Raw genomic sequence first — 48436 nt, forward strand, 5'->3', positions numbered from 1 at the left:
ACTCCTTTTCCGGGCCGTGTGGGTTGTTTTCGGTGTGGTGGCGAAAACAACAACCCACACCCTCCCAAAAAAAAAAAAAAAAAAACACCCCCCCCCCCCCCCCCCCCCCCCCCCCCCCCCGCTGCCCCGCCTACGGCAGCTTCCGCACCTGCGCCCCCACCGCCGTCGACCACTCGTTCCCGTACGCCGCGTCCCAGTTCGTCGACCAGGCCATCGCGCCGCGCAGCCCCGGGTACTTCTTCTTGGGCTTGAACTCGCCGCACTCGGTGCCCCGGGTCAGGCAGTTGAGGGCCTTGCCGATCACGGCCGGGTCGACGTAACCGGCGTCCTTGCTGTCCTTGTTGGTGGGGAGGCCGAGGCCCACCTGCGACGGGTCGAGGCCCCCCTCCAGCTGGATGCAGGCGAGCGCGGTGAGGAAGTCGACCGTGCCCTGCTTGTACGACTCGCCGTCGCAGCCCAGCATCGAACCGCTGTTGTAGAACTGGGTGTTGACGACGGTCAGGATGTCCTTCACGCCGAGCGCCACCTTGAAGTACTCGTCCGTCGGCTTCTGCATGTCGACGGTCTGCGGCGCCATCGTCAGGACGAGCCGCGGGCCCGCCTTCCGGTGCAGCGACTTGAGTGCCTGGATCATGAACTCGGAGCTGAATCCGTTGTTCTCCGTGTCGATGTCGACACCGTCGAAGCCGTAGACCGTCATCAGCCGGTGCACGGACGCGGCGAACCGCTCGGCCGCCGCGGCGTCCTTGACCTCCACCTTGCCGTGCTCCCCGCCGACCGAGACGATCACCATCTTCCCGGCGTCGTGCTTGGCCTTGATGTCCGCCTTGAACTGGTCGACGGTGTAGCCGCCGAGCGCCCCCGAGTTCAGCTTGAAGTCGACCTCACCGGGTTTGCCGGCCACCGCGTCCGCGAAGGAGACGGCGACGATGTCGTACGCGTCCGGCACCTCGCCCAGCTTCTGGACCTTTGCCTCGTTCTTGAAGTTCTGCCAGTAACCGGTGAGGGCGTGCGCGGGCACCTGGGGCGCTCCGGCGGGCTTGGGTCCGGTGGGCTCGGGCCCGCCGGACTTGCGTGCGTCGGGCTTGCTCGCGGCGGGACTGCTCGCGGTGGGGGTCCCGCCGCCCTCCGGCCCCGTACCGCCGCCGCCGTCCGAACACGCCCCCAGCGCACCGACCAGCAGCCCCACCGCCACCACACCGGCCGCGAACCGGGACCGGGGACGGGACCCGGACCGGGCGGGTGAGTGGGTGCGCTGCCGGAAGGTGACCACGTGCTGTCTCCAAGGAGTGATGAGCGGGTGCGGATACGGGGCTATGGATACGGGGCTACGGATATGTGGGTACGGAAATGGGGTGGTGCGGGACGGACCCCCCAAATTGGTTCGGCGCCCTCATGATGTCAAGCGGATCACTGGCGCGTTCGGGCGGAACTATGGCGTGAAACCCCCTCCCGTGAGACTCAAGCGGAACCCATGATCACAAGCGGTAGTGCCGTCGCGACATGGCGTCATCATGATCGTCGGTGTCGAAGCGGAGTGAAACCTCCTTGGTGTGGAGATCAATTCCGTTGCGAAACCTGTGAGTTGGTGTGGCGTACGGGATCCCTGGATCCTGTTCTCTACCACGTATGACGTGGTTAAAGTGCTGGTGCACCACGTGCGAGCGGACAACGGGCGGGCGACAGGCAAGAGTGGGCGTGCGACGGGGAGCGGGGACATCGACGTGCCGACAGCGATAGCCGTGACCAGCGCCGATCTGGTGCTGCGCCCGAGCGACCGGCAGACCCCCACCGCGGCCGTCCTGCAACCGCCGGACGCGCAGTCGCTGGACGCCGCGATCGCCGACATGAACGTACTCCTGGAACGGCACGGCTACGTCGTCGCCCTCTATCCGGCCTCGATCCCGGCCGCCCACGAACGCCGGATGCATGCCGTCCGCTCGGTCCTGGAGACCGACCGCATCGCGCTGCTCAAGGTGGACCTGCCGCCGCTCGGCATCGCCGTCCTGGCCCGCCAGCTCCGCCAGCTGTCCATCTGCGACTTCAGCGCGGGCGTCGTCGCCTCGGCGGCCCGGCTGCTCTCGCATTACGTGTACGCGGGTGCGCTCCTCAACACCGTCACCAAACTGGACCGCATCCCGGTCAGCCTCAAGTCGCACGCCAAGTCGTGGATGCCGGGCACCCAGTTCGCCGTACTGGCCAACCCGGAACCGCAGTTGATCAAGGTGGGCGGCGAAGAGACTCTCGGGGGACCGGAGTTCGCGACGCACCTGACCTTCGCCCGGGGGCAGCTGGCGTCCAGCTGGGTCGCCGAGACCCTCGCCCCCGGCTGGCAGGTCCAGGCAGCCGACGAGGTGGAACTCCCGGCGGGTTCGCCCGGCTGGTGGGGAACGCCGAAGATGATCGAATTCGCGGCCTTCCTGCCGGACATTTCCGTGCTTTACCAGCTGGTTTCCTCGGTACGTCGCGAACAGTGCCACTGGTGCGGAATCCAGCTGATAGGAGATCGCTGCGGATTCTGTTCCGCACCGGTGGCCCCGGCCGAGAACCAATTGCACGTGGCCGGTGTCCTGAACCGTGGGTCCACGTAACGCTCCCGCATTTCCCCGGCACCACCTGTATGGCCTGTGCGACCTGAACGACCTGTACGACCTGTACGCGCACCACCACGCTCAAAGTCCGTTGATCTGTTCCGGTTCCGACGTTCCTGATCGAGGTAGCACGCACAATGAACTCACGCCAACGCCGAGGCATCATCCTGCTGCTGCTGTCGGTCCTGTGCGCCATCGGCGCGTTCGTCGGTGTGCTCTCGGTGATCCGGGACGTGAATTCGAAGGTCGGCCCCGAGGTGACGGCATATCGCCTCAAGGGTGATGTGGCTCCCTACAAGACGCTCAGCGAAGCCCAGTTCGAGAAGATCGAAATGCCGAAGCGCTGGCTCTCGGACAATGCGATCACCGATATCTCGGAGATCCGGGGCAAGATCGCGGTCACTCAGCTGAAGGGCGGGTCGCTGCTCCAGACGGACATGCTGGTGAAGAAGCCGGAACTGGCCGCCGGTGAGCAGGAGATCGCCATCATGATCGACGCGGCGACCGGCGTCGCGGGCAAGATCACACCGGGTTCGCGGGTCAACATCTACGCGACCTTCGAGGGCAAGGAGCAGAAGGACGAGGCCCAGTCCCGCGTCATCGTCGCGGGTGCCAGGGTCCTGGACGTCGGCAAGATCACCGCTCTGGAGCCCAAGCAGGACGACCGCACCCGCAGTGTGAAGGACGCGGTCCCGATCACCTTCGCCCTGACCACCCTGGACGCCCAGCGAGTCGCCTACGCCGAATCGTTCGCCGAGCACGTGCGCCTGGCCAGGGTCGCCGACGGCAGCGACCCCAACATCACTCCCCGAGACCGCACCTACACCCTTCCCGGGGACAAGTAGTGCGCCCCGCCCAGTCGAGGACGGCCGTATGACGACTCGTATCCTCCCCGCCGTCGGCGACCCGGACGCCGCCCGCGCGATCATCACTCTCCTCAGTCAGCTCCCCGACGCCGAGCCGGCCAACCCGGCGACCGACTCGACGGCCCTCCTGGACACCCTCGCGCGCCTCGCCCAGGAATCCCTGGACGAACTGCCAGAGGTGGTACTGGTCCACGAACGCATCGGCCCGGTACCGGCGTTGGAGCTGATCCGCGAGGTGGCCCTGCGCTTCCCGGCGGTCGGCGTGGTCCTCATCTCCGCCGACGCCAGCCCCAGCCTCTTCACGGCCGCCATGGACTCGGGCGCCCGGGGGCTGGTCGGACTGCCGCTCTCCTACGAGGAGTTGGCAGTCCGCGTGCAGAACGCGGCCTCCTGGTCCACCGGTGTACGCCGACACCTGGGCGCGGGCCCGGACGTCTTCAGCGGACCCGGCGGCACGGTCGTCACCGTGACGGGCGCCAAGGGCGGCATGGGCGCCACCCTGGTCTCCGTACAACTCGCCCTGGCGGCAAAGGCGTCCGGCCGAACCGTCGCGCTCGTCGACCTCGACCTCCAGTCCGGCGACGTGGCGTCGTACCTGGACGTCCAGTTCCGCCGCTCGATCGTCGACCTGGCCGGGATCTCCGACATCTCGCCACGGGTCCTCCAGGACGCCCTCTACACCCACGCCACCGGCCTCGGCCTGCTCCTCGCCCCGGCGGAGGGCGAGCGCGGCGAGGAGGTCACCGACCGGGTGGCCCGCCAGGTCGTCAGCGCCCTGCGCAACCGCTACGAAGTGGTGATCGTCGACTGCGGCACCCAGATGAACAGCGCGAACGCCGCCGCGATCGAGATGGCCGACCAGGCGTTGCTGGTCGTCACCCCGGACGTGGTGGCGGTACGGGCGGCCAAGCGCATGGTCCGCCTCTGGGACCGGCTCCAGATCCGCAAGGCGGAAGAGACGACCACGGTGGTCAACCGCCACACCCGTAACACCGAGATCCAGCCACCCCTGGTGGAGAAGATCACCGGCACGAGGGTCGCCCGCAGCGCGGTCCCGTCCCACTACAAGGAACTCCAGTCGGCAGCCGACGCGGGCCGACTCCAGGACCTCGACAGCAGAAGCACCGTCAAGCAAGCACTCTGGGCACTCGCAGGGGAGCTGGGACTGGTGAAAACGGCGGAACCATCGGCAACGGGCGGCAGAGCGGGCCGACTGCGCGGCAACGACCGGGGATCGATCGGGCTGCGTGGCCGCAAGGAGCGGAGCAAGGGCGCGCACGGGGACCGGGGGGCGGTGACCGCCGAGTTCGCGGGGATGTTCCCGTTGATCCTCGTCGTCATGGTGATCATGTGGCAGGCCGCGGTGTGGGGCTACACCTTCTCCCTGGCGGGGAACGCGGCCGACGAGGGCGCCCGGATGGGTACGGCGGCGTACGGGGCGGGGGGCAGTGGCGTCCCCGAGTGCCAGGCGGCGGTACGCAAGCGGCTTCCGGGCAGCTGGGAGGTCAAGGAGGTCGCCTGCAACCCCGAGGGCAACCTCTTCAAGGCGAAGGTCACCCTCAAGACCCCCCTCCTCTTCCCGGGCGGACCCAACTTCGACGGCTGGGTCTCCAAGGGCGAGGCGGGCGCAGCACTGGAAGGTGGCAACTGATGTGCAACCCAGTCCGGTTACGCCTCGAATCCCTTCGTGGCCGGGACCGCGACAAGGGCGTAGCAGCCCTGGAGTTCGCGGGCTTCCTCCCGGTCCTCCTCCTCGTGGCCATGGCCGCAATCCAACTGGGAATCGTCGGCTACGCCGCCAGCCAGGCGGGCTCGGCGGCACGCGCGGCGGCGAGGGTCGAATCGCAGGAGGACACCCGGGGCCAGTGCCAGGGCGCGGGCAAGGCGGCCATGAGCGGCTGGATGGCGGGCCGCACGACCGTCGGCTGCACGGGCGGCGACATGGTCACCGCCACGGCAGTGGTCACGATCCCGGCCCTGATCCCGGTATTCGACGTAGGCACCATCACCCGCAAAGTAACCATGCCCTCCGACGACACCCCCTAGCCGCGTTACCCCGTCCCCTTGGGCGGCGGCCCCCGCCCCACCCGATACCCCGCCTCCTAGGGCGGCGGGGCCGCCCCCCCGGGGGCGGAACGGGCGGGCAAGGGGGCGGCCCCCGGCCCCGCTCGGCCCCTCGCTCCCGCCCCACCTCCGCCCCCGCCAAGAGCCACCGCCCCACCCGCAAGCCCCCGTACAACCGCCCCACCCCAAGGAGCCCTCCCCATGAGCCTGCGGCAACGAATCGCCGCCCCCGAAGAGACCTCCGGGGGCCGAGAGGACGGCCACCTCGTAGCCACCTACCGGGCCAAGCTCCTGGAAGAGATCGACCTCGCCGAGATGTCGTCCCTCGCCGCCGCCGAACGCCGGGCCCGCCTCGAACGCGTCCTCGGCCACATCATCAGCCGCGAAGGCCCGGTCCTCTCCACCTCCGAGCGCTCCCAGCTCATCCGCCGGGTAGTCGACGAAGCCCTCGGCCTGGGCGTCCTGGAACCGCTCCTGGAAGACGCCTCCATCACCGAAATCATGGTCAACGGCCCGGACTCGATCTTCGTCGAACGAGCCGGCCGCGTAGAACAACTCCCCATGCGCTTCGCCTCGAACGAGCAACTGATGCAGACCATCGAGCGCATCGTCTCCACGGTGAACCGCCGAGTGGACGAGTCCAACCCCATGGTCGACGCCCGCCTCCCCTCCGGAGAGCGCGTCAACGTCATCATCCCGCCGCTCTCCCTCACCGGCGCGACTCTCACCATCCGCCGGTTCCCCAAGGCGTACCGCCTAGACGAGCTGATCGCGCTCGGCACCCTCGACCACCAAATGCTCATGCTCCTGAGCGCCTTCGTCCGGGCCCGCTTCAACCTCATCGTCTCCGGCGGAACAGGCTCCGGGAAGACCACCCTCCTCAACGCCCTCTCCGGCCTCATCCCCGACCACGAGCGCATCATCACCGTCGAGGACGCCGCCGAACTCCAGCTCCAGCAGGCCCACGTAGTCCGTCTGGAGACGAGGCCCCCCAACGTCGAGGGCAAGGGCCAGATCACCATCCGCGACCTGGTCCGCAACTCCCTCCGCATGCGCCCCGACCGCATCATCGTCGGTGAGGTCCGAGGCGGCGAGACCCTCGACATGCTCCAGGCCATGTCCACCGGCCACGACGGCTCCCTCGCCACCGTCCACTCCAACAGTGCCCAGGACGCGCTGATGCGCCTCCAGACGCTGGGCTCCATGTCCGAGGTGGAAATCCCCTTCGAGGCGCTCAAGGACCAGATCAACAGCGCCATCGACGTGATCGTCCAGCTCAGCCGCATGGCCGACGGATCCCGCAAGATCACCGAGATCGTCATCCTCGTCTCGCACGGCCGCGAGACCTTCCAGATCGCCACGGTCTCGCGGTTCAACGCCCAGCCGATGACCCCGGACCGCCTGGTGCACGGCCAGTTCGAGCACCTCCCGCTGCCCCGCCGCATCGCGGAACGCCTCTACCTCTCCAACGAGCCGATCCCGCCCGCCTTCGGCGTCACGAACGACCCCCTTCAAGACTCCCTCTACGTGCGAGAGGCCCAGTAGGTACCCGCCCATGGTCACCCACACCACAGCAGCACCCACAGAGCTGGCAGCCGGCTTCGCCGAGCTGAGCAACCCCGCCCTCCTCACGGTCGGCGCGACGCTGCTCGGTTGCGTACTCGCCGCCATCGGCGTCCACACCTACACCTCCGGCCGCGCCGAGCGCGCCGCCCTGGAGAACCGCCTCGCGCTCACGGCTGGCACGGAGACCGGCAGGCAACGCCACTTCCGCGGCATCGACCGCCGCCTGCGCAAGACGGCCCTGGGAAGGAAGCTCCAGCTCAAGCTCTCGGCAACCGGGCTGGACGTGACTCCCGGCGAGTTCTTCGTGTACGTGGTTCTGTCCGCCGCCGCGCTCTGGCTGATCGCCACTTCCGTCCTGGCCCCGTTCTTCGGCCCGATCGCCGCCCTGGTGGCCGTCTGGGCGGCCAGCACCTTCCTCAACTGGCAGCGCCAGAAGCGCATCGAAGCCTTCATCAACCAGCTCCCAGACCTCTCCCGCATCCTCGCCAACGCGACGGCCGCGGGTCTGGCCCTCCGTACCGCACTGGGCATGGCGGCCGAAGAGCTGGAAGCCCCCGCCGGTGAGGAACTCGGTGTAGTAGCAGCTCAGTTGGCTGTCGGCCGCTCCATCGACGACGCACTCGGCGAGCTCGCCGAACGGCTCCCCTCCCGTGAGCTGGTCGTCCTCGTCACGACACTCGTCCTGTCCAACAAGGCGGGCGGCACCGTCGTCGGCTCCCTCCGCAACCTCACCGAGACCCTCGAAGAGCGCAAGGAGACCCGGCGCGAGGTCCGCACGATGCTCTCCGAGGTCAACGCGACCGCGTACACGGTCCCGCTCCTCGGCCTCGGCGCCATGATCATGCTCAACTCGATGACCCCCGGCTCCATGGAGAAGATGACCGGGAATCCCATCGGCCAGATCGTCGTCGCCGTATCCGTCGGCCTGTACGCACTCGGCTTCGTCGCGATGCGCCGCCTCGGCAAGATCGACGTCTGAGGGGCGGGGGAGGACCACCATGCCAGCACTCAACAACGGCCTCATCGGTCTCCTGCTCGCCCTCGTCGTCGGCCTCGCAGTCGCCGGGATCGCGTACGGCATCAAGATGTACCGGGCCGAGGCCAAGGTTCCCGGCGACCTCGCGGTGGCGCTGGAGGTCGGCGCCTCCCGCGTGTCGAAGACGGACTCGGCGATCGACCGGCTCGGAATGCGGTTCGCACCCGCCGTCCTGTCCGCGATGGGTCCGGCCCGGATCGACAAGAAGCGCCGGAAGATCGACATGGCGGGCAACCCGGGGGGCCTCACCCTGGACCGCTATGCGGCCAGGCGCGCGGCGTACGGCATGTTCGGCGGACTCACCGCGCTGCTCTGCTTCGTCAACGACTTGACCATCTTCGCCGTGTTCTGCCTGGCGTACGGCTGGTTCGCCGCCGACGCACTGATCTGGCAGGCCATCCGCGCCCGCAAGGAAACCATCGAGCGCACCCTCCCCGACTTCCTCGACGTCCTCGCGGTCGTCGTCAGCGCCGGCCTCGGCTTCCGCCAGGCACTCGATCGCGTCGCGGAGAAGTACGAGGGTCCGTGGGCCGATGAACTCCGCATCACGCTACGCCAGATGGACATGGGCGTCAGCCGCCGTCTGGCCTTCGAGGAACTCCGCAAGCGCAATGACTCCGAGCAGGTCTCGCAGTTCGTCACCGCGCTCCAGCAAGGCGAGGAACTCGGCGCCCCCATCGCCGACACCCTCATACAGATAGCCAACGACATGCGCCGCACCGACGCCCAGAACTCCCGGCGCCGGGCGGCGAAAGCCATCCCCAAGACCACGGTGGTCACTCTCGCCTTCATGGTCCCGGCCACGCTGCTGCTGATCGTGGCGAACATGTTCCTCGGTTCCGGTGCCGACTTCGGTTCCCTCTTCGACGGCTGATGCTGATGCCCAAACTCCACTCTCGCCTCCACGGGCGGCAGGGCCGCGTGCCGAGCCCCCTTGGGCGGCGGGGCCGCCCCCCGGGGGCGGAACGGGCGGGCAAGGGGGCGGCCCCCGACGGAGTCGTACTCCTCACCCCGCCCCACCCCGACACCGCGACTTCCGCCCCCGCCTCCGCCTTCGCCGACGACGTCCCCGCCCCCAGCCTCCCGATCCAGATCAACGCCCTCCAAGCCCTCTGCCGCCAGGTCTTCGCGTTCCGCCTGGTGATGATCGCGATCGGAGCTCCTTTCGCCCTGAGCCGCGCACAGGGCGAGTTCGGCTCCTGGCTGGTGGGAGCGGCGGTGACCGTCACCTTCGTGGGCAGCTACGCCATGCTCCGCGACTGGGAGACCTTCGCCCCGCTGCTCATCAAGTACCGCTCGCTGATGGCCGCCGACTTCGTCTTCGGTTCCGTACTGCTGCTCACGGCGTCCCCGGATTCGGCGCTCGGATACGCGACGGTGTGCACACCACTGCTCGCGGGCCTGCTGTATGGATGGCGGGGCGCGGGCATCTTCGCGGCGGTGCAGATCCTCATCCTGGCGGCGGCTTACGGAGCCTGGGCGGAGCGCCTATCGGGCCCGGCGGGAACGATCCTGATCAGCGGCTTCTGCGTCGCGGCCGGAGCAGTCGGCGTCACCCTGCGCAACCTTATGTTCCGCTTCGGCGAGGCCACCCAGGCACTCTCGGAGGCCAAGGCCCGCCTCGCGGTGACCGGTGCGGTCGGCGAGGAGCGGGCCCGCCTGGCCCGCGAGATGCACGACTCGGTCGCCAAGACCCTGCACGGCGTGGCCCTCGCCGCCGACAGCCTCGCCCAGTCCGCCGACCGCATGGACCCGCTCACGGTCAAGCACCAGGCGGGCGTGGTCGCCCGCTCGGCCCGCAAGGCGGCGGCGGAGTCCCGCGAGATCCTCTCCGACCTGCGCCGCCAGGCGGACTACGAGGGCGGAGGAGTGGATGTGACAGACGAACTCACCGCACGAGTCAGCGATTTCGCCGCGCGGTCCGGTGTCCGCGCGATCCTCCTCCCGGTGGGTGACGCCCCGGCCCCGGCGGTTCCCCATGCCGTGGCTCGCCCCTTGATGACCATCGCCACCGAGGCCATGGAGAACAGCCACCGGCACGCCCACGCAAACCAAGTCACCGTGGAACTAGGCGTATCGGACGGGTTGTTGAGACTCAGCGTCCTGGATGATGGCGCGGGGCTCCCCGCAGCCCTCAGCCTCGACGACCTCCGCAAGGCCGGGCACTTCGGCCTGGTCGGAATGGTGGAACGGGCGGCGGGAATCGGCGCCCGTATCCGGATCGGCCGTGGCAGAAGCGAAGGCGGCACGGAAGTACGCCTGGAACTCCCGCTCGCGGCCCTGCCCCCCGCCCCTCACGCAACTTCACCCGCACCCTGGCCCATGCGCCCGCCCGTACCCCTGCCCCAACCCTGACCAGCGCGTCCCCACCCCACCCCCTCCCGAGAGGAGGCCGCACCATGCCGGAAGCAAGCCGCGAGAACAGCTACACCCCGAACCCGAGCTACCATTCGGGCCCCCAGACCGTGTCGTCGACCCACGTCTCCCAGCACACCTCGTCGCACACGGACGTTCCCCGCTCGGAACACACCCCCAACGGGGTACCCGTCCCCCCTCCGGCGGCGGCATTCCCGAGCTCTCCCGCCTATCCCGACCACCCGGAAGCGTCCCAGGACCCGTTCGGCCCGCCACCCGTCCTGCGCGTGGTGGTCGCCGACGACAATCCGGTCGTACGCGCCGGCCTGACCGCGCTCCTGGGCGCCCGCGAGGACATCGAAGTGGTCGCGGAGGCCACCGACGGCCGCGAGGCCCTGTCCGCCGCAGAGCGCTGCCGCCCGGACGTGGTCCTCCTGGACGTACGCATGCCGGGCGTGGACGGCATCTCGGCACTGCCGCACCTGGTGAAGGTGGCGCCGGTGATGATGCTGACGTACAGCAGCGAGAGCGAGATCGTGCAGGAGGCGCTGCGCCTGGGCGCGGGCGGCTACGTGGTCCACGGCGAGTTCACCGCCGAACAACTGATAGGCGCGGTAAGCGACTTGAAGGCGGGCCGGGCCTACTTCACCACCTCGGCGCAGACCGCCCTGCTGGCCCACGTAAGGGCGGGCGCACAGGAGGCCGAGGCGGTACGCCCGTTGCCGGAGGGCCTGGGATCGGCCTACGCGACGGGCGTCCCGTACGGCGGGCACCGCGCGACTGCACCGGACGGCAGGCCCCGGGATTCGGAGCCACCTGTCTCAAGTTCTGAGCGATACGGGCAAACTGCTTCGCAGTCGCAACCTGTTGTGGCACATTATCCGGCGAGGCAGCAGCAGCGTACGGTCAACAGGCAGGAATTCGGACTGAGTTCGAGGGAGGTGGAGGTCATGGACCTCATTGCGGCAGGAATGAGCAACCAGCAAATCGCCGCCACCTGCTTCATCAGCGAGAAAACGGTCAAGAACCACATCAACCGCATCTTCGCAAAGCTGCACAGTGCCAGCCGGAGCGAAGCCATCGCGATGTGGATCGGGACCAGGACAGCAGGGAGCGGCAGCGGAGAACACGGCGGGGGAGGGGTGATCGGTCGTGGCTGAGCGACTGATGAGCAGGAAGAGCGCGGTCGGCACACCGGGGAGATCGTTGGCCCATAGGGCCCAACTCCCCCTTTGGGCCCGAAGTTGGGCCCACGGACCCTCTGGGCAGACCCCCCTCCGGACGTACGTTTCAGGTGTCGCAAGCGGGACCGACCGGCAGACGGGCGGAGACGCGGGTGGCGTAACTGACCTGGAAGCGTTTGGACCCGGAGGAGCACCGCATGACGAAGGCGTATATCGCGATCAACACGTGGAGCAACACGGTCGTTCGCAAAATGCGGGAGCGCCACGACCAGGGCGCGAGTGTGGTGGAGTACGCGGGTCTGGTGGTGATCATCGCGCTGATCGTGGTCGCGGTGAAGGGACTGAACCTGGACACCACGATTTCGACGGCGATCGGCAACGCGGTCACCAAGATCACCGGCGGCGGTGGCTGACAGCTCCATGCTCAAGCAGTGATCGAGGGCAGGCGTTCCCCATCTACATCATGTTGGTGGGGCTCCTGCTCTTTGTCGCGTTCGCGCTCTTTGCCTTCGCCCAGGCCGCCGCTGCTCGCAGTGGCGGCCAGTCTGCTGCCGACGCGGCTGCGTTGGCAGCCGCACAGGAGTCCCGGGACGAGCTAACCGACAACTTCATTCGCGACATCGTCAATCCCGCGATGTGGGTGGTCTGGCTGACCGGGGAAGGCCCCGTGACCGACGGTGCGGCAGGCGCGACGGCGCTCGCCAACCAGAACGACTCGAACGTAATTGCCGGGCCCAAAAAGACCCTCTCGAAGGGTTTCGCCGCCCGCTGGGTGAAGGTCGAGACGCGGTATACCTCAGGAAAGTCGGTTGTTCCTGGGACGGATAAGAAGGCCAAAGCCGATGCCACCGCAGTGATTGAGCCGCGCTGTGTCATTGGCCCGGAAAGCGACCCGACCAAATTGGTGTTCGTCCACTGCAAGGACGGCATGATTTGGACGATCGATCCGAAGAAGATCGTGCCCGGGCTACTGCCCGAACCCAAGGATCTCTTCTCCGTCCACCTGGTCAAGTAGCGAGCGAACGACGAGCAAAGGATGAGCTGTTGATGAGCATGCGGCACACCATGAAGGCCCGAAGGGCACTGACCGCTGTGGCGATCACGACTGGTTTGGCGCTTTCGGTGGTCGGATGCGGTAGTGGCGAGGATGGCAAGCAGAACACAGGAAGCTCGTCAGCTCCGACGACTAAGAAGGAACCTGACTCGAAGGCCAGCGATTCCGCCACCAAGGCACCCCCCGCGGCGGACACAGTGTTGGCCGAGGTCAAGGGCGGAAAGGGAGTAACGCTCGCCATCAACTCGGCGAAGCGAGATGCCGGTGGCTTCGTGACAGTCACGGGCAAGGTGAAGAACGACACGAATGGCTTCTGGAACCCTGCAAACTGGCGAGGCAACGAGCAGGAACTCGACAAGAACGCGGCGTCTATGGCTGGTGCGTCTCTGGTTGATCGAGCGGGCAAGAAGAAGTACTTGATTCTGCGGGACACTGACGGCCGCTGCCTTTGCACGGTGTTCGGCGGGGGCTTCCAGCCGAACGAAGAAAAGATCTTCTTCGCCCAGTTCCCCGCGCCTCCTGCTTCCGCAACCAAGGTCGACTTCCAGATCGCTGAGATGCCGCCCGCTTCTATCGAAATCTCGGAGGGGTGAGGCTGAGATGCTCTTGACTCAATCCCGAAGTCGCCCCGCTGTCCTGGCAACTACAACCCTTGCTGTCACAGCTCTGTTCCTGGCCTGCAGTATCACTCAGGCACAAGCCGAGCCCACCCCACCCCCGGGTGGCGGTCCCAGTACGCCCCCGGGTAGCACTGCCACTCAAGAACCGCCCAAAATTGACCCCAATTCGCCTGGCCTCAAGATCAGCGAAGGTGGCACCCTGGCAGCCGCCCGAGTAATCGACATCAAGTCCGTAGTTGAAGACCTCGGCGGCGAAGAACGCCGCGAAGACACCAACTCCGACGTCAAGTTCGCCCTACAGGCCGAAGTCCTCTTCCCCAAGGACAGCGCCAAGCTCAACCCCGAGGCTTCCTCCCGCATCAAGGCCATCGCCCAGGAGGCCCTGACCAACAAGGCCACCCGGATCCGCGTCTTCGGCTTCACGGACAACCTCGGCTCCTACGAGCACGGCAAGACGCTCTCGAAGAAGCGCGCGGACATGGTCCAGGTGGAGCTGAACAAGACGCTTGGCGCCAACGTCACCTTCGAGGTCCGCGGCTACAGCGAGGACTACCCGATCGCCGACAACGCCACCGAGGAAGGCCGCAAGAAGAACCGTCGGGTCGAAGTCACCTTCCCGCGCGGCGAGGCCCCCAACGCGAACTCCTCTCCGAGTACCTAAGCCCGGGCGGAGGGGAGGGGAGGGGGAAGAGCCAGGGCCCACAACCCTGGCTCTTCCCCCTCCCGATCTCTATCCGCGGCCTACAGCCCCTCGTCCCCAGCCACCTGCTGCGGCTGACGCCCCGCGACCTTCTGCCCGGAGGATGTACCGGTGATCTCCACCCGGTCGTGCTCCAGCCTGACCCGTACGGATATCGCGGGCACTCCGGGAGCCTCCACGGAGACCAGCTCGAACACCGCCTCGTCGTGGGCGAGCGTGCCCTCGCCGACGAGATAGGGCTCGCCTTTCAACCGGCAGATCATCATCGCGACACTGCCGCTCGGCGTGGGATGCGTCAGCACCAGCATGGAGGCGTAGGACTCCTCCGTGGACTCCTTGCGAACCGTGATGACACCTGCCACCGCCGGGGTCTCGGCGAGCCGGCGGATGCCTTCCCGGGAGGCGATGCCCCGGGGTGCCAGTACGGTCAGCAACTGCCGTCCGCACTGGATCTCGTGGGCATCCTGGTCCTCGCTCAGCCAGGGCAACTCACGCCGTGCCGCCTCGAAGGACTCCTGCCTGCGGTACTGACCTGGCGCCGCGGACCGGAACACCCCGGCACCCGTGCTCTCGGGCCGCGCCTGGACCTGTACCGGGGGGAAGTCTGCCACCTGGCCGGACAGCCCGTGCCGGTGTGCCACCAGGTTGGCCGCGAACAGTGCGACCTCCCGGGCCCGTTCGTCACTCGCCGACTGCGCGAACGAGCGCAGCGCGTCGAGGTGTTCAGGGGTGCCCACCCGGCCGAGCGCCGCCGACGCGGTGATGGCGAGCGAGGGACTCTGCCTTGCGGCTCCCGCCATCAGATCGAGGAGGTCGGGCGCGGCGGCGGAGCCCATGAGCCTGGCCAGTGAATGGGCGACCAGGGCCTTTGTGTGGGGCTCGCTCGACGGGTTGCGGAGAATTCCCTCAAGGGCTTCCTTCCGCTCGTCCTGCGATATTTCGAGGTGGGCCAGCAGGTCGACTGCCAGAGAGGGCGGAATTCGCTCCACTCCGCCGATAGCAGCCTCCGCAAGCAGGCCTTTCTGCCTGTCACGCTCGGAAATCTCTACCCGGACCATTTCGGTCACCTTTCCGATCTCTGGAGGTTGGCTACTACTCGATGAAGCAGTGTCCCTTCATCGTGTTCCCCTGGCCGCCGTCCAGCAGTCCACCGTTCGGCACGCTGGGGAACATGAGGTTGGAGGCGTCATTGGTGCGGTGCGGCAGTCCGAGGTAGTGACCGATCTCGTGGGCCATGATGTGGCCGGTGATACCCGTATGCAGCTCGACGACGGCGCCGTCCATGCCCTTGGCGTCCTTGTTGCAGGGGCCCGAGACCGGGGAGAGCCCGGCGACGTCGCCCACATAGGTCTTGACGACGAAGACGTCGACGGCGTTGTTCTGTACCGTCCACTCGTCCGTTAGGGAGACGGCCTCACCGTCGTTGTCGATGATGTCGCGGCCCTTGGCCTCTGCCACCGAAATGACATAGTGCTGGACGCGATCGAGTGTCACACCGACTGACGCGTACGCGGAGCGCGTGAAATTAACGGCTTTCAAGATCTCGGTGAGGTCCGGAGAGCTGAAGAGTTCCGAACCGACACGGATCACATTGACGCTGATGCTCGGCATGACAGGCCTCGCATTCCGTGGGGTCACAGCCACTTGATGTCCCGGTGGACATCCTTTGCGCGGAAAGCTAGTCCTGGGACATTGCCCCGTCCAGGCCCTTCGCAGCCGTAGGAAATCTACTCGCGACAGCGGTTCCACAAGCCCCCGGCGGCACGGAGGGCGTCCCCTCCGCACAACCGTCTTCTGGCCTCAACGCGGCAGCGTCACCCAGGACTTGACTCCCCGGTGCGGCGGGAGCGCGTCCGCCACGCCCCACTCCCCACCCCAGTCCTCGACCACCTCATCGAGCAGCCACAGCGCCCGCCTTCGCCGTACGAAGCAGAGGGACGCGGCATCGGTCTCGGCGTGCGGCGGGTGCTGGTCCCAGACGATGAGACGCAGGGTGTCGGCCCGATGTCGCAGCGAGACGTACACATCCGCCTCGCAGGTCAACTTCGCCGCGACGGCAATGAGTTCGGTGGCGGCGAGCGTGGCCACTGGCCCGTAGCGGTCGAGATGATGGGCGTGCAGCGCGGCGCTGATGGCGGTCCGTACGATGCGCGCGCTGCGGGGTTCGCCGGGCACGGTGAGGCTGAGTGCGAGGTCGTCGCGCTCTTCGTAGGCGGTTCTGGCGGGGTCGGCGGTGGGGCAGAGGATCGCGGTCAACATGGCTGAACTCCCTTGTTCAGGTGGTCCGTTGGTCCGTCGAGGTACGCCGGTGAGCAGTGGCCTGTCTCCCTGGCGCGAGCCCGTCCCCTCCCAGGGAAAGGAGCCTGCGGGCAGGCTCACGCGATGCACTTCCAACTCACGTATGTAAGCGGCGCATTACTGAATGTAGAGCGTATGGTGGCGCATGTGCCACCTGGTCGCGAACTTTGCCCCCAAAGGGGGAAGCCTCGTACTGAGGGGGCAGACTGGCTCCATCGGACGGGAGAAGAGAGAGCGATGCCCCCCAGAGCGACACCTACCGAGCGGCAGAAGCGGCTGGGCGCCGAGCTCCGCAGAATGAGGTTGGCGGCAGGTGCGACAACGGAGTACGCCGCTGGACTGCTTGGCCTGGACAGGACCAAGGTCTCCAACATGGAGTACGGCACCCGCGCCACCAGTCCGGATCGGCTCCGCATTCTTGCCAGCAACTACCTGTGCTCGGACGAGAGTTATATCGAGGCCTTGGCCGCAATGGCGGACACCCGTCAGCGCTCCTGGTGGGACCACTACCGAGGGACCCTGCCTCAGGGAATGCTGGACGTGGCCGAGTTGGAGTGGCACGCAACCCGCCTGCTAACTATCCAGACCGCGCACCTGCCGGGTCTGCTCCACCTCAGCGGCTACGCCCGGGCCATCTTCGCGTCAGCCATCCCGGCGCTGCCGCAGTCCGAGATCGAACTGCGGGTCGCCCACCGCATACAGCGCCAACAGGTGCTCGAACGTACCGAGCCGGTCTCGTACGTCGGGTACATCCACGAACTGGCGCTACGCATGCAGTTCGGCGGGCGGCGCGCCACCCGTGAGCAACTGGACCACCTGTGCGAGTCCATGGACCGCGAGAACGTGGACCTTCGAGTGCTCCCCATCGAGGCAGGGGCCTTCCCCGGTGCGGGGCACGCCATTCTCTACGCGGAAGGAGTCGTCCCGCAGTTGGACACCGTCCAACTCGACTCTGCCCACGGGCCGGAGTTCACCTACGCTGACGCTCAACTCGCCAAATACCGGGCGCACTTGGACTGGATGAGTACCCACACGCTGGACCACGTACGGTCACGTGATTTCATCCACAGGATCGCCCGCGAACTGTGAGGAAGGCCAGCATGAGCGACGTGAACTGGGAAGAGCCCTTCTGCGCCGAGGGCAACAACTGCTTCCGCCTCGGCACCGACACCGCCGGCAACGGCTACATCGCCATCCTCGGCCAGGAGGACACCCCCTTGACCGACACCCGCGACGCCCTGCGCAACCTGATCCGCGACATCAAGGCGGGCAAGGCCGACCACCTCCTCTGAACCCGACCACCTTGTTCTCATCGCTCTCGCTGGGGTGAGTCGCTCGCAGTGAGGGTTGCTGGACCTGGTCCGGTCTCTCCGGTCCGGGCCCGGCAACCGCAGCCAGTTCCGCAGCCTGAGCCTCGGCACGACGCGAGCACGGATCCTGCTGCACCCACCCATCGGCGGACCGTGCCCCCGGTCAAGTGCAAAGTCCCCTATTCACTCTTGGTGTTGAGCCTTTTGTGAAAGGGCCCAGACGTAAAACCCGCTCGTGGCGCCTTAAAGGGCCGCCGGGACGGACGGCCCGTCGCCCACGACGCCGACCTCTACAAAGGCCGCAACGGTGTGGAGCGCCTGATCAACAGTTGCCGGACCTTGCGAGGTAGCTTCGGACGTTCCGCGAGCCGTTCGACCGGACGCAGGACTTACTGATCGTTTCAGGAGGCTGTCCTGCGGAGACGCTGGCGGCAGCAACGGGGCCACCCGCTCCCACACGGTGGCCCGGGACATCCCGGCGGCGGCTCGGTTCCGCCCATGCGGACAGCGGTCATTCCCGCTCGGCCGCATGCATACCATTGCATGAACGGCATCCAGGCCGGGCTCCCAGGTCGCTCACCAGCGGCGATGCCGCCAGTTCGTCTGGTTCCGCGAGGACGCGGAGCCGTGGGGTGCTGGGGAGGTACAGAGAGAACGGGGGGTGCGGCATGCATCGGCGGGTGCTACTGGGGCGCGATACGGAGCGTCGCACGCTGGCTGCCCTGGTCGAGCAGGGGGCCGCCGGTTCGGGCGGCGCTACGGTAATCACCGGGGCGCCGGGGATCGGCAAGTCGGCGCTGGTCGCGGAGGCCGCAGGTGCGGCGGCACGCGGCGGGACCCGTGTGATCACCGCTGTGGGGGTCCAGTCGGAGGAGGACCTGCCCTGTGCGGGCCTGCACCAGTTGGTTCACCAACTGAGGGACGGAATCGACGACTTGCCGGGGCGTCAGCGCACCGCGTTGCTCGCGGCCGTCGGGCTAATCGACGAGACCGTACCCGATCTGTACCTCGTCGGCCTGGCCGCGCTGACCCTGCTGACGGACGCGGCGGCGAAGGCGCCCCTGCTGGTGGTCGTCGAGGACGCCCACTGGATGGACCGTGCCAGCATCGATGTGCTCGGGTTCGTGGCGCGGCGGATCGAATCCGACCCCCTCGTTCTGGTCGCCGTCACCCGGCGCCTCGACGACGGCCTCAGCAGCGCCGGCCTGCCTGTGCTGCACCTGGGCCCGCTGACGGACGAGGTGTCGGGGGAGGTGCTGGACGCGGTGGCCCCCGGACTGGGGCAGCAGGTCAGGCGGCGGTTGTTGGAGGAGGCCGCCGGGAACCCGCTGGCGCTGACCGAGTTGCCGGTCGCGCTGCAGTCGGTCGGCGGGGCGTACGCCCTCAATCCGGGTCCGCTGCCGCTGACCGCGCGGCTGGAGCGGACCTTCACGGCACGGGTCTCCCGTCTGCCGGCCGACACCCGCGCGGTCCTGCTCCTCTCGGCCCTCAACGGTGACGGGACGATGGAGGAATGCCTCGACGCGGCGACCCGGATGCTCGGGACGGCGGTCGACGTCGGTGCTTTCGAGGCGGCGATCGACGCGGGCCTGGTGGAGCCCCAGGGGCTGGCCTTCAGACACCCCCTCGTCCGCTCGGCGATGCACCACGCCGCCACCGCCGTGGAGCGCCAGGCCGCGCACGCCGAGCTGGCCGCCGCGCTCCAGGGGCAGCCCGATCGGCAGGCATGGCACCGTGCCGCCGCCACCGCCGGTCTCGACGAGGGAGTGGCAGGGGATCTGGATTCCACTGCCGGCCGGGCCCTGCGGCGAGGCGGTGTCGCCGCAGCTCTCGCCGCGCTGAGGCGGGCGGCGGAGCTGACGAAGGACCTCTCCGCGCAGGCAGACCGGCTGCTCCGGGCGGCGGAGCTCGCACTGGAGTCGGGCCAAGGAGACGTCGCGACGCATCTGCTGACCCTGGCGCGCTCACTGGACCTTTCGGTCCGGGACCGAGGCCGCGCGGCCTGGGTCAGCATCGCTCTGGCCGAGGGGACGCGGGGCGAGGGCGCCGCGACCGCCGAGCTGGCCGAGCTGGCGGTCGAGATCGCCGCCGGCGGCGAGTCGACCCTGGGGCTGCGCATGCTGTGGAGCGCGGTCCTGCAGTGCTTCTGGGGAGAGCCGGGTCCGGCCGCCCGCGAGCGGGTCGCCGCCGCTGCCGACCGGATGCCCGTGCCTGCCGACAACGCCGACCTGGTCGCCCTGCGTGCTTACTCGGCGCCGGTCGAGCGTGGGGAAGGGGCCGTGGAGGGCCTGGCGAGTCAGTTGGAGCGCTCCTCGGAGAACGCGGAGGGGGACCAGCTCCTGGGCGGCGCCGCCGTGACGGTGGGCGCTCCCGCCCTGGCGAGCCGGTTGACGGCGAGGTCGCTGGACGTCCTGCGAGCGCAGGGCAGGCTGTCGATGCTGGCCCGCGCCCTCTGCGTCCAGGCGGGCAGCGCCGCACGGCTGGGTGACGTCCGCGCCGGGTCCCTCGCCGCGGAGGAGGCCGCGTCGCTCGCCCGCGAGACCGGTCAGCCTCTTGTGCACGCGATGGTGAACGCCATCCGCGCGCAGTTGGCCGCCGTCAGCGGCGACCCGGCGGCAGAGGAATGGGCGGCGGAAGCCGAACGCGAGGCCCTTCCCAGCGGAGGGCGCCCGGTGCTGGCCATCATGCAGACGGCCCGCGGGCAGGCGGCCCTCTGCCAGGGCCGCTACGGCGACGCGTTCGGGCACCTGCACCGCGTCTTCGACCCGGCCGATCCCGCCTTCCACCCCTGGCTGCGCTTCTACGCGGTCGCGGAGCTGGTCGAGGCGGCGGTGCGCAGCGAATCCGCGGAGGTGGCACGCGGCATCGTGCGGGAGCTGACCCCGCTCGGGGAATCGACGTCTTCGCCCGCCCTGCTCTGCGGGCTGCGACTGGGCCGGGCCCTGCTGAGCCCGCAGGACGCCGCCGAGCCGCTGTACAGGGCGGCCCTTGACGCCGTCCCCACGGACTGGCCGTTCGAGGGGGCGCGGGCACGCCTCGCCCTGGGCGAGTGGCTGCGGCGTCACCGGCGGCCCGCGGAGTCCCGCGTCGTCCTCCAGGCCGCACGCGAGATCTTCGACGCCCTCGGCGCGTCGGCATGGGCGGAGCGGGCACGGCAGGAGCTGCGCGCCGCGGGCGCGTCGTCCCCGCGCCAGGATCCGGCCGCGGTCGATCGGCTGACCTCGACCGAGCTGCATGTCGCGCAGCTCGCCGCGCAGGGTCTGACGAACCGGGAGATCGGCGAGCGGTTGTACGTCTCGCCCCGGACGGTGAGCACCCATCTCCAGCGGATGTTCCCCAAACTGGGGGTCACGTCCCGCGGTGAACTCGCCGCGGTGCTCGGCGGCATGACGACGTACCCCGAAAGGGCGGCGTCATGACGTACGCGGAAGACGCGGCACCATGACGTACGCCAAAGCCGTAGTCCGACGGACGCGGCCCGACCCGCTTGATTCCTAGGTTTGTGCCATGCCCGGTACGCACACGGCGGACGGGCGGGAAGGCACACCATGGGAACCATCACCGTCGGCACCGAGGGCTCGACCGGCATCGATCTCTACTACGAGGACCACGGGTCGGGGCAGCCGGTCGTCCTGATCCACGGTTACCCGCTGGACGGGCAGTCGTGGGAGAAGCAGACCGATGCGCTGGTCAAGGCCGGCTATCGCGTCATCACCTACGACCGCCGTGGCTTCGGCCGGTCGAGCAAGACCATGACGGGCTACGACTACGACACCTTCGCCGCCGACCTGGACACCGTACTGACGCGGCTGGACCTGCGTGACGTGGTTCTCGTCGGATTCTCGATGGGCTCGGGCGAGGTCGCCCGCTACCTCGGCGTCCACGGCTCGGAGCGGGTGGCGAAGGCGGCGTTCCTCGGTTCGCTCCAGCCGTTCCTGTTGCAGACGCCGGACAACCCCACCGGTGTGCCGCAGAGCGTCTTCGACGGCATCGCGGAGCAGGCGGAGGCCGACCGCTACGCCTGGTACGAGAGCTTCTTCGTCGACTTCTTCAACACCGACGAGACGCTCGGGTCGCGGCTCAGCGAGGCCGCGCTGCGGGCGAACTGGGCCACCGCCATCGATTCGGCGCCCATGGCGGCCTACGCCTGCGTCCCGGCGTGGCTGACGGACTTCCGGGCCGACGTGGAGCGCATCGACGTGCCGTCGCTGATCCTTCACGGGACCGCCGACCGCATCCTGCCGATCGACGCCACGGCCCGCGAGTTCCGCCGCCGCCTGCCCGACGCGCGGTACGTCGAGATCGACGGCGCTCCGCACGGGCTGCTGCTCACCCACGCGGCCGAGGTCAACGCCGCCCTGCTCGACTTCCTCGCCGCCTGAGAGCCGGCGCCCGTCACGAAAGGACCGCACTCCTGTGCCGGTTGTGAACTACCCCCTGCCGCAGCGCGACCGCGAGACCGCGGGAGCGGTGCTGCAGGCGACCCTGGCCGACCTGCTCGGCCTGTCCCTGGTGGCCAAGCAGGCCCACTGGAATGTGTACGGCCCGCGCTTCCGCTCGGTCCACCTCCAGCTCGACGAGGCCGCCAGCGTGGCCCGGAACCACGCCGACACGGTGGCCGAGCGCGCGGCCGCCCTGGGCGTCAGCCCGGACGGACGGGCCGGGACCATCGCGAACGCCAGTGGCGTGCCCGCCATTGCGCCGGGCTGGACCAAGGACAGCGACGCCGCCGATGCCTTGGTGCACGCGCTCTCCGCCGTGACCGAGAGGCTGCGTGAGCGCATCGTCGTGATGGGTCCGGTGGATGTCGTCACCGAGGACCTCCTCGTCGGACTCACGGCTGATCTCGAGAGGCAGAGCTGGATGTTCCAGGCGGAGAACCGGGTCTGATGGGGGAGAAGAGCATGGGTGTCGAGGGCACGAGCACCGACCGGTTCGAGCCGGTACGGGCGGCGCTGGTGAGACACCTCGAAGCCGGCGAGGAGTTGGGGGCGTCGATCGCCGTCGATGTGGACGGGGTCATGGAAGTCGATCTCTGGGGTGGCCACGCGGACGCGGCGCGGACCGTTCCGTGGCACCGGGACACGTTGGTGAGCATGTGGTCGACCACGAAGACCCTCACCAATCTCGCGGCTCTCATCCTCGTCGACCGGGGCGCGCTGGATCTGCACCGCCCGGTCGCACACTACTGGCCCGAGTTCGCCGCCCAGGGAAAGGAGCACATCGAGGTGCGGCACGTTCTGGCTCACACCTCGGGACTCTCCGGCTGGGAGCAGCCCTTCTCCATGGAGGATCTCTATGACCGGCCCACTGCGAGTGCCCGGCTGGCCGCGCAGGCACCCTGGTGGGAGCCGGGCTCCGCGTCCGGCTACCACGTCCAGACCCAGGGGCAGTTGGTGGGAGAGCTCGTCCGGCGGGTCAGCGGCCGCAGCCTGACAGAGTTCGTCGCCACCGAGATCGCCGAGCCGGCGCAGGCTGATGTCCAGATCGGCGCGCGACGGGCCGACTGGCCGCGTATCGCCGATCTGGTGGCCCCCTCGCAGCCAGGCGGTATACCCACGGGTCTTGATCCCGAGGGGGTCTTCACCAGGACGCTGCTCGGAAGCCCCGCGCGCGACGAGCACGTCGACACCCCGAAGTGGCGCTCCGCCGAACTCGGAGCCGTCAACGGACACGGCAACGCACGTGGCCTGGCCCGAGCTCTCTCCGTCATCTCGCGGCGCGGCCAGGTCAACGGCCGCCGTCTTCTCTCCGAGAAGACGGTGGACAAGGTGTTCGACGTCCAAGCCGACGGAGTCGACCTGTTCCTGGGCGTCCCCGTCCGCTGGGGCATCGGCTACGCGCTCGCCGATCCGAGGACGATGCCGCACATGCCCACCGGGAGAATCTGCTTCTGGGTCGGCAGGGGCGGGTCGATCGTCATGATGGACCTCGACCGGCGCGTCACGTTCTCGTACACGATGAACCGAGTGGGCGACGGGCTCCTCGGTTCGGAGCGCACGCACGACTACCTCAGGCACGTCTACGAAGTCCTGGAGGGTACCGGCTGAGGTGTGGCCGTAGGCTCCGCGCGGGGGACCCTACGGCCCCACCGCCGAACGTGCCGTCAACTCGTGATCTGACGCCGCACACCGACCACGGTCCGGGAAACATCGCGCAGGAAGGCGAGTGAGCGGCCGTCATCCGGCTGAAGGGGAGCTCGCTCCCGCATCCGGTCGAGGCTTCCGCGCCCTCCGATCCGCGCTGCTCACGCGGCGCGGACGGACGCCCGTGCATCACGTACCGGCCAAACGACCCGGGCCCCGTTCCTCGACTCACCCAGCTGCCTCGCCTTTCGGTCCGTCGAACACCATTCATCGAACAAGAGGGATTTCACCCATGCGCAAGACCCACCTCGTCCGTCCGGGCAGCAGATCCGTACTGCTCGGTGTCACCGCGGCCGTCGGACTGTCCGTCGCCGCCGTCACCCTGCCCGCCGCGGCAGGCGCCACGCCCCACCACCCCGTACGTCCGACGATCGTGCTGGAACACGGAGCGTTCGCCGACGCCGCGAGCTGGGACGGTGTCGTCACCCGGCTGCAGAGCGCGGGCTACCCGGTGGTGTCCGCCGCCAACCCGCTGCGTGGTCCGGCGAGCGATGCCGCTTACCTGCGCAGCGTCCTCGACCACATCGGCGGGCCCGTGGTCCTGGTCGGCCACTCCTACGGCGGCACCGTCATCAGCCAGGCCGCTGCGGGCCTCGAAGGCAAGGTGAAGGCACTGGTCTACATCGCGGCGTTCCTGCCGGACGAGGGCGAGAGCTCGATCGGGCTGACGGACAAGTTCCCCGGCAGCACCCTCGGCCAAGCCGTCGAGTCCGTCCACTACGTCCTGCCTGACGGTGGTCAGGGCGCGGACGTGTACATCAAGCCGGAGAAGTTCCGCGACCAGTTCGCCGCAGACGTGCCGAAGGACAAGGCCAGGCTCATGGCTGCGGGGCAGCGTCCGATCGCTGCCGCCGCTCTGGAGGAGAAGTCCACCCAGGCCGCCTGGAAGACGATTCCCTCCTGGTCACTGGTGACCACGGAGGACCGCAACATCCCAGTGGCTGCCCAGCGCTTCATGTCGGCCCGCGCCCATGCCCGCACGACGACCATCGACGCGTCACACGCGGTATCCGTATCTCGCCCCGAGGCCGTCACCCGCATCGTCGAGCAGGCGGCCCGCACGGTCCGATGACCGAGGGCCCCACCCTGACGCTCATCGTACGTCCCCGCACAGCGGGCCTGATACGGGTTCGGGTGACAGGCTGACCTGCCCCACCACCGCGGTTCCAGTTCTGGTGACTGGACCTCTTCCATCCTGTGCTGGGGGGGCGAAATGGGCTGGTCAACGGGCGCGGTGACGAGACAGAGACCCTGGTCGTTGGCGTGATGATTCCACTCACCAGGCCAACGAGTGCGACACCGTGAGCCTCCGGGTGCTCCCGTTCGCGGTGGGCGGCTTTCCGGGGGCGGGGCAGTCGGTCAGCTACGCGGAGGCCGAGGTGCGGCAGCTCGACGTCGTGGTGCTCGACAGCACCCATGGGCCGGAGTTCCTGGACTCGGAGGAGCAGCTCACGGAGTACCGGGCTCAGCTCGACCGGATGCGCGAGCTGGCGCTTGGCCCGGCCGAGTCGCGTGACTTCATCCGTACCGTGGCGGAGAGCCTCTGAGGGGCACCGGCATGCCCCGGTCCGTCAGGCGTCCGCGCCGCCTGCCGCCCCTGCCGCCCCCGCCTCACCGGCCGCCCGGATGATGATCTTGCCCTGGTTCTCGCCCCGCAGCATCCCCAGGAATCCGTCCACGATGCCGTCGAATCCTTCGACCACCGTCTCGTCGAGCGTGACGCGTCCGCTCTGCAGGTGCGGTACCACGAACTCGTACAACTCCTTCTGCACATCACGGTAGTTGCTGACCAGGAAGCCCTCCATGCGCAGGCTCTTCTCGACGATCTCGGGAAGGTTGCGCAGGGCGTAGGGCGGGGTGGTGCTGTTGTACTGGGACATCGTGCCGATCCGTACGATCCTTCCGTACTCGCGCAGGGAGGAGATCGCCGCTTCGAGGTGCTCGCCGCCGACGTTGTCCACGTAGAGGTCGATCCCGTCGGGTGCTGCCTTGGCGAGCAGTTCGGCCGTCGGGCCCGCGTGGTAGTCGAAGACCTCGTCGTAGCCGACGTGTTCGGTCAGATACGCGGCTTTCGTCGCGCGGCCCGCGCTGCCGACCAGGCGTCCCGCGCCCATCAGCCGGGCGAGCCGCCCGGTGGCCGTGCCCACGCCGCCGGCCGCCGCCGAGACGAACACGTCCTGCCCCTCGCGGAGTTCGGCGACGCGGGTGAGGCCGACGTAGGCGGTCAGGCCGGTGCCGCCGAGGATGCTCAGGTGCGCGGAGAGCGGTACGCCGTCGAAGCGGGGGATGGTGCGCGTCTCCTCGGGGGTGACGACGGAGTGGGTGCGCCAGCCCTGCCGGTGGAAGACGATGTCGCCCTCGTGGAGCGACGGATGGCGGGAGTCCACTACCCGGCCGAGGGCGCGGCCCTCCAGGGGCGCGTTCAGTGCGAAGGCCCCGTCCATCATTTCGCGGTGGTAGGGGTCCACCGACCAGTACAGGTTCTCCACCAGCGCCGTTCCCGTTCCGGGTACCGGCAGCGCGGACTCGACGAAGGCGAAGTGGCCGGGGGTGGGGAAGCCGTGGGGGCGGGCGGTCTGGTGCACGGTGAGCGCGGTCTCGGTCATGGCGGTGACCGTACGGAGGAATTACCGGGGCGGGGGAGAGGGTTGTGCTCATGGAACGGCCCGATCCATGAAGAGCCCTCATACAGGCAGGTGGGAACCCCTATGACAGCCACAGCCCCCAGGGCCTCCGCACCCACTGCGGCTGCCGCCACCGACCTCGCCCCGCACGAACTCCGCATCCTGGTGGCCGTCGACCGCGAACGCGGGTTCTCGGCCGCCGCCAAGGTACTGGGACTGACCCAGTCCGCCGTCTCGCACTCCGTACGCGGAACGGAGCGCAAGATCGGAGCGGTCCTCTTCGAGCGGGGCCGCAAGGGCGCGACACCCACCGCGGCCGGTGCCGCCGCTGCCGCCCACGCCCGCAGGGTCCTGCGGCTCCTGGACACCCTGGCCGCGGAGGCCCGCGGCGCAGAGCGGGGCACGGTCACTGGCCCGCTGCGCATCGCCGCCTTCCGCAGCGCCGCCCTCCATCTGCTGCCGCCCGTCCTGGAGCGCCTCACCGCCCGCCACCCCGGCATCGAACCGGAGGTGCGCGTCGTACGCGAGCTGGGCGCGGGCACCGCCGGTGAGGTCGCGGAGGGGCGCGCGGACGTGGGCATCGCGACGATCAGCTCCACCTCGCCCGTGCCCGCCGGGCTTATCGGGGACGTACTCCTCGAAGAGCCCTACTCGCTGGTGCACCCGGCCGGTCACCCCGCCCCGCGCTCCCTGCCGCTGGTGGACTGGCACGAGAACTGCGGCGCCTACACCCGCCAGTGGTGGGCCGTGCAGGACTGGATACCGAAGGCGACCGTACTGACCGAGGACGACGGAGCAGTGCTCTCCATGGTGAGCAGGGGTCTCGGTATGGCGATCATGCCCGCGCTCTCCCTGAACGACGCACCGGACGGCATCGAGATCACCGATCTCGGACCGGAGCGCCCGACCCGTTCCGTCGGCTACGTCACCACCGCCGAGCTGGCCTCCAGCGTCTCCGTCCGCGCCCTGATCCGCGAGCTCAGAGCGGCCCGCAAGTGATCTCCGCGCCCAGGCCCTGCCGCATCCACGCCACCACGTCCGCAGCGTCGTACTCCTCGCCGTCCGGGGCGAGTTCGGACAGGAAGCGGGTGTCCTGGCCCAGGGTGACCATGGGGAGCTCCGTGACGCCGCCCGGCCTGCGCTGACCGAGGCCGATGGTGGACAGGAGCCCGTTGCACAGGCACTGCCTGCCCTCGGTGGCTGCCGCGTCGCCGCCCTTGCGTACGTACGCGGCGACCGGTTCCGCGGCGCACCTGTACGTCAGCGCACCGCCCGGCGCGCGGCTCGGGGTCCGGAGGAAGCCCAGGTCACACACCCTGCGGCGGTCCTCGGCCAGGGATTTGTCACCGGCCGTGCCGGGGAGTTCGGCCAGCTTGAAGGGGAACGAGGTCGGCGAGGCGCGCGGGTCGTTGCGCACGCGCAGGGTGCCGCGGGCCGACCGCCGGGCCAGCTCGCGGCGCAGCGTGGCGTCGAGCCCCGATTCCGTACAGAGCGCGAAGACGCTGCCGAGCTGCACGCCCGTCGCCCCCAACGCCCTTGCCTGCGCGAGGAGTTCGGGGTGCGCGCGGCCGCCGGCCAGCCAGAACGGCATGCCCAGCGCCGTCATCGTGGCGAGTGCCGGAACGTCACGCTCGCCGTAGACCGGTTCGCCGTTCCCGTCGAGCGTGAGACGGCCGCGCGGCGGGGCGCTGTGCCCGCCCGCCACGGCCGTCTCCACGACGAATCCGTCCGGCCGGGTCGCCTCGTCTCGTGCCAGGTACGCGGCCAGCGCGGGCATGGACACGATGGCCAGCACGGCGGGCCTGAGCAGCCCTTCGGCCAGCCCCGCCGGGGGCGGGCCGCAGCGCTCGCGCGGATCGAAGCGGTGCTCCAGTGCGCGTTCGTCGCCGTCGACGTCGACCCTGACGGTGACGGGCTCGATCCGGGCGAGCCGGGTGGCCAGCTCCGGGACCTGGCCGGGGATGCCCGCGCCGACCAGTACGTAGTCGGCGCCCGCGAGCACCGCCCCGAACATGGCGGGGGCGGTGGCCAGTTGGATCTTCTCCAGGTAGTTGACCCCGACGCGCCCGTCGTGGCCCTCCTTGGCCAGCCACACCTCGGTGAAGTTGGCCAGTACGGTGAGCAGCTCGGCGGCCTCGCCCCGCTCCGCGCGCAGCCTCGGCACCGACCGGAACGGCCGGCCGTCCGCCAGCCCGCCCGGCACGAAGTACCGCTCCAGGGCCGCCTGCGCCATCGAGGGGTACGGGAAGGCCGCGAGCGCCCGGCGGACGTGCCCACCGGGGTCGCCCAGTTGCAGGGTCCGGGCGAGCACGACGTCCAGCGCCGTACCCGAGACCACCCCGAGCTGCCCGGTCCGCGACACCGCGCGGGCAAGCCGCCAGCCGGACACCCCGACGCCCATGCCGCCCTGGATGAGCCAGGGGTGGTCCGCCGTGCGGGGGAGTCGTGCGCTGTCCGTCATATCTCGTCCTCGTGACCGGCCCGCCGTCGCTGTGCGACCCGGCAGGCATGGAAGCCATGAAACCTACGGAACCGTAGGTTCGTGAAGGCCAGCATTGCGGTCCGATGCCGCCCCCCGACCCGCCAAAGGTCCCGACGGGCCCGCCGAACGGCCCGACCGCCCTGATCGGTATGTACCGCCGGGGAACCACGGGGCCGCGCGGAGGCGAAACGTACAACCTGGTCAATGGGAGCACCCGGCACCCCGGGAAGCCGGGATTTCCCCAGGTCAGGGCTGGGGCTAGCCACCGTGTGGACCGGCCGGTTGTCCGGATGGTCCGGTACGTGGTGAACAGCAAGGCTGAACGCACGAAGATCCGCCGAGTGAACGAGCAAGCAAGGATCCCCTGTGTTCAGCTTCAAGCCGTCCCGCCGCCGTACTGCCCGCACCGCCCGCGCCGCCGCCGTCGGCATCCTCGCCACCGCCGCCTGCGCCACCGTCCTGGCGGGCAGCGCGAGCGCCATCGTCAACGGGTCCGACGCCACCGAGAGCTACCCCTTCATGGCGACCATCCCGGAATCCGCCCCCAAGTACGGCCTGTACGACGGCAATTGCGGCGCCGCGCTGATCGACAAGCAGTGGGTACTGACGGCAGCCCACTGCCTCACCGGCGACGGCCTCAAGGTGGAAGGCACCGTCCGCGTCGGCAGCGACCACCGCAAGACCGGCGGCACCGTACGGAAGATCGACCGGTCCTTCATCCACCCCGCCTTCGTCAGCGGTGAGGGCAAGACCGCGAACAAGAACGACATCGCACTCGTACGCCTCGACCGCCCCGTCGCGCAGAAGCCCGTCAAGGTCGCGGACAAGGCGGGGCGGCCCGGCACGCCGACCCGCCTCCTCGGCTTCGGGTCCACCGCCGACGGGCAGTTCAAGTTCTCGGAACGGTTGCAGGAGCTGAGCACCCGCCGTGGCGCCGAGTCCGAGTGCGCGCCCGGGTTCGCGGACCGGACCCGGCTGTGCACCATCAGCACCGTGCCCAACGCCATGGCGTGCAACGGGGACTCCGGCGGACCGCAGGTCCAGAAGGGCCGCGACGGCAGCTGGCAACTGATCGGCGTCACCTCGGGCCCCGGCGCCCCGGACGTGCCCTGCTCCGGCGGCCCCGGCCTCTACAGCAGCGCGCCCGCCTACGCGGACTGGATCGACCGGACGATGAAGACCCACGCCGCTGCCAAGCAGGCCACACCCGCACCCGCTCCCGCCCCCGACGGCGGATCCGCCGACCTCGCCGAGACCGGTACGGACGACAACACCGTGCTCATCGCCGCTGCCGCCGCCGCGTTGATCGCCGCAGGCGGCGGCACGGCCTTCGCGGTACGAGGAAAGCGGAAGAGGGAGGGGGCCAACTCCCCCTCCTAGAGTGGGATTCGGGTCTTGCGCGTCGGCTCTGCATGCCACCCCGCCCCCGGAGTCGACTTGCCGAACCGGCAACAACACTCGCCACTCCCTCGCCGCCACTCCCATGATGGAGAGGCGGCTCCGGCGCACGGCGGGCCGCGACCCCTGGAGGATGATCCATGTCGCAGCAGGACCCAGCCACAGCCATAGCCACAGCCACAGCCACAGCCCCGGCCGTCACCCACCACCTCGTCCCCTCGCCCGCAGGGCGGATCCACGTGGTCGAGCAGGGCACCGGCCCGCTGGTGCTGCTCGTGCACGGGTTCCCCGAGTCCTGGTACTCCTGGCGCCACCAGCTGCCGGTGCTGGCCGCGGCCGGGTACCGCGCGGCGGCCATCGACGTACGGGGCTACGGCCGCTCCTCCCGGCCCGCCGCCATCGACGCGTACCGGATCGGCGAGCTGGTGGCGGACAACGTCGCCGTCGTGCACGCCCTGGGCGAGGAGTCCGCCGTGGTCGTCGGCCACGACTGGGGCTCGACCATCGCCGCCAACTCGGCCCTGGTCAGGCCCGACGTCTTCCGCGCGGTGGGGCTGCTCAGCGTCCCCTACGCCCCGCGCGGCGGCCCCCGGCCCAGCGAGGTCTTCGCGCGGATGGGCGGGCAGGACGAGTTCTACGTGTCGTACTTCCAGGAGCCCGGCCGGGCCGAGGCCGAGATCGAGCCCGACGTACGCGGCTGGCTCGCGGGCTTCTACGCCGCAGTGTCCGGCGACACCATGCCCGGCGCCCACGCCCCCGACCCGCACTTCCTCGCCCGTGGCGGCAGCCTGCGCGACCGCTTCCCCACCGGACGGCTTCCCGGCTGGCTGAGCGAGGCCGAACTCGACGTGTACGCAGGTGAGTTCGAGCGTACGGGCCTGACCGGCGCGCTCAACCGTTACCGCAACATGGACCGCGACTGGGAGGACCTGGCCGGCTTCGACGGTGCCCCGATCACCCAGCCGTCCCTGTTCGTCGGCGGCGGTCTGGACGCCTCCACCCTGTGGATGGCCGACGCGATCAAGGCGTACCCCACCACCCTGCCGGGCCTGATCTCCGCCACGATCCTCGACGGCTGCGGCCACTGGATCCAGCAGGAGCGGCCGGACGAGGTCAACCGGCTCCTGGTGGACTGGCTGGCCGCGCTGCCCGCCTGAGCCCGTACGCCGGGCGCACCGCTCACGGCCCGGCGCGGGTCAGCTCGCACCTTCCGTTCGTGCAGGACTTGCGCAGCCGGCCCGCCGAGACGGTCTCCGCCAGGCCGATCGCCCAGCACATCGGGCAGCCGCGCAGCGCGATCAGCCCGAGCGGGGCCAGCAGCAGACTCACCGGACCGGTGAGCGGCAGCAGGGCCAGCGCCCCCACCAGCGCACCGAAGCCGACCGCCCCCCGGGCCAGGTGCCGGGGGACTGTGGCGCTGGCGAAACTGCGCGGCGAGCGGCGGGAGGAAGTGGTCGCATCAGGTGGCATCTTCGGGTCCCCTCGTAGTGGGAAGTGCTGCGGGAAGCGGCTCGCGGAGTGACTCCCGTACCGTCGAACGAGCCCTGTGCAGACGGGACTTCATTGCAGCCGTACTCAGCCCCAGGCGTGCGGCGACCGTGCGGCCGGGCAATCCCTGGACGTCCCGCATGACGAGGACCTGGCGCTGGTCGTCGGGGAGCGCGGCCAGCGCCGCCGCGACCCGTTCGGCCTCCAGGCGCAGGAGTACGTCCTCCTCGGCGGAACGGGTGGGGCTGTCGGGGACGGGGGTGTCGGCCGGGCGGTGGGCGAGCAGGGCCCGGCTGCGGCGCAGGCATTCGTTGCGGACGATCCGGAACATCCACGACGCCAGAGCCCCGGACGCGCGCAGCATGCCGATCTTGCGGTAGAGGATGATCAGCGCCTCCTGGGCGGCGTCCTCCGCGTCCTGGGGCGTGGCGCACAGGGTGTGCGCGAAGCGGCGTACGTGCGGGTACGAGCCGTACACCAGGGCGGTGAGCGCCTCGGCGTCCCCGCGTTGCGCCGCGGCGACCAGGGTCGCGCCGGGCCAGCTGCGGTCAGCCACGCGAACGCCCCCGGCGGCGCAGCAGTGCGACGGTGCACATGCACAGCAGCAGCGCGGCGGCTGCGACGATCACGACGATGGTGGCGGTGTTCATAGGGTCCCTCCCGATGGACGGTGTACTGACTATGAGAGGCGCGGCGGGCGCGGAAGGATTCAGCCCGGTTCGATCTGCCGACCGTTCTGCGGGCCGTGCCACTTGTTGCGCGGCCGGGACGGCCGCGTGGTCACCGCGTGCGACCGCGTGCAAAGGGGGCTCGGACCCGCTGATCTGCGGCCCTGCGTGAAAGTGTGGTTGATCGCCAACTCCCGTACGCGACAGGGGACTTGATCCCCTACTCAATCTGCTTATATGACCTGCTTTCGCGCCGGATGGGCGGACATTCCGGTGGGGAGGTTGCGTGAGCTGTTGAGTCGACGAAGGGAGTGGGACATGAAAACTGGAAGGGTGCGGGGACGGTTGCGTACAGCCGTCCCGGCAGTCGCCACGGCATGTGTGCTGCTGGCGGCGCTGCCCGGAAGTGCTTGGGGGGCCTCCGGTACGTACACGTACGTGACGGCCGGTGGTCAGGGAATCCAGGTCGCGGAACCGCCGAGTGACATCTGCCTCCAACTGGTGGGCGGCGCCGTGCGGTTCTCCAACGACACGACCGACACCGCGTTCCTGTACGCGGATTCCTCGTGCGGTGGGGGATGGGCACTGGTGGGAGTAGGGGCCACCTGGGACGCGACGGGTGTGCAGGCACTCTCGGTGCGGCTCGGGTCGACGGCCAGGAGCGGGGCGGCGCGATGACGGCGACAGTCGTACGCGGACGCCTCCGCGGCCTGGTGACGGCGGTGGCCGTGATGGCGACCGCGCTCGTCTTCCACACCCCCGCGTCGGCGGCCGTGAAGGGTGACGCGGACCCGGTCACCTCGGGCGTCGTGGGCGGTCAGGGAGTCGCCCCCGGCGGTGCGTACAAGTGGTGGACCTGGGGGGACCTGTCGGTCGGCGACTGCCACCAGACCGGCGGACACCTCCGGCTCTACGAGGACGGGAACCTCACCTTCAGCGCCCGTACGTGGACGACCTTCACCATGAGCGGTGACGTGTGGCACGCGCGGTTCAAGCTGAAGGACTCGGGCGGGAACGTCATCTTCACGACGGCGACGTACGACAGCCCGACCATGTGGGCGAGCAAGAAGCACGACTGGGAGCGGGCGGGCACGTACGAGCCCAGTGTCTACAACGCGACGGTCAGGGTCACGCAGTGGGCTTCGTGCTGAGCCGATTGACCTGACTGGGCTGGGAGGGTCGTCTGGGCTGACTGGGCTGACTGGGCCGACCGAGCTGACGGCCGCTTGCCGTCGGCGTCCCCCGCCGCGCCGGCGTCCGGCGCGACGGGGGACGCCGTCATGCGGTGGGGTCCTCCGCCGGGAGTTCCGTGTGGGTGTCGAGGATCAGGTCGCTCGCGCGGGAGAGGACCGCCAGGGGGTTGCTGCCCGGGTGGTCGGTGGCCAGGAAGTGGTGGCCGATGGCGAGGCAGAAGGCGAGCACGCTGCGGGCCTCCACCTCCAGCGGGTCGTCGCAGAAGGTGCCGATCATCTCGCGGGCCAGCTTCATGCGTTCGTTGTCGACGCGGCGCAGGCGCTCCGTGACGTCGGGGTCGTGGCGGGCCCAGCTGCGGATGGCCAGTTCCACGAGCATCCGGTCACCGGAGAAGGTGAGTTGGCCGGCCAGCCGGATACGGGTCTTGGGGTCGCCGCCGGACTGCTCGACCTGTTGCAGCACCTCGTCGACGCTCTCGCGCTCCCAGGTGTCGAGCATCTCCTCCAACAGGGCGTCGCGGTCGGCGAAGTAGCCGTAGAAACCGCCCTTGGTGACGCCGAGCGCCTTGGCGAGCGTTTCGACCCGTACGGCGTCCACACCGCCTGCGGCCAGCGCCCGCAGCCCCTCCTCGATCCACTTCTCGCGTGGTGTGCGCAGTGCGCCCATGTGTGGTCCACCTCACTTCGATCCCTGGCTGTACGTTGCCGTACAACCGCCCTATGCTCGCCTTGTACGGCATCGTATAACTCGATCGCCCGTGGAACACCGTTGAGGGGACATCGTCATGTCATTCGGATTCTTCGCCTTCCACTACCCGGCCCCCGAGCACGTCGACGCCTTCGTCGCCCAATGCCACAAGGTCGCGGACGTGATGCGGAAGCAGCCGGGGTTCGTGGACGTCGGGGTCTGGATCAGTGCGGACGGCGAGGCGGTCGTGACCAACGGCGAGTTCGAGTCGAAGGAAGCCTTCGCGGCGACGGCCGAACTGGCCCGGGAGCTGGGCGCGACGCCGGACGGGCTGACCGAGATGGAGATCAAGCCGAGGGTGGTGCACTTCCTGCACTCGCGGTGACGTTCGCCTGGCATTCGCGGTGCCATTCGCGGTGGGAGCGGGCGATAAAACGGGCTATAGGGTCTGGTTCGTCTCTTGTTTGGTGAAGGCGGAGGAACCATGCTCAAGTCCACGCTGCGGTACGCGGCGATAACGGCCGGCGCGGCCATGGTCGCGCTGACCGTGTCCTGTTCCGGGACGCCGGAGCCGGAGTCCGGTGCGCGGGTGGGCGGCGGGGCGTCGGCGTCGGTGACGGCCGAGGCCACTGCGACGGCGGACCCTGCGGCGTCCGCGCCGGACCCGTACGGCGCTGACGCAGCCCCCAACTCGGGCTCGGGGTCCGATTCCGCCCAGACCCCACCGCCCGAGCTGGTCCGGGACGCGTTCGCCGGGCTCCAGGCGACGTACCAGGACTCCTGCACCACCCCCGGCAACTGCGCGTACTTCCTCGGCCGCGTCCACGACGAACTCCAGCGCATGGACCGCTCGATGAAGGCGGACGCGAAGGGCCCCGGCCACTTCCCCGAGCCGATCGCGCTGATCAAGAAGCTGAACGGGGTGGTCGGAAAGGCCCCTTCCTTCGAGATCCTCAAGAAGAACCAGCCCCTGCTCCTGGGCACCCGTGACAAGATCAACACCTGGATGCAGGGACACCCCGACGACTACCGCTGACCCCGGCTCCGAGTGCCGGGCGCGCCGTGGACGCCGCGAGGGGTGAACCTCGAACGTCGGTCAAGGGGTGGGCAGATGGGCATGAGCGCGGGCTTGGGTGCGGTCAATGGCGGCGCGGCATTCGCACCGTGGGCGGGCGTGGACAAGGACCTCCTGACGGCCGCGGTCGCCGCACAGGCGGCCCGTCCGGTGCCCGGCATCGAGGACATGGCCTCCTACCTCGCCGCCCAGGTCGACGACACCTCCCACCGCGAGGTCCTCGGCCCGCTGCTCGACGGGCAGGGTGCGAGTGGTGTCGTCGTACGGCGCGGTGAGGTGCTGGCCGGTTGGGGTGATCCGGACCGGGTGGAGATGGCGTACAGCGCCACCAAGAGCGTGCTCTCGCTGACCGCCGGGGTCGCCTTCGACGACGGGCTGCTGCGGCTCGACGAGCCGGTGCACGAGACCGTCGGCCTGCCGGAGTACTTCGGTGACGACCACGGCCGGCGGATCACCTGGCGCCACCTCCTCGACCAGACCAGCCAGTGGGAGGGCGAACTCTGGGGCAAGCCCACCCGGGTCGACGCCCAGAGCACCCGCGAGGGCACGGAGTCGGCGGGCGGGCCGCCGGGCGAGGGCTGGGCGTACAACGACGTACGGGTGAACCTGGCGGCACTCGCCCTCACCGTGCTGCTCCGCCGCTCCCTGCCCGACGTGCTGCGCGAGCGGATCATGGACCCGATCGGGGCCTCGGCCGACTGGTCCTGGCACGGCTACGAGAACTCCGTGGCCGAGGTGGACGGCGAGCGGCTGCCCGTGGTCTCCGGTGGCGCGCACTGGGGCGGCGGCCTGTGGATCGGCGCCCGGGACCTGGCCCGCATCGGCGAACTCTGCCTGGGCAAAGGCCGTTGGGGCGACCGCGAGATCCTCTCGCCCCGCTGGATGGACGAGCTCTGGCGCCCCTGCCCGGTCAAGCCCAACTACGGCCTGTCTTGGTGGCTCAACGACGACCGCACGGTCTGGCCAGGCGCCCCGTCCTCGGGCCGCTGTGCCCGGGGGAACGGCGGCGGGCACCTCCTCTGGGTGGACCCCGTGCGCGACCTGGTGATCAGCTCGCGCTGGGGGGCCGGGGTGGAGGAGCTGCTGGCGGGGGTGTCCGGAGCCATCACCCCGAACGGGACGTCGAACCCGGCTCCGTACTCGACGCGGAACTCGGCGTAGAACCCTCGTCAGTCGGCGCAGTGAGTGTCCTTGGCGGGGCGGATGCCGTCGCGGAGGAAGGCGGTCACGGTGCGGTTGCCGCAGGCGTTGCCGTTCGTGAGGTACATGCCGTGGCCGCCGTTGGCGTTGGTCACCATGCGGGCCCGGTCGCCGAACGCCTCGCGCATCTTGCGGGCGCCGAAGTACGGGGTCGAGGGGTCGCGGAGGCTCTGGGTGATGAGGATGTTGGAGGGGCCGCGGTCGGTGAGGCGGGTGGGGGCGTGGGTGGGGGCGGGCTTCCAGAAGTTGCAGGGGGTGAGGTTGGCGGGCAGCCCGGCGGAGAGGGGGTGGCGGGCCTGGTCCTTGAGGACGGCTCGCTGGTACGGGGCCGTACGGGCGGGCCAGCGCACGTCGTTGCAGATACCGGCGATGACGACGGCGGCGTCGGTGTCGGGCATGGGGCCCGCGATGTCACGGGTGAGGACGGGAGTGCCGGCGGGCGCGAGGGCGGCCTTCATCATCCGGGCGAGGTCCGGGTAGGCGTTCTTGGAGTAGAGCTGGTTCTGGAGGGACTGGCGCAGGCCGTTGCCGGTGAGGGGGACACCGGGGGTGGTCGACTCGCGGGGAGCGCGGTCGAGTTGGGCGGCGAGGCGGAGGAAGAGGGGGCGGACCTCGGCGGGGGTGGCGGCGAGCCGCAGCTTCTCCTTGTCGTTCTCGGTGTCGCGGGCGGGATCGGCGGCCCAGGCGGCGAAGTCGGGGAAGCTGATGTCGACGGCGGGGCCGGTGTTGACCATCCAACCCTGTTCGAGGCGGGCCGGGTTGGGATCGGCGACGCTGTCCAGGACCCAGCGGTCGGTGCGGTGCGGGAACTTCTGCGCGTAGACGGCGCCGACGTAGGAGCCGTACGAAACGCCCCACGCGTTGAGCTTCTGCTCGCCGAGCGCGATGCGCAGGGACTCCAGGTCACGGACCTCGTTCTCGGCGGAGAAGGTGCGCAGGAGGGGGCCGCCGTTGCGGGCGCAGGCCTCGGCGATGCGGCGGGAACGGGCGGTGTTGTCGTCGATGCGGCCGTCGGCGTCGGGCCAGGAGCGGAGGGTGGTCATGAACCGGTCCTCTGCGGCGAGCCCGCAGGAGGCCTTGGTGCTGCCACCGACGCCGCGAGGGTCGAAGGCCACGAGGTCGTACCTGCCGCCGAGCTGCTGCTGGAGGGCGCTGCCCTTCTGCCCGAGCCGCTGGACCCCGGAACCACCTGGCCCGCCGGGAATGACCATGAGGACGCCGCGCCGGTCGGCGGTGTCGGAACTGGGGATGCGGCTGACGGCGAGGGTGAGGGTGGGTCCGGCGGGGCGGGAGTAGTCGACGGGGACGGTGAGGTCCGCGCATTCCTGGGTGGCGGGGCCTTGGGGGGTGGGGCAGGGGCGCCAGGTGAGGGAGGGGGTTTTGGCGGGGGCCGGGTTGGGGTTGGCGTTGGCGTTGGCCGCCGGGGTGAGGGTGGTGCCGAGGGTGGCGGCGGTTGCGGTGGCGGAGAGGAGGAGGGCGAGGGCGGCGCGGCCGGTGGGCTTCATGGGGACAACTGTCTTGCAGCGGTTGACGGTTGACCATCAGGGTTGCTGGTGGAGGGGGGTGGGGGTAACCCCCGGGGCCGGGGGAGGGGCGCAGCCCGCCGCGGGCGCGACACGCTCGGGCTGCGGCGCGCCGGTGTCAGCGGCGACGCCCCCGTTCCCACTGCTCGCGAGTCAGCTCGTACTCGACCTCTCCCTGATCCGAGCCCTCGATGCTCTCCGGCCACACCCCGGTGAAGCTCCGCAGGAAGGTCAGGCCCGACTTTTCCATCACACGGCGGGAGCGCGTGTTCACCGCCATGGTGTCCGCGGTCACCCGCAGCAGCCCGGGATGCTCGGCGAACCCCTTGTCGATCAGGGCGCGCGACCCCTCCGTGGCGTAACCCCGCCCCCACGCAGCCCTGTTGAGCCGGTACCCGAGCTCGACCTCCGCAGGGCTGTCGTCCTTCAGCGGGCGGAACTCGAACCATCCCAGCCACACCCCCGTGGCCTTCTCCTCCGCCGCCCAGTAGCCGCGCGTACCGGTGCACGGATGGACGTGGAGGAGTTCCGGCAGCACCCGGTCCCGGATTCGTTCGCGGGGGGTGGGGCGGCCCCCGGTGAGGTAGCGGGTCACCTCGGGGTCGCCGTCCAGCGCGAAGAGGCGCTCGACGTCGTCCTCCCCGCCCGTGAACGGTCGCAGGACGAGGTTCTCGGTCTCCAAGTAGCTTTCCATGGGGGCGATCCTCGCCAGCGCGCAGCAGGAACGCCACCGGAATTCGCCGTGCCCGTCCCGCGCCAGCCCCCGTCACACGGTCTTCGCGCCCGGCCCGTGTGGCCCGCCCCGCCCGCCCCGCTTCCGTATCGCCGCCCTGAGCGACGCCACCAGCCACACCACCCCGCCCACCGCCGCCAGCAGGAACGCGGGCGGCAGATTCTCGTCGGGCGACGACGCCCCCCGCACCCGCGCCACCGACGGATCGGCCGCCGCGACCTCCAGCGGTACGGGAGCGCCGACCGAGGGCGACGCGGACAGCCGCCGCAGACTGAGGGTCTCGGTGTCGGTCCGATAAGTGCGGTTTCCCACCCGGTAGTTGACCGTGAAGTCGGTGCTCTTCTCGTGCGGGACCGCCCCGACGATCCGGCCCGTCACCCGGAGGGCACCGGCATCGATGAGGTCCCCGGCCCGCCACTCCCTGGCCGCCGCCGACAAACAGCCGACGACCACCAGCAACGCCACCAGAACGCCGATCGGCGCGGGGCGGAACACACGGCGCAGTCGGCCGGCCATGCTCGGACCGTACTCGCTGGGCCGCAGACCGTCGACGCCACCAGCCGGTCAGTCGGTCCAGAACCCCTCGTGCACCCGCCGGGCGCCCTCGATTCCGTCGACCGGGCCCACCACCGGCAGCTCGCGCTGACCCGCCGCGAAGACCTCGCGGCACGGCAGGGCCATCGTCGGGTTCTCCTCGTTGGCCCCCGTCATGGCGAGGAGCTCGTCCTCGCCGAGCGCGTAGACGACGCGGCCGATGCGGGACCAGTAGATGGCGCCCGCGCACATCGCGCAGGGCTCGGTGCTGGTGTAGAGCGTGCAGGTGCGCAGGAAGTCCGCGTCGTACTCGGCCGTGGACAGCCGCACCAGGTTGGTCTCGGCGTGCCCGGTGGCGTCGCGGTTCGTGGTGACGGTGTTCTCCGCCTCAAGGAGCACGGCGCCGTCGGGCCCCGCGAGCAGGGCGCCGAAAGGGTGGTTGCCGGCGGCACGGGAACGCTGGGCGACCTCGACGGCGGCATGGAGGTGGGCCACGTCGGCCGGGGTGGCGGCGTCCGGGGTGGCGGCGTCCGGGGTGGCGGCGTCCGGGGTGGCGGTGGCCTGGGCGGACATGGCCTGGGTGGTGCTCATGCGTTGATCTCCTCCGAGGAAGTGGCGGTGGGTGAAGCGCTTCCGGCGAAGGCCCGGCCACCGCCTGATCGGCTTCCCGAGAACCGGGCTACGAACCGAGCAGCGCCGCCTCCAGCCGCTTCGCCTGATCCGTGGCGAACCGCTCCAGCCCCGAGGTGTCCTTGCTCCGGTACTCCTGCGAGACCGAAACGACCACCGTGCCCACCCGGAAGTGGACGACGCGCAGGGCGCTGTCGTCGCTGTCACCGGACTTCAGATAGGTGTACGAGTTGCCGACCGCGGCGCCCTCCTCCTTGTGGGCGTCCTTCGCGAGCCTGCTCTCCTCCTGGTAGCCCGCCTTGGCCGCGGCCTTGCTGCCGTACGCCTTGATGCTGGTGCCCACCAGGGCGCCGGAGGAGTCGGTGTAGTTGCCGACGCCCTCGAAGGTCAGCCCGTCGCACGGACCGTCGCAGGGGGCGGCCTGGGCCTTGATGCCACCGTTGTCGCCCTGGGTGTCCTCGGCCCATCCCTCGGGGAGGTCCTTGGCGCGCAGCAGGGCGCCGTCGAGCGCCCCGGCGTTCTTCAGGGGCCCGTCGGGGTCGCCGAGACCGGCCTGCGACGCGGCGGCCGCCGGACGGTCGCCGTTCTTCCCGTCGCCGCCCGCACCGGCGCCGTCCCCGGAGTCACCGCTGCACGCCGACACGGCCAGCAGCAGAACGGCACAGGCCGCCCCCACCCAGATTCTCCGGGAGCCCATCACATGTACCTCATCATCTCTTCACCCATTGCATTCACCGGGCAACCTACACAGCGGCACCCGGCCCCGGACCGGCTGCCCCTTTTTGATCGCGGAGTGCCCGCAAGAGAGGGCTTCGGGCTTCGTATCATCGGACGCATGACCGCCGAATCCGCTGGAAGCGCCTCGCCCCCCGCCCGCCGACCGCTGCGCGCCTCGGACGCCGACCGCGAGGCCATCGTCGACCAGCTGCGGGAAGCCGCCGCCGACGGCCGGATCGACATGGCGGAACTCGACGAACGCCTGGGCCTCGCCCTCGGCGCCAAGACCGTCGCCGAACTGGGCCCCCTCGTCGACGACTTGACCCCCTCCGGCCACACCCCGCCGCTCCCCAGCACCACCTCCGCCGAGCCCCTGGTACTCAAGGGCGGCATGCACGGCGACACCCGGAAGGGGCGCTGGACGGTCCCGTCCCGCGTCGTCGCGCACGGCGGAATGGGCGGCGTGACCCTCGACTTCACCATGGCCGAGGTGCGGGGCCGCGAGGTCGAGGTGGAGGTGTACGGGGAGATGGCGGGCGTGGTCCTCGTCCTGCCGGAGGGCTGGGGAGTCAACACGGACGCGGTGCGGCCGGGCGTCGGCGGAGTCAAGAACCGCATCAAGGCGGAGCACGAGGCGGGCGCCCCGCTGATCCGGATGACGGGTACGGGCGGCATGGCGGGCGTGACGATCCGCCACCCGGGCGTGCTGCTGCGCCGCAAGCTCAAGCGGGCGCAGGGCGAATAGGGGAGTGGGCGAGGCGAGGCGGGGCCACGAGCGCCACAAGTACACCGACGGCACCGCCACGATGGTCGTCGTCGAGAGCGGTGCCCGCATCCCCGTCGAGATCGCCGCCTCCCGGCGCGCCAGGTCGCGCGGGCTGCTGGGCCGGACCGGTGTCGAGGGTGCCCTGCTCCTCACCCCGGCAAGCAGCATCCACACCCTCGGGATGCGCTTCCCCATCGAAGTGGCTTATTTGGACCGTGAGTTGCGGGTCATCGGGGTTCATGCCGTGGTTCCGCACCGGTTGCCCCTGCCCCGGTTGCGCGCGCGGCACGTCCTGGAGGCAGAGGTGGGCTCCTGGGCTCGTTGGGGAGTGCGCCGGGGAGTCACTCTGCGGATCGCGGACACATCGCCGCACACCGCTTGACGCAGGCCGGAAGGCGTCTTTCGGACCCGTATCCCGTCGGCCACCATGGAGGCATGGCGGAGACAACGGGTACCACCGAAGCGCTGCGACCACATCTTCTCGACCTGTCGGGGGTCCCCCTGGATGAACTGGGCATGGCGAACGGGCTCCCGACCGCCCTCGCCGCACTGCGCTCGCAGTTGGCCCGCACCTCGGCCCCCCTGTGCGCCGGAACCATGAGCCCGCCATGCGGCAACCCTCCGGCGGAACAGACGGGTTCCGGCCACTGAGACTTGACCAGCGCCGAGCACCACCGGCTGCCCTTGGCCACCCTGGTCGCCGTCGCCACCGGCTCCCCGGGGAAAGCCGACCTGGCGCGACTGACGGCCGCCCGGCGCAGTCGACTGCTCCTCATCCTCGCGGGCATCTATGAACTCCCGCCGCCGTCGGCACATTTGGCTGACAAACAACGTCGTATGGGCACCGGCATGCCGCCCACTCCGCCACGTACTGCCTGGCGGCTGCTGGCCGAGATCCAGCACGCCGACCCCGCCGCCGTGGAAGCGGTGCTGGCGGATCCGATGGTGAACGGCTGGGCAGTACAACTGCTGCGCAGGATCAGTCACGGCACCCGGGCGGGCGGCGCCCAGGACGCCCCGCTGTGGGCCGACACCGGGCTGATCGGATCCCTGGCGGCCGCCGCCGCGATCCGCGCCGGGGCACGCTGCTCGCTGCGCGTCCCGGCCCACCGGGGAAGGCTGTGGCTGCCCTCGCTCGGGCTGACCGGGCAGGTGGCGCGGGGCGAATGGGCCGTGGTCGGCGTGGAGTGCACCGCGCAGGGAACGGTTGTCTTCGGGGACAACGGCTCCGTACGGCTGCCGGGCGCGCCGGACCGGTCGGCCGAGGGCTGGCAGCCGCTGCCCCGGATCGCCCTCCCCGGGCAGGCCGACCCTGTGGTCCTGGACCACCTCTCCCTGCACCGGGACTTCCGTGCGCTGCGCGACCCCGTGGAGCTCTCCCCGGAAGACCTGTCCAGATGGCGCGAACTACTCGTGGAATCAGCCGAGTTGCTTCGGGCGGACCACGCAGCGGCGCACCGGATCGTCGGCGCGGCGGTCCGGTCGCTGGTGCCCGCCGACCCGCAGACGCCCGTGCGACCGGTCGGCGTGACCGTGCCGGACGTGTACGGCGCGATCATGATGTCGCTGCCCGAGGACGCCTCTGTCGCCGCCGCCACCCTGATCCACGAGTCGTACCACCAGCTCCTCGCCACCGTGGACCTGCTGGACCCGCTGCTCGCCCCCGGGCGGGCGGGACCCGAGCCGCGCTACTTCGCCCCCTGGCGGGAGGACCCCCGCCCACTGCGCGGACTGCTCTACGGCGCGCACGCCACCGCCGGGATCACCGACTTCTGGCACCGCCGCAGGAAAGTCGAGTCCGTAACCGGGACTCAGCGGCAGAGGGAACGAGCGGACTTCGAATTCGCCTTCCACCGAGCCCAGTTACGCCCCGCACTGGCCGCACTCCACGTCGCCGAAGGCCTCGCAGCCCCCGGGCTGCGAGTGGTGGCCGCGCTCAGCGCACAGGCGCGGGGCTGGTGGTCCGAGCCGGTGGCGGCGGGGCCCGGCGAACGGGCCGCCCGGTGCTGGCGGGACCTCACCGGCACCTGGCGGGCCCAGCAGCTGGCCGTCGCGGATGCCGACGCGGACGCCCTCGCCGTACGTCAACTGACGGGCGAGCCACCGCCGTCGGTGCTTCCGCCCGCCCGGCCGGTCGCCGCGCGCCCGCGCTCCCGGCTGCTCACCCGGCTGTGGCTGACCCGGTTGTGGAGCACCGACAGGGCCGCCTTCGAGAGGCTGCGCGCCGATCTGGTCTCGGGGGCGGCAGCGCCGTGGGGCGCGGCGGAGACGACCCGCGCCGACGCCGCCCTGGTTGCCGGGGACACGGACGAGGCACGGGCCCTGTTCGCCGGGTCGGGGGACCCGCTGGGCGGCCCGGTGAACATCAGTGACTGGATCGGTCTGGGCCTGGTGTCCGACGATCCGGGCCTCCTGGTGGAGCGCCCGGAACTCGTCATCGCCCTCTACCGGGCCCTCCTGCGGGCCGGTACGCACCCGCCGGGCCCGCTGGAGCTGGCCAGGTGGCTCGCCGGGAGCGGGCCCGCCGCGCCACCGGCGGCCCCCCGGACGGCGGCCCCGCGTGCCGGGCCCCTTCCGGCCGCCTCACATGCCGAGCATGTCGATGTCGCAGTTGGCCCGGCGTGACTGGCTCGCGTCGATGGTGGCCTGGTGCTCGGGGCCCAGCACCTCGCGCATCACGGCGACGGTCTGCTCGTAGAGCTCCTTGGCCCGCTCCGTCTCGCCGAGCTCCTTGAGGTCGTAGGACAGGTTGAGCCGCATGGCCAGTGCGTCCGGGTGCCGGTCGCCACTGACGTCGGTGATGTGCCGGCTGATCTCCTCGCCCAGGTCGCACGCCTGTCGCGTCTTTCCCAGTCGGGCGAGATCGCTGGCGAGGTTGGTCTTGGCGAGCAGGGTACGGGCGTGCTGTGGGCTGAGCACCCTGCTGAGTCCCTCCGCCGCGGCCCGGTTGAGTTCGAGGGCCTCCTCGGTCCGCCCCAGTAGCCGCAGGGTCACCGCGAGGTTGGTGGCTGCCGCGTAGTGGTGCGGATGCTCCACTCCCAGTGCCTCGCGGCACAACCGCATCGCCTCTTCGCCCAGTTCGGCCGCACCGTCCAGGTCGCCGGTCTGCCGCAGGTCGGTGGCGTGATTGAGCGCGGCCCAGGCCAGTCCGAACTTCTCCTGCGCCGGCTGGGAGCGGTAGAGGTCCAGGACGCCACGGGAGAGGGTGAAGGCGTCCTGGTGGGCGCCCAGCTTGCGGCGGGCCACCGAGAGTTCGCGGGAGACCCAGGCCGTCATCGGGTGCTCTTCGCCCAGCAGGGCGAGCGCCCGCTCGCGCAGCTGCGCCTGACCGTCCGCGGCCTCCTGGTAGCGGCCCAGTTCCTGGACGTCGATGTAGAGGCAGTGCAGGCTCAGCAGAGTTTGCAGGTGGTCGTCGCCCAGCACCTCCACCCGGCGCTGGAAGGTGTCCTCGTCGATCCGGTAGGCCTCCCGGATGCCCGTGGCGTCGGACGACAGCCGCAGACTGACCGCGTAGTTGTGCGCCGCCTGGAGGGTGCCGGGGTCGTCGGGCCCGAACTCCCGCAGCATCGCCTCGTACGCCTGCTGGTCCAGGACGCGGGCGCGCAGGAAGTCACCGCGCGCACGGTAGAGGAGGGCGAGAAAGCTGACCGCGCGCTGCGTCGAGGGGTGACGGTCGCCGAGCACCCGGCTGCACCGTTCCACCAGTTCCGTCTGGAGCGCGAAGGCGTCGTCGTAGCGGTTGTGCCAGCGCAGCACCTGGGCGCGGACCTGGTCGACGGCCAGTACGTGCTCGTGGTCGTCGCCCAGCGCCCGCCGCCAGTTCGTGGCGGCCCGGTCGGTGAGGACCAGGGCCTCCGCGTAGTCGCTGCGCGCCACCAGGAAACGCGTCTCGTTGAGGACCAGTTCCCGTACCCAGGGGTCGTCGCAGTCGACCATCACGGACGCCCGGACGTGCGGCAGCAGGCTGGAGTAGCGGGGCCACTCGGCGGACCGCTGAGGGTTGCGCGGGTCGGCGTTGGCGAGGATCTCGTGCGCGCAGTGGCGCATCTCCGCGCGCTCGGCGGGGTTCATCTGCTGGATGAGCACGCGCTGGACCAGGCGGTGGACCTGGATGGTCGACTTGCGGTGGTCGATGCGGGCCAGTGCGTACCGGCCGATCTCACGGACCGCCCGGCCGAGCTGGATGGGGTCGTCCAGGGTGGCGCGCAGCGCGGTCGGCGCGGCAACGCCCCGTACCGCCGAGAACAGGTCCCAGTCGATGGGCTCCGGTGCGAAGAAGGCACACACCTGGAGGAGCTGGAGCGCGGCCGGGTGGCTCTCGCGGAGCCGGTCCAGGGACACGTTCCAGGCGGCGGCCACCGGAAGGTCGTAGTCCGCGGGGGGTGCCACCTGGAGGAGCTCGGCGTACTTCGTATCGAACAGGTCCAGGTACTGATTGACGGGCATACCGGTCTCGGCGAGCCAGACGGCGGCCTGCTCGACGGCCAGCGGAAGGTCACCGAGGGCGTGAGCCAGCCGGCCCGCGGACTCGTCGGGAATCTGTGGACTGCGCCGCCTGATCAGGGCAACGCTCTCCTCGCGTGCGAACACATCGACCTCTAGAGAACTGGCTAGGCTGGACCATTGGGAGTTGCGGGACGTGACCATCACCCGTCCCGGTCCGTCGTTCGGGAAGAACTTGCGGACCTCCTGGGGGTCCTCCGCGTTGTCGAAGACCAGGAGCCAGTTCGAGTACGGGGTGCCGACCCTCAGTGCTTCCAGTACGGCGGGTACGGCGCTTCGGTCGGCGCCCACCCGCAGACCCATCTGTTCCCCGAGTTCGATCAGGGACTGCACGATGAGGCTCGTCTGTTCGGAAGGAATCCACCAGACGAGTGAGTACTCCCGGCTGTTGCGGTACACGTATTCGATGGCGATCTGGGACTTTCCCACACCGCCCATGCCGTGCAGTGCCTCGGGGAGTACCGCGGTGACCGCGGGGGCATCGGAGGTCAGCCGCTCGCTGAGCGTTTCCAGGAGGTCTTCGCGGCCCGTGAAGTTCCGGTTCCGCTGCGGCACGTTCCCCCAGAGCCGGCTGGGCGACGGGGGTGACGGGATCGCCAGAACAGGGCTGGGCTGGGACGCGGTGGACACGAATCCTCCTGGAACTCCGGACGGCGATGAATCCTGCGGCTCGGGCCCCGGAAGCGGTACGGGTGATGGATGCCCGAAGGTAGTCGATGCATCACCCAGTGTCACATTGGGCCTGTGTGGTGTTTGGGTCGAATGTGACGCCCCGCGCGGCCCCGTGGTGAGCAAGTGCCTCAGCCGGGTGGCCCGCGCCAGATAGGGGCCGGAAACGGCCGCCAGGGCGCTGTACAGGGGGCGGACGAAGGCGCGGTTGCGCTCGTTGACCGTCGGGTACGGGGCGTCGGGCCGCCAGGCCACGGCGGCATCGCCGTCCGGGTCCGCCGCCGCCAGCCGGGGTCCGAGAACCTGTTCGACCTGGCGCAGTACGGACATCGTCTCGGTACGGGTGCCCAGGCCGAGGAGTTCCTCCCGTACGCCCTCCGGGAAATCGAACGAGACCCGGTCGGTGTCCTCGACGTCGTCCGCGTGGCCGGTGCGGCGGAGCAGCCCGAAGAGCATGATCTCGCCGAGGTTCCAGTCCCTGGCGCCGGGCAGCGAGTGCTGGATCAGGCGCATCACCGGCAGGTTGAGGGGGGCCGCGGCCAGCCGTTTGGCCAGGGCGTACGCGGTCGGGGACGCCTTGCCCTTGAAGAGCCGGACCAGCTCCCGGGCCGGGTTCAGGTGCTTGGGCGGCTCGGGGCGGTCGAGAGCGGGTTCCAGCCGGCGCAGGTCGCCCAGATCACCGTGCGCGCCGGTCAGCAGGACGGCCGCGTCGTGGCACCCGCCGGGGGAGGCGACCATCGACGCCCACCGCCCCAGCGAACCGGGCGTCAGTTCCAACAGGGGTACGGGTACGGGGGCCGCCTGGCGCCGGGGCGCGTCCGGGTGTGCCGGGTCGTCAGGAACGGCGGCCGGAAGCAACGGGCCGCGCAGGCGCAAACGCCGGTTGGGCACGGCCTGTTCGGGCACCTCGAACTGCGCCCGTACCGCGGTGGGGAGGGTGATCTCCCACAACTCCTGCGGCAGCAGGCTCAGTACGGCGGTGGGCGAGGTCTGCGCGAGCGCGCACAGACAGGCGGCGGCCACCCCGTCCCGCCAGGCCTCGCCGACCCCGTCGGTGAGGACCAGGACCAGACTGTCCGGCCCCGGCGACGAGTCTCCGTCCCGGGTGCGGGGCCCTTTCCCGGTGAGGTCCAGCGGGGCCACGGTGAGGGAGCGGAACGCGGCGGTCTGCTCCAGCAGCCGGCGCAACAGGCGCTCGGTGTCCCGCCACAGCCCCATGGAGGGCGCGGAGTCGACGAGGAGCACGAGCCGCAGCCGCCGTTCGGTGACCGGACGGCAGACCGGCAGCCACAGGTTCTCGTGCGCGGCACGCTCGGCGGTGGCCTCCTCGTCGAGCTCCCAGGAGTCGGGCACCTCGGCGCGCAGCCGCAGCGGGCGCAGTGCGCGGCCCAGCGCGAGGGAGTCGGGCAGGGGGCGGGAGGTGAGGGTGCCCAGGGAGCGGGCGTCGGCGAGGGGCGGGGAGTAGGTGCCGGGGAGGGTGAAGTGGTGGCCGGGGAGCCAGGGTTCGCGCTCCGGCACGCCGGTGGCCGCGTCCTCGGGCCGCGTACCCCTGGCTCCTTCGTACGGGCCGACGGTCACGGTCGCGTCGTCGGGACCGGCCTCTGCGCCGGGGGGCCGGGCGTGCTCCGGGGAAGGGGTGTCCGGCACCGGGTCCGGCAGTGGGCCCCGGTCCTGGCCGTGGGCCTGGCCCTGGCCGTGTGCCGGTGCCGGGCTCGGGTCCGGACCCGAGCACAATCCCAAGGCCAGTAACAACCC

48 protein-coding genes are annotated in these 48436 nt (G+C 70.2%); 33 read left to right on the plus strand and 15 right to left on the minus strand.

Annotated elements, in window-relative coordinates:
* Positions 1-130: 130 nt before the first annotated feature.
* The gene (locus ACZ5PB_RS24035) at positions 131-1273 is read right to left on the minus strand and encodes a chitinase (protein WP_468693776.1); all 1143 of its coding nucleotides are present in this window, start codon (positions 1271-1273) and stop codon (positions 131-133) included.
* Positions 1274-1742: 469 nt separating this feature from the next.
* Between ACZ5PB_RS24035 and ACZ5PB_RS24040 the strand changes: the two genes are divergently transcribed.
* The 13 genes from ACZ5PB_RS24040 to ACZ5PB_RS24100 all read left to right on the plus strand — a co-directional run bounded on the left by ACZ5PB_RS24040 (position 1743) and on the right by ACZ5PB_RS24100 (position 13997).
* Positions 1743-2591: a hypothetical protein gene (locus ACZ5PB_RS24040; RefSeq protein WP_468693893.1), complete on the plus strand. Its 849-nt coding sequence runs from the start codon at positions 1743-1745 to the stop codon at positions 2589-2591.
* A 137-nt stretch (positions 2592-2728) separates the two neighbouring features.
* Positions 2729-3436, plus strand: a complete 708-nt coding sequence (cpaB, locus tag ACZ5PB_RS24045) for a Flp pilus assembly protein CpaB (RefSeq protein WP_468693777.1) — start codon at positions 2729-2731, stop codon at positions 3434-3436.
* Between the two features lie 28 nt (positions 3437-3464).
* Positions 3465-5108: an AAA family ATPase gene (locus ACZ5PB_RS24050; protein ID WP_468693778.1), complete on the plus strand. Its 1644-nt coding sequence runs from the start codon at positions 3465-3467 to the stop codon at positions 5106-5108.
* A complete protein-coding gene (locus ACZ5PB_RS24055; protein WP_468693779.1) occupies positions 5108-5503 on the plus strand; it encodes a TadE family protein in 396 nt (131 codons plus the stop codon). The genes ACZ5PB_RS24050 and ACZ5PB_RS24055 overlap by 1 nt, the downstream gene beginning before the upstream one ends.
* A gap of 219 nt (positions 5504-5722) precedes the next feature.
* Complete coding sequence (locus tag ACZ5PB_RS24060; RefSeq protein ID WP_468693780.1) at positions 5723-7066, plus strand: CpaF family protein; 1344 nt, start codon at positions 5723-5725, stop codon at positions 7064-7066.
* Between the two features lie 64 nt (positions 7067-7130).
* On the plus strand, positions 7131-8066 hold the full coding sequence (locus tag ACZ5PB_RS24065; RefSeq protein WP_468693894.1) for a type II secretion system F family protein: 936 nt from the start codon (positions 7131-7133) through the stop codon (positions 8064-8066).
* Between the two features lie 19 nt (positions 8067-8085).
* Positions 8086-8997 (plus strand): DUF5936 domain-containing protein, encoded by a 912-nt coding sequence (locus ACZ5PB_RS24070; RefSeq protein WP_468693781.1) that lies wholly within the window; start codon positions 8086-8088, stop codon positions 8995-8997.
* 47 nt (positions 8998-9044) lie between these two features.
* Entirely contained in the window at positions 9045-10478 is a 1434-nt protein-coding gene (locus ACZ5PB_RS24075) for a sensor histidine kinase (RefSeq protein WP_468693782.1), read from the plus strand.
* Positions 10479-10522: 44 nt separating this feature from the next.
* Positions 10523-11638 (plus strand): response regulator, encoded by a 1116-nt coding sequence (locus tag ACZ5PB_RS24080; RefSeq protein WP_468693783.1) that lies wholly within the window; start codon positions 10523-10525, stop codon positions 11636-11638.
* Between the two features lie 221 nt (positions 11639-11859).
* Positions 11860-12075 carry a hypothetical protein gene (locus tag ACZ5PB_RS24085; protein ID WP_468693784.1) on the plus strand — a complete coding sequence of 72 codons (216 nt, stop codon included), beginning with the start codon at positions 11860-11862 and terminating at the stop codon, positions 12073-12075.
* Positions 12072-12677 carry a pilus assembly protein TadG-related protein gene (locus tag ACZ5PB_RS24090; protein WP_468693895.1) on the plus strand — a complete coding sequence of 202 codons (606 nt, stop codon included), beginning with the start codon at positions 12072-12074 and terminating at the stop codon, positions 12675-12677. The genes ACZ5PB_RS24085 and ACZ5PB_RS24090 overlap by 4 nt, the downstream gene beginning before the upstream one ends.
* Before the next feature lie 32 nt (positions 12678-12709).
* Positions 12710-13309 carry a hypothetical protein gene (locus tag ACZ5PB_RS24095; protein WP_468693785.1) on the plus strand — a complete coding sequence of 200 codons (600 nt, stop codon included), beginning with the start codon at positions 12710-12712 and terminating at the stop codon, positions 13307-13309.
* Positions 13310-13316: 7 nt separating this feature from the next.
* A complete protein-coding gene (locus tag ACZ5PB_RS24100; protein WP_468693786.1) occupies positions 13317-13997 on the plus strand; it encodes an OmpA family protein in 681 nt (226 codons plus the stop codon).
* A gap of 80 nt (positions 13998-14077) precedes the next feature.
* Here ACZ5PB_RS24100 and ACZ5PB_RS24105 read toward each other — a convergent pair whose 3' ends face one another.
* The 3 genes from ACZ5PB_RS24105 to ACZ5PB_RS24115 all read right to left on the minus strand — a co-directional run bounded on the left by ACZ5PB_RS24105 (position 14078) and on the right by ACZ5PB_RS24115 (position 16295).
* On the minus strand, positions 14078-15025 hold the full coding sequence (locus ACZ5PB_RS24105) for a HEAT repeat domain-containing protein (RefSeq protein WP_468693787.1): 948 nt from the start codon (positions 15023-15025) through the stop codon (positions 14078-14080).
* Between the two features lie 103 nt (positions 15026-15128).
* Positions 15129-15647, minus strand: a complete 519-nt coding sequence (locus ACZ5PB_RS24110) for a zinc-dependent metalloprotease family protein (RefSeq protein ID WP_468693788.1) — start codon at positions 15645-15647, stop codon at positions 15129-15131.
* A gap of 189 nt (positions 15648-15836) precedes the next feature.
* On the minus strand, positions 15837-16295 hold the full coding sequence (locus ACZ5PB_RS24115; protein WP_468693789.1) for an ATP-binding protein: 459 nt from the start codon (positions 16293-16295) through the stop codon (positions 15837-15839).
* Between the two features lie 276 nt (positions 16296-16571).
* Here ACZ5PB_RS24115 and ACZ5PB_RS24120 point away from each other — a divergent pair, with 276 nt between their 5' ends.
* The 8 genes from ACZ5PB_RS24120 to ACZ5PB_RS24155 all read left to right on the plus strand — a co-directional run bounded on the left by ACZ5PB_RS24120 (position 16572) and on the right by ACZ5PB_RS24155 (position 25337).
* Positions 16572-17423 (plus strand): helix-turn-helix domain-containing protein, encoded by an 852-nt coding sequence (locus tag ACZ5PB_RS24120; RefSeq protein WP_468693790.1) that lies wholly within the window; start codon positions 16572-16574, stop codon positions 17421-17423.
* An 11-nt stretch (positions 17424-17434) separates the two neighbouring features.
* Positions 17435-17626, plus strand: coding sequence for a hypothetical protein (locus ACZ5PB_RS24125; RefSeq protein ID WP_468693791.1), 192 nt, complete (start codon positions 17435-17437; stop codon positions 17624-17626).
* Between the two features lie 686 nt (positions 17627-18312).
* Positions 18313-21063, plus strand: a complete 2751-nt coding sequence (locus tag ACZ5PB_RS24130; protein ID WP_468693792.1) for an AAA family ATPase — start codon at positions 18313-18315, stop codon at positions 21061-21063.
* A 129-nt stretch (positions 21064-21192) separates the two neighbouring features.
* On the plus strand, positions 21193-22026 hold the full coding sequence (locus tag ACZ5PB_RS24135; RefSeq protein WP_468693793.1) for an alpha/beta fold hydrolase: 834 nt from the start codon (positions 21193-21195) through the stop codon (positions 22024-22026).
* Positions 22027-22060: 34 nt separating this feature from the next.
* Positions 22061-22534, plus strand: coding sequence for a Dps family protein (locus ACZ5PB_RS24140; protein WP_468693794.1), 474 nt, complete (start codon positions 22061-22063; stop codon positions 22532-22534).
* On the plus strand, positions 22534-23694 hold the full coding sequence (locus ACZ5PB_RS24145; protein ID WP_468693795.1) for a serine hydrolase domain-containing protein: 1161 nt from the start codon (positions 22534-22536) through the stop codon (positions 23692-23694). The genes ACZ5PB_RS24140 and ACZ5PB_RS24145 overlap by 1 nt, the downstream gene beginning before the upstream one ends.
* Before the next feature lie 328 nt (positions 23695-24022).
* A complete protein-coding gene (locus tag ACZ5PB_RS24150) occupies positions 24023-24862 on the plus strand; it encodes an alpha/beta fold hydrolase (protein WP_468693796.1) in 840 nt (279 codons plus the stop codon).
* Between the two features lie 229 nt (positions 24863-25091).
* Positions 25092-25337, plus strand: a complete 246-nt coding sequence (locus tag ACZ5PB_RS24155) for a Scr1 family TA system antitoxin-like transcriptional regulator (RefSeq protein WP_468693797.1) — start codon at positions 25092-25094, stop codon at positions 25335-25337.
* Positions 25338-25361: 24 nt separating this feature from the next.
* Here the strand turns inward: ACZ5PB_RS24155 and ACZ5PB_RS24160 are convergent, their stop codons facing one another.
* Positions 25362-26396, minus strand: coding sequence for an NADP-dependent oxidoreductase (locus ACZ5PB_RS24160; RefSeq protein ID WP_468693798.1), 1035 nt, complete (start codon positions 26394-26396; stop codon positions 25362-25364).
* A 102-nt stretch (positions 26397-26498) separates the two neighbouring features.
* Here ACZ5PB_RS24160 and ACZ5PB_RS24165 point away from each other — a divergent pair, with 102 nt between their 5' ends.
* Positions 26499-27413, plus strand: a complete 915-nt coding sequence (locus ACZ5PB_RS24165) for a LysR family transcriptional regulator (protein WP_468693799.1) — start codon at positions 26499-26501, stop codon at positions 27411-27413.
* Here the strand turns inward: ACZ5PB_RS24165 and ACZ5PB_RS24170 are convergent.
* Positions 27394-28875: a beta/alpha barrel domain-containing protein gene (locus tag ACZ5PB_RS24170; RefSeq protein ID WP_468693800.1), complete on the minus strand. Its 1482-nt coding sequence runs from the start codon at positions 28873-28875 to the stop codon at positions 27394-27396. The genes ACZ5PB_RS24165 and ACZ5PB_RS24170 overlap by 20 nt on opposite strands.
* Positions 28876-29262: 387 nt before the next feature.
* Between ACZ5PB_RS24170 and ACZ5PB_RS24175 the strand changes: the two genes are divergently transcribed.
* Positions 29263-30276, plus strand: a complete 1014-nt coding sequence (locus ACZ5PB_RS24175; protein ID WP_468693801.1) for a S1 family peptidase — start codon at positions 29263-29265, stop codon at positions 30274-30276.
* Positions 30277-30434: 158 nt separating this feature from the next.
* The gene (locus tag ACZ5PB_RS24180; protein ID WP_468693802.1) at positions 30435-31451 is read left to right on the plus strand and encodes an alpha/beta fold hydrolase; all 1017 of its coding nucleotides are present in this window, start codon (positions 30435-30437) and stop codon (positions 31449-31451) included.
* Between the two features lie 22 nt (positions 31452-31473).
* On the opposite strand, the gene ACZ5PB_RS24185 is transcribed toward ACZ5PB_RS24180, so the two are convergent.
* Together ACZ5PB_RS24185 and ACZ5PB_RS24190 are read right to left on the minus strand one after the other, a co-directional pair.
* Positions 31474-31764 (minus strand): hypothetical protein, encoded by a 291-nt coding sequence (locus ACZ5PB_RS24185; RefSeq protein WP_468693803.1) that lies wholly within the window; start codon positions 31762-31764, stop codon positions 31474-31476.
* Positions 31754-32338, minus strand: a complete 585-nt coding sequence (locus ACZ5PB_RS24190; protein WP_468693804.1) for an RNA polymerase sigma factor — start codon at positions 32336-32338, stop codon at positions 31754-31756. Before ACZ5PB_RS24190 ends, ACZ5PB_RS24185 begins: the two co-directional genes overlap by 11 nt.
* Positions 32339-32768: 430 nt before the next feature.
* Here ACZ5PB_RS24190 and ACZ5PB_RS24195 point away from each other — a divergent pair, with 430 nt between their 5' ends.
* Positions 32769-33128, plus strand: coding sequence for a hypothetical protein (locus tag ACZ5PB_RS24195; protein WP_468693805.1), 360 nt, complete (start codon positions 32769-32771; stop codon positions 33126-33128).
* Positions 33125-33601, plus strand: a complete 477-nt coding sequence (locus ACZ5PB_RS24200; protein WP_468693806.1) for a DUF6294 family protein — start codon at positions 33125-33127, stop codon at positions 33599-33601. The genes ACZ5PB_RS24195 and ACZ5PB_RS24200 overlap by 4 nt, the downstream gene beginning before the upstream one ends.
* A gap of 127 nt (positions 33602-33728) precedes the next feature.
* Here ACZ5PB_RS24200 and ACZ5PB_RS24205 read toward each other — a convergent pair whose 3' ends face one another.
* Positions 33729-34310 carry a TetR/AcrR family transcriptional regulator gene (locus ACZ5PB_RS24205; protein WP_468693807.1) on the minus strand — a complete coding sequence of 194 codons (582 nt, stop codon included), beginning with the start codon at positions 34308-34310 and terminating at the stop codon, positions 33729-33731.
* A gap of 118 nt (positions 34311-34428) precedes the next feature.
* Here ACZ5PB_RS24205 and ACZ5PB_RS24210 point away from each other — a divergent pair, with 118 nt between their 5' ends.
* The 3 genes from ACZ5PB_RS24210 (at position 34429) to ACZ5PB_RS24220 (ending at position 36567) form a co-directional block, all read left to right on the plus strand.
* Positions 34429-34716 carry an antibiotic biosynthesis monooxygenase family protein gene (locus ACZ5PB_RS24210; RefSeq protein WP_468693808.1) on the plus strand — a complete coding sequence of 96 codons (288 nt, stop codon included), beginning with the start codon at positions 34429-34431 and terminating at the stop codon, positions 34714-34716.
* 99 nt (positions 34717-34815) lie between these two features.
* Positions 34816-35367, plus strand: coding sequence for a hypothetical protein (locus ACZ5PB_RS24215; protein ID WP_468693809.1), 552 nt, complete (start codon positions 34816-34818; stop codon positions 35365-35367).
* A gap of 81 nt (positions 35368-35448) precedes the next feature.
* A complete protein-coding gene (locus ACZ5PB_RS24220) occupies positions 35449-36567 on the plus strand; it encodes a serine hydrolase domain-containing protein (RefSeq protein WP_468693810.1) in 1119 nt (372 codons plus the stop codon).
* 8 nt (positions 36568-36575) lie between these two features.
* On the opposite strand, the gene ACZ5PB_RS24225 is transcribed toward ACZ5PB_RS24220, so the two are convergent.
* From ACZ5PB_RS24225 to ACZ5PB_RS24245, 5 genes are all read right to left on the minus strand, one after another.
* Positions 36576-38111: an alpha/beta hydrolase gene (locus tag ACZ5PB_RS24225; RefSeq protein ID WP_468693811.1), complete on the minus strand. Its 1536-nt coding sequence runs from the start codon at positions 38109-38111 to the stop codon at positions 36576-36578.
* A gap of 136 nt (positions 38112-38247) precedes the next feature.
* Positions 38248-38823 (minus strand): GNAT family N-acetyltransferase, encoded by a 576-nt coding sequence (locus tag ACZ5PB_RS24230; RefSeq protein WP_468693812.1) that lies wholly within the window; start codon positions 38821-38823, stop codon positions 38248-38250.
* Positions 38824-38895: 72 nt separating this feature from the next.
* The gene (locus tag ACZ5PB_RS24235; protein ID WP_468693813.1) at positions 38896-39378 is read right to left on the minus strand and encodes a hypothetical protein; all 483 of its coding nucleotides are present in this window, start codon (positions 39376-39378) and stop codon (positions 38896-38898) included.
* Between the two features lie 48 nt (positions 39379-39426).
* Positions 39427-39987, minus strand: coding sequence for a nucleoside deaminase (locus ACZ5PB_RS24240; RefSeq protein WP_468693814.1), 561 nt, complete (start codon positions 39985-39987; stop codon positions 39427-39429).
* Between the two features lie 88 nt (positions 39988-40075).
* Positions 40076-40723, minus strand: a complete 648-nt coding sequence (locus ACZ5PB_RS24245) for a hypothetical protein (protein WP_468693815.1) — start codon at positions 40721-40723, stop codon at positions 40076-40078.
* A 138-nt stretch (positions 40724-40861) separates the two neighbouring features.
* Here ACZ5PB_RS24245 and ACZ5PB_RS24250 point away from each other — a divergent pair, with 138 nt between their 5' ends.
* The 4 genes from ACZ5PB_RS24250 to ACZ5PB_RS24265 are packed head-to-tail and all read left to right on the plus strand — an operon-like array spanning position 40862 to position 44134.
* Complete coding sequence (locus tag ACZ5PB_RS24250; protein ID WP_468693816.1) at positions 40862-41488, plus strand: DUF1707 SHOCT-like domain-containing protein; 627 nt, start codon at positions 40862-40864, stop codon at positions 41486-41488.
* A 4-nt stretch (positions 41489-41492) separates the two neighbouring features.
* Positions 41493-41891 carry a DUF192 domain-containing protein gene (locus tag ACZ5PB_RS24255; RefSeq protein ID WP_468693817.1) on the plus strand — a complete coding sequence of 133 codons (399 nt, stop codon included), beginning with the start codon at positions 41493-41495 and terminating at the stop codon, positions 41889-41891.
* Between the two features lie 53 nt (positions 41892-41944).
* Positions 41945-42160, plus strand: a complete 216-nt coding sequence (locus ACZ5PB_RS24260; protein WP_468693818.1) for a hypothetical protein — start codon at positions 41945-41947, stop codon at positions 42158-42160.
* A 3-nt stretch (positions 42161-42163) separates the two neighbouring features.
* Positions 42164-44134: an aKG-HExxH-type peptide beta-hydroxylase gene (locus ACZ5PB_RS24265; protein ID WP_468693819.1), complete on the plus strand. Its 1971-nt coding sequence runs from the start codon at positions 42164-42166 to the stop codon at positions 44132-44134.
* On the opposite strand, the gene fxsT is transcribed toward ACZ5PB_RS24265, so the two are convergent.
* Positions 44093-48328: an FxSxx-COOH system tetratricopeptide repeat protein gene (gene fxsT / locus ACZ5PB_RS24270; protein WP_468693820.1), complete on the minus strand. Its 4236-nt coding sequence runs from the start codon at positions 48326-48328 to the stop codon at positions 44093-44095. The two genes, ACZ5PB_RS24265 and fxsT, sit on opposite strands and share 42 nt — an antisense overlap.
* Between the last annotated feature and the right edge of the window lie 108 nt (positions 48329-48436).

It is taken from the genome of Streptomyces sp. NPDC032721 (genome assembly GCF_055579625.1).

Coding starts and splice junctions, on each gene's coding strand:
- cpaB (WP_468693777.1), top strand. CDS start 2,729: ATGAACTCACGCCAACGCCGAGGCATCATCCTGCTGCTGCTGTCGGTC.
- ACZ5PB_RS24050 (WP_468693778.1), top strand. CDS start 3,465: ATGACGACTCGTATCCTCCCCGCCGTCGGCGACCCGGACGCCGCCCGC.
- ACZ5PB_RS24055 (WP_468693779.1), top strand. CDS start 5,108: ATGTGCAACCCAGTCCGGTTACGCCTCGAATCCCTTCGTGGCCGGGAC.
- ACZ5PB_RS24060 (WP_468693780.1), top strand. CDS start 5,723: ATGAGCCTGCGGCAACGAATCGCCGCCCCCGAAGAGACCTCCGGGGGC.
- ACZ5PB_RS24070 (WP_468693781.1), top strand. CDS start 8,086: ATGCCAGCACTCAACAACGGCCTCATCGGTCTCCTGCTCGCCCTCGTC.
- ACZ5PB_RS24080 (WP_468693783.1), top strand. CDS start 10,523: ATGCCGGAAGCAAGCCGCGAGAACAGCTACACCCCGAACCCGAGCTAC.
- ACZ5PB_RS24085 (WP_468693784.1), top strand. CDS start 11,860: ATGACGAAGGCGTATATCGCGATCAACACGTGGAGCAACACGGTCGTT.
- ACZ5PB_RS24095 (WP_468693785.1), top strand. CDS start 12,710: ATGAGCATGCGGCACACCATGAAGGCCCGAAGGGCACTGACCGCTGTG.
- ACZ5PB_RS24100 (WP_468693786.1), top strand. CDS start 13,317: ATGCTCTTGACTCAATCCCGAAGTCGCCCCGCTGTCCTGGCAACTACA.
- ACZ5PB_RS24110 (WP_468693788.1), bottom strand. CDS start 15,647: ATGCCGAGCATCAGCGTCAATGTGATCCGTGTCGGTTCGGAACTCTTC.
- ACZ5PB_RS24115 (WP_468693789.1), bottom strand. CDS start 16,295: ATGTTGACCGCGATCCTCTGCCCCACCGCCGACCCCGCCAGAACCGCC.
- ACZ5PB_RS24120 (WP_468693790.1), top strand. CDS start 16,572: ATGCCCCCCAGAGCGACACCTACCGAGCGGCAGAAGCGGCTGGGCGCC.
- ACZ5PB_RS24125 (WP_468693791.1), top strand. CDS start 17,435: ATGAGCGACGTGAACTGGGAAGAGCCCTTCTGCGCCGAGGGCAACAAC.
- ACZ5PB_RS24130 (WP_468693792.1), top strand. CDS start 18,313: ATGCATCGGCGGGTGCTACTGGGGCGCGATACGGAGCGTCGCACGCTG.
- ACZ5PB_RS24135 (WP_468693793.1), top strand. CDS start 21,193: ATGGGAACCATCACCGTCGGCACCGAGGGCTCGACCGGCATCGATCTC.
- ACZ5PB_RS24145 (WP_468693795.1), top strand. CDS start 22,534: ATGGGGGAGAAGAGCATGGGTGTCGAGGGCACGAGCACCGACCGGTTC.
- ACZ5PB_RS24150 (WP_468693796.1), top strand. CDS start 24,023: ATGCGCAAGACCCACCTCGTCCGTCCGGGCAGCAGATCCGTACTGCTC.
- ACZ5PB_RS24160 (WP_468693798.1), bottom strand. CDS start 26,396: ATGACCGAGACCGCGCTCACCGTGCACCAGACCGCCCGCCCCCACGGC.
- ACZ5PB_RS24165 (WP_468693799.1), top strand. CDS start 26,499: ATGACAGCCACAGCCCCCAGGGCCTCCGCACCCACTGCGGCTGCCGCC.
- ACZ5PB_RS24170 (WP_468693800.1), bottom strand. CDS start 28,875: ATGACGGACAGCGCACGACTCCCCCGCACGGCGGACCACCCCTGGCTC.
- ACZ5PB_RS24180 (WP_468693802.1), top strand. CDS start 30,435: ATGTCGCAGCAGGACCCAGCCACAGCCATAGCCACAGCCACAGCCACA.
- ACZ5PB_RS24185 (WP_468693803.1), bottom strand. CDS start 31,764: ATGCCACCTGATGCGACCACTTCCTCCCGCCGCTCGCCGCGCAGTTTC.
- ACZ5PB_RS24195 (WP_468693805.1), top strand. CDS start 32,769: ATGAAAACTGGAAGGGTGCGGGGACGGTTGCGTACAGCCGTCCCGGCA.
- ACZ5PB_RS24200 (WP_468693806.1), top strand. CDS start 33,125: ATGACGGCGACAGTCGTACGCGGACGCCTCCGCGGCCTGGTGACGGCG.
- ACZ5PB_RS24205 (WP_468693807.1), bottom strand. CDS start 34,310: ATGGGCGCACTGCGCACACCACGCGAGAAGTGGATCGAGGAGGGGCTG.
- ACZ5PB_RS24210 (WP_468693808.1), top strand. CDS start 34,429: ATGTCATTCGGATTCTTCGCCTTCCACTACCCGGCCCCCGAGCACGTC.
- ACZ5PB_RS24215 (WP_468693809.1), top strand. CDS start 34,816: ATGCTCAAGTCCACGCTGCGGTACGCGGCGATAACGGCCGGCGCGGCC.
- ACZ5PB_RS24220 (WP_468693810.1), top strand. CDS start 35,449: ATGAGCGCGGGCTTGGGTGCGGTCAATGGCGGCGCGGCATTCGCACCG.
- ACZ5PB_RS24225 (WP_468693811.1), bottom strand. CDS start 38,111: ATGAAGCCCACCGGCCGCGCCGCCCTCGCCCTCCTCCTCTCCGCCACC.
- ACZ5PB_RS24230 (WP_468693812.1), bottom strand. CDS start 38,823: ATGGAAAGCTACTTGGAGACCGAGAACCTCGTCCTGCGACCGTTCACG.
- ACZ5PB_RS24235 (WP_468693813.1), bottom strand. CDS start 39,378: ATGGCCGGCCGACTGCGCCGTGTGTTCCGCCCCGCGCCGATCGGCGTT.
- ACZ5PB_RS24240 (WP_468693814.1), bottom strand. CDS start 39,987: ATGAGCACCACCCAGGCCATGTCCGCCCAGGCCACCGCCACCCCGGAC.
- ACZ5PB_RS24245 (WP_468693815.1), bottom strand. CDS start 40,723: ATGGGCTCCCGGAGAATCTGGGTGGGGGCGGCCTGTGCCGTTCTGCTG.
- ACZ5PB_RS24250 (WP_468693816.1), top strand. CDS start 40,862: ATGACCGCCGAATCCGCTGGAAGCGCCTCGCCCCCCGCCCGCCGACCG.
- ACZ5PB_RS24260 (WP_468693818.1), top strand. CDS start 41,945: ATGGCGGAGACAACGGGTACCACCGAAGCGCTGCGACCACATCTTCTC.